This window comes from Micromonospora sp. NPDC005806 (assembly GCF_042871425.1).
In the GTDB taxonomy this organism is placed as follows: domain Bacteria; phylum Actinomycetota; class Actinomycetes; order Mycobacteriales; family Micromonosporaceae; genus Micromonospora.
This window is the reverse complement of record NZ_JBIAIL010000031.1, coordinates 1-55,563: the sequence shown is the minus strand read 5'-3', so window position 1 is coordinate 55,563 and position 55,563 is coordinate 1. Positions and strand designations below refer to the sequence as shown.

Sequence of the window (55,563 nt, the reverse complement as noted above, 5' to 3'; positions counted from 1 at the left end):
GCGGCTCTTCGGCTACTGGGACGGCCGGGCCTGGCGGGACGTCCGCAGCGACGAGGTCAACGACTACCTGCGCGACGCCAGCGGCGGGGAGATGACGGCCAAGGACTTCCGTACCTGGCACGCCACCGTGCTGGCCGCCACCGAGCTGGCCACGGCCGGTGCGCAGCGGTCGGCGAGGGCGCGCAAGCAGGCGCTCGCGGCGGTGATGCGCGCGGTCGCCGAGCTGCTCGGCAACACCCCCACCGTGGCGCGCACGTCCTACGTGGACCCCCGGGTGGTGGACCTGTACCACGACGGGGTGCTGGCTCCGGTGGAGCCGGAAATGCCCCGGGAGGCGGTGGAGAAGAGCGTGCTCGCGCTGCTCGCGGAGGCCTGACCGGCCCCGTCCCTCAGTCCTGGGGGGAAGCGCGACGGGGCCGGAGTTCGGTGCGACGGCCGGTGGCCGGGGCGCAGGGGCCGCCGCTCGCGTCGTCCGGCGGCGGTGTCGGCACCGGGCGGCCGCCCGCGACGGTCCGTCGCGGGCGCCTCGCCACGGCCCCCCGATACCAGTGGGCCGCGCCGGTCTCCCGGCGGTCGGCCCGCAATCAGTATGTGCGCTGCGAGTTGACCGCGGACGCCGGAGTGTTGACGATCCGTGCCTGTTCCAGGTGACGGGCCCGGTACGCCATCGGGGTCTCCTGCAGGGCGGCCCGGAACACCCGGCTGAAGTGGGCCTTGTCCCGGAATCCCCAACGGCCGGCGATGACCTGGACGGGTTGGTCCCGCAGCGCGGGGTCGGCGAGGTCGCGGCGGCACCGCTCCAGCCGCTGGTCCCGGACGTACGCGGCCACGGTCGTCTCCTCGGCCTCGAAGAGCCGGTGCAGCGACCGGACCGAGATGTGGTGCGCGTCGGCGATGACCTGCGGGCTGAGCGTGGACTCGCCGAGATGCTGGCGGATGTGGGACTGGATCTGGGCCAGCAGGGCGCGTCGGCGTACCTCGGTGGGCACCGTGTCCTCGGCGACCAGGTGCCGGCCGAGCATGGTCGAGGCCAGGTCCAGCCCGATGCCGGCGAGTCGCTCCGCGTCCGCCACCCGGTACTGCTCCGGGTGGGCGCTGAGCCGCACGAGGTAGTCGGCGAGCAGTGCCCCGATCCCCTCGGTGCCGGGCATCCGGCCGGCGAACAGCGCGGCGAGCCGGCCCTGCGGCAGCGGCAGGGCGTCGTACGGGATGAAGGCCACGACGGAGCTGGCGTGCTCGCGTCCGTGGGCAAGCCCGTGGTGGCTGACCTCGTGCGGGCGGGAGCAGTCGTAGAAGGTGAACTCGCCGGGCCGGCAGGTGCTCTGCTGCCCCTCCTGCTCGGCGACGCCGGTGCCGGAGAGGGTCAGGGCCAGGCAGTAGTAGTCGGGGTCGGAACGCTGGATCAGCTTCCGGGTCCGGACGCAGTCCACGGCGGGGTAGTGGTAGCGGACCAGGCGCAACGCGCCCAGCTCGACGAACTCCGCGCGGGCGACGAAGTCGTCGGCGTGTGCGGTCCGCACCCGCAGCGGCGCGGGCGAGTCGGCGATCATGTCCAGCCACAGCCCGAACCGGTCGGGCGCCGGGACCTGCGTCGTGTCGAAGATGTGTCGGCTCAGCTTCGCGTCCATCGCAACGACCCTCCGGTGGTCCGTCGCCCTCCATCATCGAGGACGCCCCATCCTCCGTCGCTGAGCGACCGAGATGGGGCGTCCGACATCCGTCGTCGACGGCAACGATCCCGTCGGTGGCGCGACCACCGGCAGGCGGGGCGGGTCAGTCGTTGAGCACCTGGGCGAGCCGGTCCCGGAAGCGCCGCTCCGAGTCGCTCACCACGTCGCCGCCGAGGCCCAGGAGGCCGCCGGTCGAAGCGGCGCTCACCACCTGCTCGGCGATCTCCACCAGCCAGTGCCGGTACGCACCGGCCTCCCCCTCGTCCACCTTGGCGGCCAGCAGGTCGGACGCCTGGCCGGCCCGGGCCAGCACGTCGCCGATCATCGCCTGCGGGTCGGCCGGCTCGATGACCGGCAGCTCCGCGCCGGTCTCCGGGTCGCCCACCCGGGCGACGACCTCGCCGGCGACGGCGGCCACCAGCGGGCTGGCCGACTCCCGCCCCGCGGAGATGGTCTCCAGGCCGGCGGCGCTCTCGGCCATGGTGCGCTTGGTGCCGTCGGACTCGGCCGCGCTCGCCGCGGTGAGGACCGCCTGTGGCAGCCCGACCAGCAGGCCCCACTCCTCGTCGGAGAAACCGAACCCGGTGTACGCCGGCTGCTCGATCACGATCAAGCCCCTTTCGCCGTGGTCGTCGTTGTCGACGGGCACCCCGCGGTGCCCGAGTCAGGCTAGTCGAGCGTCAGCAGGCCCTGTTCGGACACCACGCGCACGGACAGCGTCTTGTAGCCCACCTCGTCGAAGAGCACCGTCATCCGGTCCTCCTCGTAGCTGAGCACCAGGCCGGCGCCCCACTCCGGATGCCGGACCTGGCTGTGCACCGGGAACGGCCCGACCGCCCGGTCGTCGGCGACGCTGGTGCCGGAGTGGCAGTTGTCGCAGTGCCCGCAGACCTGGTGCATCTGCTCGCCGAAGTACGCCAGCAGCGCCTGCCCGCGGCAGCCGGTGGTCTCGGCGAAGGCGCGCATCATGTCGGTCCGCGACCGGGTGACGGCCTGCTGCCGTTCCGCCTCGGCGAGCGCCGCCCGGCCGGACTCGGCGGCGGTCGGGGCGTACCGGGGGGCGCCGATGCGCTGACGGGAGCGCGGCTCCGCGGCGCCGATCTGCTCGAGCAGGGAGAGGTACTGCCCGAGCTTGCGCGGACCGAGGCCGGTCAGCTCGCGCAGCTCCTTCCTGGTCCGCGCCTGCTTGCGCAGCAGCGCGGCGAGTTCGCACAGCTCCTTCTCGTCGGGCAGGCCGCCGGTGAAGTACCGCTGCAGGCCGATGTCCTCGGCGCGCCAGAGCAGCAGCACCCGGGCCGGATCGCCGTCCCGGCCGGCGCGGCCGATCTCCTGGAAGTAGCTGTCCGGGGAGTCCGGCAGCGCCATGTGCACCACCCAGGCGATGTTCGGCTTGTCGATGCCCATGCCGAACGCGGACGTCGCCACCATGATGGGTACCTGGTCGGCGAGGAACGCCTCGTGCAGCTCGTGGCGGTCGTTGGTCGGCATGCCGCCGTGGTAGTACCGCGCCGGGAAGCCCGCGTCGGTCAGGCGCTGCGCCAGCTCCTCGGCCGCCCGCCGGGTCGGCACGTAGCTGATGCCGGGCCGCTCGTCGTCGCGAAGCAGGGCGACCAGCCGCCGCCACCGGTAGTCGTCGGTCGGGCAGTGCGCCACCTCGAGGAAGAGGTTCGGCCGGTCCAGCCCGGAGACCACCACCTCGGGGTCGCGCAGCCCCAGCCGGGCGACGATGTCGTCGCGGACCGGCGGGGAGGCGGTGGCGGTGAGGGCCACCACCGGCGGCCGGCCGATGCCCTCGATCAGGTGCCCGAGCGCCAGGTAGTCCGGGCGGAAGTCGTGTCCCCAGGCGGAGATGCAGTGCGCCTCGTCGATCGCCACCAGGGCCGGTTTCAGCGCGCGGACCTCGGCCATCCGGTCCGGGTTGTTCAACGCCTCCGGGGTGATGAACAGGAACTCGGCCCGGCCCTGGCGGACCTCCTCGATCGCCGCGGCCCGCTGGGCCGCGTTCTCGTCGGAGCTGATCCGGACCGCCCGCAGCTCGGGCCGCTGCCGTTCGTTGAGCGCCGCGATCTGGTCCTGCTGGAGCGCGAGCAGCGGGGAGATGACCACGGTGGGGCCGGGGATCAGGCTGGCCGGGATCTGGTAGATCGCCGATTTGCCGGCGCCGGTGGGCAGGACCACCAGGGCGTCGCGTCGCTTCATCACCGCCCGCATGGCGGCCAGTTGGTTGGGCCGGAGTGCGGTCCAGCCGAAGAGGCTCCGGGCCGCGTGGCGCAACGTCGTCGAGTGCGTGGTCAGTCTCATCAGTGGCCGCAGATACCCCCGTCGATCACCGGCGAAACGGACCGGTTCTCCCTGGGGTGTTGACGCCGCCTCGCCGAACACCCATGATGAACAGACGTTCATGAACGTACGTTCATAAGGAGGTCGGCGTGGGGACGGTCCTGAACGAGCACCAGGAGCAGGCCTGGAACGGCTACGAGGGGCGGCACTGGGCCGAGCACCAGGCCCGCTACGACGCCATCAACAGCGGTTACAACGAGGCGCTGCTCGCCGGGGTCCGCCCCGGGGACCGGGTGCTCGACATCGGCTGCGGCAACGGGCAGCTCACCCGCCTCGCCGCCCGGAGCTCCGGCACCGGCCGGGCGGTCGGCGTCGACCTGTCCGCGCCGATGCTGGACCGGGCCCGCGCCTCGGCGGCCGCCGAGGGCGTCGACAACGTCGAGTTCGTCCGGGCCGACGCTCAGATCCATCCGTTCCCGGACGCCGGGTTCGACCTCGCGCTGAGCCGGTTCGGGGTGATGTTCTTCGCCGATCCGGTCGCCGCGTTCGCCAACGTGCGCCGGGCGCTGCGCCCCGATGGGCGGCTCGCCTTCGTCTGCCTCGACGACGTCCGCCGGGGCGACCTCGGCGCGGTGCTCGCACCGCTGGCCGCGCACCTGCCGCCGGCCGGCACCGACGGCACCGCCGCCGGCGAGCCGCTCTCCTTCGCCGACCCGGCCTACGTCCGGAGCGTGCTCGCCGACGCCGGCTTCGTCGACGTGGCCTGCGACGCGCGGCAGGCGACGGGGGTCTGGGGACGGGACGCGACGGACGCCGGACGGTTCCTCGCCGACTGGGGGCCGATCCGGCACCGGCTCGCACCCCTCGGCCCGGCCGTCACCGAGGGGGTCCGGGCCACGCTGGTCGACGCCATGCGCCCGTACGAGGGACTCGACGGCGTGCGCCTGCGCAACGCGGCCTGGCTGGTGACCGCGCGGCGGCCCGACTGACCGCCGGCCGTCGGCCCGACCGGCCATAGGATGCGCAGGTGATGGCACCACGACGAGCGGCGGCGCTGCGCGGCGGCGAGCAGAGCCTGCGGGAGCACCTGATCGGGGCCGCCGGCCGGCTCGTCGCCCGGCGCGGCGTCACCGGCCTGACCGTCCGCGACATCGCCCGCGAGGCCGGGGTCGCCGACGGAGTGCTCTACAACCACTTCGCCGACAAGGACGAGCTGCTAGCGTACGCGCTGCACGCGCACGTGCGGGCGGTCGAGGCGGAGCAGGAGGGGTCGGCCCCGCGACCGGGAGAAGTGACCGTCGAGGCGAACCTGCGCGCGTACCTCGTGCGGGCGCTGGCGTTGCACGCGGCGATCCTGCCGGCCTTCGCCGGGCTGACCACCCAGCCCAAGCTGGTGGCCCGCCTCGGCGCCCTGCCCACCCCACTCGGCGGTGGGCCCGGCCTGCGCACGGAACTCGCCGGGTACGTCCGGGAGGAGCAGCGGCTCGGCCGGGTGGCCCCGGGCGCCAGCCCGGAGGCGGTCGCCACGCTCGTCGTCGGGGTCTGCCACGACCTGGTCCTCGGCCGGCTGCTCGACCCGTCCGGCCCGCCCCCGCAGCCCTCGGCTGAACTGGTGGACGCCCTGGTCGGCACGCTGCTGCACGGCGTTGTCGCGCCCGGGCGCGGCTGAGCGGGTCAGCTCATCCGGAACACCGGGCCGCGCGGCGTGAACGGCAGCCGGGCGGCGCGCGGCACCAGGAACGCGTGGTCACGGCGGATCCGCAGCACGTCGCAATCGCCGTCGGTGATCACGAGGATCGGGCCGTCCGGCGGGAAGTCGTCGGCAGTCTCCAGCACGCGTACGCCGGGTTGCAGCACCGTGCCGCCGCGGCCGCGTACCCGCACCCGCCCGGCGATCTCCTCCACCGGCAGGTAGCCGGCGTCGTACGCCACCGCGTCGCAGAACACCACCCGGGCGGCGGGCACGTCCCGGGCCGTCGCGTACCCGGCGACCGCGCCGAGCGCCCGCCCCATCAGCCGGACGCTCATCGACCCCGAGGTGTCCAGCAGCACCCCGAAGGTCGGCCGGCGCTCCTCGATCTCGGGCCGATGCCAGCCGGGCCGCGGGATGCCGGGGGTGGCCGCCTGCCGGCGCGACGGCCGGGCGTACGAGCGCAGCCGCTCCCGCGCCGGGAACCGCTCGTCGAACCAGCGGGCCAGCTGCACGTCCCACGGCGGCGGGGGCTCGTCGAGCACCCGGATCTCCGCGACCAGCCCGGCCGGGAGCAGTCCCCGCCTGGACGACTCGTGGTACGCCAGCCCACTGATCAGCGCCCGGCGGTAGTACTCGTCCAGGTCGACCCCGCGCCCGGCCTCGCCCGGCCCGGGGACGCCGTGGCCGAGCATGTCGCCGCGCCCCGGGCCGCGCAGGGTGGCCAGCTTGCGGTGCCGGCGCAGGTCGGTGGCGAGCCGGTCGTAGACCGCCTCGCTGGACAGGCCGCGCAGCTGCGGGTCGTACAGCAGGCCGTCGGGCATTTCGCCGACCGCCATCTCCACCAGCCAACCGTTGATGACGTAGTCGGTGGCCACGTTCCACAGCCACGGATCCCGGTGCGCCACCCGGTCGCCGTGCCGCAGCGCCGCGTGCAGCATCTCGTGCGCCAGCACGAAGCGGCACTGCGCCTCCGGCAGCACCCGCAGCGGGTTGACGTAGATCTCCCCGGCGTGCGCGTCGACGGCGGCGACCGCGATGTCCCAGGAGCGGGCCAGCTCCACGTCAGCGACGATCCGGAACCCCGCCGCGAGGGCCCCGAGCAGCGGGTACGACGAGACGAACCAGCTCCGCGCCCGCTCCCAGGGGTTGTCCCGGGCCACCCCGCCCGGCCCCGGCTTCGGCGCGCCCGCCGCCTCCACGGCCGCGCTGGCCGCCGCCGCCAGGCCCACCGCGAACCGCTCCGGCCAGGTCTGCCAGGGGGTGCCGGCCGGGCTCGCCGCGGCCCACCGCTGGCCCGGCGCGACCCGGTGGACCAGGTCCCCGCCGGGTCCGCCGACACCACAGTCCAGGTACTCCGGCGGGACCCCGCGGTGCCGCCAGCCGGTCGCCAGCCGCTCCTCCGCCGTGCCGGGCAGCGGGGCGGGCAGCATGCGGGGCGGCCGGCCGAGCTTGGCGTCGAGCTGGAAGCGGGCCACCGCCACGCAGGCCGCGACCGCGGCGGCCTGGTCCGCCCGGGCGGCGCGGTCCGGGTCGAGGTGGCCGAAGCCGAGATGCAGCAGGCAGTGGGCGACCACCCACCACCACTCCTCGGTGTCGGCGCGCCGCCGCCGGTCGACCACGATCTCCCCGTCGCCGGCCACCCGGGCCCAGCCCTGCCCGTTCGCCAGGTCCTCGTCGTCGGTCCAGCGGAACCGGGCGCGGGGGTACCCGTCGGCGAGCAGCGGCCGGAACATCGGATGCCGGTAGGCGCGCTTCTCGGCCTGGCTGAACGCCTCTGCGTTCGGGTCCGGCCGGCGACCGGCGCGGCGTCGGGTCGCCACGGGTCAGGCCCGGGCCGCGACCAGGCGGGGCAGGTCCCGGGTCACCTCGACCAGGAACCAGGCCGGCAGCACCGGCATCCCGTCGTCGTCGGTGGCGACGACGAGCTGGGCGCACTCCAGGGAGATCTCGGCCAGCTCGACCAGCAGCCCCTTGGCGCGCATCGAGAAGTCCCGCACCGCGGGGGAGGCGTGCTCCCGGGAGGCCGGCAGTTCCTTGACCAGTCGGGCCCGGAACGCCTCGGCGAAGAAGTAGAGCAGGTCGCGGTCGTGCGCGGCGCGCGGCCAGCCGGCGTCGCCGCGCACGATGGCGTCCAGGCCGTAGCGGTGGCGCACGGTCTTGACGTACGCGGCGAAACCGGCCGCGTGCTGCCCGGTGAGCGTGCCGCCGGCCAGCAGCCGCACCGTCGCCTCGTCGACGTCCGGGCCGCACGAGTGCAGCGCGTCGGAGAGCATGTGCCAGCTGCGCGGGGTGGAGAAGGGTTCCTCGGTCTTGGGCGGGGCGACCCAGAGGTGATCGGGGCGCTCGGTCAGGTAGTCCAGCACCCACGCGTGCACCCCGGCGTCGGCCGCCCAGGCCAGCCAGCCCGTGGCGGAGGCGCGCAGGTGGACGTGCACCAGCCGGTTGACCAGCGCCGACGCCATCGGCCGGGCGAGCGCGTTGTCGGTGGCCCGGTTGCCCGCGCCGATCACGATCGAGCCGGCCGGCAGCTCGTACGAGCCGATGCGGCGGTCGAGGATGAGCGAGTAGAAGGCCTTCTGCACTTCGGGACTGGAGGAGTTGAGCTCGTCCAGGAAGAGGCAGTACGGCTCGTCGCGGGCGATCGACTCCGGTGGCGCGAACCGGCTGCGTCCGTCGTGCAGCTCCGGCACCCCGATCAGGTCCTCCGCGGCGAGTTGGGTGCCGACCAGGGTCACGCAGGGCAGCCCGAGCGAGTCGGCGAAGGCCCGGACCAGGGAACTCTTGCCGATCCCCGGCGGCCCCCAGACGAAGACGGGCCGGACCACGGCGACCTGCAGCAGCAGCGTCGGCAGTTCGGCCGGGGTCACCGTGAGGGCGGAGTGCACGCCCACCATGATCGGGACGGGAGCCTCCGTCCGCATCCCGATTTCGGCGCCCCTTGACCGGGCGCGCCATCATGCGCTCATGTCCTCGTCGACCGCCCCGGCTCCGTCCCCTGTGCACGTGTCGCGCGAGGCCCGCGTCGCCCGCCTGGCCGTCCTGGCGGCGTTGCTTTTCCTGTTCGTCAGGGCGGTGATCCTGCTGGCCGGCGGCCTGCCCTCGCGGGATTGGGACTACGCGCTGGCGACGGCGCCGTTCCTGCTGGCCATGCTGGCGTTCGGGTGGGTCCTGTTCCGGCAGCGGGGCGCCTGGCGGCGGCCGGCCCGGCTGGTCGAAGCGGGTCCGGGCCGGCGGCGGGTGCCGGCCACCCCGGCCTTCGGCTGGTTCGTCGCCGGGCAGGTGCTGGGCGGCGCCGGGTTCCTCACGTCCGTGGGGTTCGCCCTGTTCTGGGATCCCGAGGCGCCGCCGGCGATGCGTTACCTGGTGCCCGCCGTCATGGTGTTGCTCGTGGGGACCTACCTGCTGCTGGTGGCGAGATTCGTACTGGCGTTCCGCCGCGGCCACCCGCGGGTGGACCTCACCCCGGCCGGGGTCGAGATCCGGGAGCCGCTCGGGCGGCGGACCGTCCCGTGGGAAGCCATGGCGCCCGGCACGCCGCTGCGGCAGCAGTCCGCCAACACGCTGCAGATACGGGTGATTCGCCCGGAACTGGTCGAGCGCCGAGGCCTGGTGCTGAGCCCGCCGCGCGCGCCCAAGGTGGCGCTCGGCTGGCTGGCAGTGCACCCGTGGTTCCTGGCCGACGTGCTGCGCTTCTACGTCGACCAACCAGCGGAGCGGGCCGCCCTCGGCACCCCGGCCGGGGACGAGCGGCTCCGCCGGGCGCTCGGCGTCGGCTGAGCCGGCTCAGCGCAGCCGGGGCAGCACCTCGCGCTGATAGAGGTCGAACAGACCCGGCCAGTTCGGGCCGGTGTTGGCGACGTAGACCTCGTCGAAGCCGGCCTTGGCGTACTTGTCGATCATCTCGAGATGCGCGTCGACGCTGTTGCCGCAGACGAACGACTCCTTCATCATCTCCGGCTTGACCAGCTGCGCGGCCTGCTCGAAGTGGCGCGGCGAGGGGAGCACCTGGGACAGTTCGCCGGGCACACCGGCGTTCGGCCACTTCTCGTACGCGATCCGCATGCCCTCGTCCGCGCTGTCGGCGTACGCCGCCTTGAAGCCGCCCTGACACGGCTTGTCCCCGCCACCGTTGTCCCGGAACCGGCGGACCATGTCGGCGTCGGGCATGGCGCTGATGTAACCGTCGCCGATCCGGGCGGCCAGTCCGATCGACTTCGGGCCGAAGCCGGAGACGTAGATCGGCGGGGGCGGGTCGGGCAACGTGTAGATCCGGGCGTGTTCGACGGTGTAGTGCTTCCCGTGGTGGTTGACGAATTCGCCGCGCCACAGCGCGCGGATCACCTCGACCGCCTCCGCCAGCATCTCCAGCCGGACGTCCGTCTGCGGCCAGGCGGCGCCGAGGATGTGCTCGTTCAGCGCCTCGCCGCTGCCCACCCCGAGCACGAACCGGCCCTCGTGCAGCACCGCGCTGGTGGCCGCGGCCTGGGCGATCACGGCCGGATGGAGGCGCATCGTGGGGCAGGTGACCGCGGTGGTAACCGGCAGCCGGCAGACCTGGCTGAGCGCGCCGATGGTGGACCAGACGAAGGGGCTCTGGCCCTGCGCGTCGACCCAGGGGTGGTAGTGGTCGGAGATCCACAGTGCCTCGAAGCCGGCCCGCTCCGCGCCGCGGGCCTGGTCGAGCAGCTCCGCCGGGGTGTACTCCTCGCTGGACAGGAAGTAGCCGATCCTCATCCGTCCCCCTCACCGCGTCCGGGTGCCGGGCGCTCGCCCGGACAACGACAGCGGTACCCGCGAGGGACGTGGCCGAACGCCCGCTCAGCGGCGGAACATCGCCCGGATCGCGATCAGCAGGAAGAGGCCGCCCACCACCAGGCCGAGCAGGCGTACGCCGGGGATGTCCGCGGCGGTGGTGACGTCGCCGAGCAGCGCGGGGTGCATGGTCGCACTCTCCCACGGGGCATCCGGGTCCGCCAGCAGCTAACAGTAAGGATTGTTGACTATTTAGGGACGCGAGTGTGACCATGTCAGCACCGCCGGGCGGCGGGGCGTGGGGAGACGGGGGTACGACAGCGCATGAGCGAGCGGATCGTGGGAGCGACCGGAGACGTGGCGGGCCTCGCCGCCGCCGTCCTGCAACCCGGGTTCGTCGGCACCACCCCGCCGCCGTGGGTCTGCCGGTGGCTCGGTCAGGGGCTCGGCTCGGTGGTCCTCTTCGCCCGCAACATCGTCGACCACGACCAGGTCGCCGCGCTCACCGCGACGCTGCGGGCCGAGCGGCCCGACGTGATCGTCGCGATCGACGAGGAGGCGGGGGACGTCACCCGGATCGAGTCGTCCCGGGGCAGCTCCCGCCCCGGCAACTTCGCCCTCGGCGCGGTCGACGACCCGGCGCTGACCGAGGAGGTGGCCCGCGACCTCGGCGCCGAGCTGGCCGCCGTGGGCGTCACCCTGGACTACGCCCCGGACGCCGACGTCAACTCCAACCCGGCCAACCCGGTGATCGGGGTCCGCTCGTTCGGCGCCGACCCGGCCCTGGTGGCCCGGCACACCGCCGCCTGGGTCCGCGGGCTCCAGTCCGGCGGCGTCGCGGCCTGCGCCAAGCACTTCCCCGGCCACGGGGACACCCGGGTCGACTCCCACCACGACCTGCCCCGCATCGGCGGCGACCGGGCCCGGCTGGACGCGGTCGAGCTGGCCCCGTTCCGGGCCGCGGTGGCCGCCGGGGCGCAGGCGGTGATGACCGGGCACCTGCTGGTGCCGGCGCTCGACCCGGAGCTGCCGGCCACGCTCAGCCCACGCATCCTCGGCGGGCTGCTCCGGGACGAGCTGGGCTTCCAGGGGGTGGTGGTGACCGACGCGGTGGAGATGCGGGCGGTCGCCGACCGGTACGGCTTCGCCGGGGCGGCCGTCCGCGCCCTGGCTGCCGGGGCGGACGCGATCTGCGTGGGCGGCGAGCGGGCCACCGAGGCGGACGCGGTGGAGCTGCGGGACGCCATCGTGGCCGCGGTGGTCGCCGGGGAACTGCCCGAGGAGCGGCTGGCCGAGGCGGCGAAGCGGGTCGGCCAACTCGCCGCCTGGACCGTCGCGGCCCGCGCCGGCCGGCCGGCCGCACCCCGTGGCGGCGACGGCTCGGCGATCGGCCTCGCCGCCGCCCGCCGGGCGCTGCGGGTGGTCACCGGCCCGGCCGGGCTGCTGCCGCTGGCCGGCCCGCCGCACGTGGTGGAGTTCGCCCCGCTCCGCAACATCGCCATCGGCGAGGAGACCCCGTGGGGGATCGGCGCGCCGCTGGCCGACCTCGTGCCCGGCACCACGATCGCCCGCTACGCCGACGGCGAGGTCCCGGTCGACCCGGCGGCCGGGTCGGCCGGGCGCCCCCTGGTGCTGGTCGTGCGCGACCTGCACCGGCACGACTGGATGCGGGACGCGGTGGACCGGGCCCTCGCGGCCCGTCCGGACGCGGTGGTGGTCGAGTTGGGCGTGCCCGTGCTGGTCACCGGCGCGGTCCACCTGGCCACCCACGGCGCCACCCGGGCCGCCGCGTACGCGGCCGCCGAACTGCTCACCGGGGGCCGCTGACCCCGGCCGCGATCAGGGCTCGGGGACCACCAGGTCGGCGTACTCGGGATGCCGCTCGATGAACGCGGCCATGAACGAGCACTTCGGCACCACCCGGTCGCCGCGCTCGCGGATCTGGTCCAGGGTGCCGCGGATCAGCGCCGAACCCACGCCCATGTTCTGGAACCGGTCCTCCACCTCGGCGTGCGTGAAGACCAGCACCGCACCCCGCGGCGGGAGGTACGCGATGAACCCGGCCAGCGCGTCATCGACCAGGATCTCGAAGCGGTGCTTGGCGGGGTCGTCCTCGACCAGGAAGCTCACCCGGCCATTCTCTCCCCGGGGCCGGCCAGCCGGTCCAGTTCGGCCAGCAACCGGTCAACCTCGTCGACCGTGTTGTAGTGGTAGACGCTGGCCCGGACCGCGCCGCCGCTGTCCCGCAGCCCCAGCGCCTGGAAGTACTCGTAGGCGTAGTAGTCGCCGGAGGAGAGGCAGAAGCCAGCCGCGCCAAGCGCCGCCGCCGTCTCCGCCGGGGTCCACCCGGCCACCCGGAATGACACGGTCGGGCAGCGCCGGACGGGGGAGCCGTACACGGTGACGGCCGGCCGGGCGGCCAGCCCGACGAGCAGCCGCTCGAAGACGGCCTCCTCGTGCGCCTGGGCGGCGGCCAGGCCGGCCCGGACCCGGTCCCGGCGGCTGCCGGTCGCGTCCGGGTCCAGAGTGGCCAGGTGGTCCACCGCGGCGGCCACCCCGGCCAGCAGCGGGAAGCTCGGCGTGCCGTACTCGAACCGGTCCGGGACCGCGTCGGAGGAGGGGAGCAGCTTCGCCGGGCGCAGCTCCGCCCACCGGGCCGGGTCGGCGACCATCGCCGCCAGGTGCGGCCCGGATCACTTGTACGCGCTGGTGAGCAGGAAGTCCGCGCCGAGCGAGGCCAGGTCGGTGGGGCCGTGCGGCACGGCGTGCACCCCGTCCGCACAGACCAACGCGCCGGCCGCGTGCGCGGTCTTGGCGATCGCCGCCACGTCCGGCGCCGTGCCGATCGCGTTGCTGCCGGCGGTCACCGCCACCAGCCGGGTGCGCTCCCCGACCAGGTCCTCGTACTGGCCGGCGGGCAGCTCACCGGTCGCCCGGTCGAACTCGGCCCACCGCACGGTCGCGCCGGCGGCCTCGGCCGCCTGCACCCACGGCCGGACGTTGGCGTCGTGGTCCAGCCGGGAGACCACCACCTCGTCGCCCGGCCGCCAGGTCGCGCCGAGCGTCCGGGCCAGGGTGTACGCCAGTGCCGTGGCGCTCGGCCCGAGCACCACGCCCTCGGCTTCCGCGCCGACCAGGTCGGCTACCGCCGACCGGGCGGCCGCGACCAGGTCCAGCGACCGCCGGCCGGGCACGAAGGCGCTGCTCCGGTTGCCGATCGCGGTGCCCATGGCGGCGGCGACCGCGTCGATCACCGGTCGGGCGGTCTGGGTGCCCCCGGCGCCGTCGAAGTGGACGAAACCCTCGGCCAGGGCGGGGTAGGCGGCCCGGGTGCGGGCGATGTCGAACGGCATGCCGGGACCCTAACCTGCCCGGTGGCGATCACCGGCCGGCGGCCTGGCCCGCGTCTCGTACCCTGGACCAGGTGACGAATCGACCCGTTTCCCCCTCGCTGACCCCCGTCCGTCGCGCCGCCGGTCTGCTGGCCGGCCTCGCCCTCGGCGCCGCGCTGCTGGCCGGTTGCAGCTCGGAGGGCGCCTCCACAGACTGCGGCCTGGACGCCTGCACGGTCACCTTCGACCGGGGCGTCGACGCCAGCGCCACCATCCTCGGCGTCGAGGCGAAGCTGATCGGCGCCCAGGGCGACCAGGTCACCGTCGAGGTCGCCGGCGAGCAACTCTCGCTCACCGTCGGCCAGCAGGCCACCGAGGCCGGCGGCTTCCAGGTGAGCCTGGACAGCGTCACCGACCAGCAGGTCGTCATCCGGGTGGCGCGCAACCCCAACGGCTGACCCGCGGGTCCGGGCGGCGGCGGCCGACGTTTGGAAATCTTCGCATCGGGAGATTGTGGCGCCATGTCACTCACCCGGAACGCCGGAGCCACCGCCGCCCAGGCCGCGAACAGCAGGTGGCTCGAACTGTTGACCCGGGCCGGATTCATCGGCTACGGGATCGTGCACCTTCTCTTCGCCTGGCTCGCGCTCCAGATCGCCTTCGGCCGCTCCGGGGAGGAGGGCAACCAGAACGGCGCCCTGCGTACCCTGGGCGCTCAGCCGCTCGGCAAGTTCCTGCTGGTCGCGGTCGCCGTCGGGCTGTTCGCCATGGCGATCTGGCAGGCGTTCGAGGCCGTGATCGGCCACCGCTTCCTGCGCGGCAAGGAGAAGCTCTTCGAGCGGACCGCCTCCGTCGTGCGCACCATCGTCTTCGTCTGGCTGGGCTGGACCGCGATCAAGGTGTTCCAGGACGCCAGCGCCAACGCCTCCCAGCAGCAGCAACAGCTGTCCGAGAGGCTGATGGCCTCCACCGGCGGCCGGTGGCTGGTCGGGCTGGCCGGCCTGGTGCTCGCCGCCGTCGGCATCGGCATGGTCGTCTACGGCCTGAAGAAGAAGTTCGAGAAGAACCTCAAGACCGGGGAGATGAGCCCGAAGACGCACACCCTGGCCCGCCGCCTCGGCATGGCCGGGTACGCCGCCCGGGGCGCTGTCTTCGCCATCGCCGGCCTGCTGATCGTGGTCGCCGCGGTCAAGTACGACCCGGAGAAGGCCCGCGGCCTGGACGCCGCCCTGCGGACCCTGCGTGACCAGTCGTACGGGCCGGTGCTGCTGACGCTGATGGCGCTCGGCATCGCCGCCTTCGGGATCTACTGCTTCCTCCAGTCCCGGTACCGCCGGGTCTGATCCTGGTCGATATCCGGGACCGCCGGGCACCATTGGGCCTTTGCCCGCTTCCGCCCGGAGGGAGACAGATTCGTGCAGAGCTACCTCGTGACGGCCGTCGCCGCGCTCGCCGCGGCGACGGTCGCCCTGTTGCTGGTCGGGGTGGTGCACCGGGTCATCCGCCGGCTCGGCCGGCGGTCGCTGCTGATGACCGAGCTCACCGACCACTCGCACCGCCCGTTCCAGGTGGCGGCAACCGTGCTCGCCGTGCAGCTCGCCGTCCGGTTCAGCACCCGCTACGCGGTCGGCAGCCCGTGGCGGCAGGTCCTCCTGCACGCCCTGGTGCTCACCATGATCGCGGCGACGGCCTGGCTGGTCGCCTCGCTGCTGGTGGTGGTCGAGGACACCGCGTTGGCCCGGTTCCGGGTGGACGTGCCGAACAACCGGCACGCCCGGCGGGTGCGCACCCAGGTGGTGCTGCTGCGCCGGCTCACCATCGCGGTGATCGTGGTGCTCGCCCTCGGCGTGATGCTGATGACCTTCCCCGAGGTACGCGGTATCGGGGCCGGCGTGCTGACCTCCGCCGGTGTGGTGGCCGCGGTCGCCGCCCTCGCCGCGCAGAGCCTGCTGGGCAACGTCTTCGCCGGCCTCCAGCTCGCCTTCAGCGACGCGGTACGCCTGGACGACGTGGTCGTGGTGGAGGGGGAGTGGGGCCGGATCGAGGAGCTGACCCTCAGCTACGTGGTGGTGCAGAGCTGGGACGACCGCCGGCTGATCCTGCCCACCTCGTACTTCACCAAGACCCCGTTCCAGAACTGGACCCGGACCGAGGCGGCGGTGCTCGGCACGGCCGAGTTCGATGTCGACTGGGCCGTCCCCGTGCAGGCGATGCGGGAGGAGCTGCGCCGCCAGGTCGAGTCCAGCGAGCTGTGGGACGGCCGGGTCTGCGTGCTCCAGGTGACCGACGCCACGGGCGGCGTGATCAAGGTGCGGGCCCTGGTCAGCGCCGCCGACGCGGGCAGCCTGTGGGACCTGCGCTGCCTGGTCCGCGAGCACCTGGTGGCCTGGGTCCGCGATCACCAGCCGACCGCTCTGCCCCGGACGCGCGCCGAGGTCGGTGACGCCTCCGGTGCGCTGCCCTGGCAGGCGGTGCGGTCGCGCCGGCCGGTCCGGCGGCTGCCCGACACCGAGATGCCGGACGATGCGCGCCTCTTCGGCGGCAGCGAGGACGGCGAGGCCCGCAGCGAGGCCTTCGTCGGCCGGGAGGAGCCGGCCGACTCCCGGCGCTGAGGCCCTCCCACCCCGAAGCCCCCGGACGCCCCCGCGGCGCCGGGGGCTCCGCGCGTCCGCCGTCGTGACCTCGCCGTGGGCCTGCCCGTTGCACCTGCCGGACGGGGTCGGCGCTCGTATCGGGGGAGATTCGCGCCCGCTGCGTTTGTTCCGCCCGTTCCGGGGGACCTGCTGGCACACCCCGGTTTCGGCCCGCCCTGGCGAGCGGACGACCGGTGGTGCGTGGCCGGGTCCACCGGCCGCTCCGCGCAGGATTGACGGGCGGCGACTCCGGGCATACAGCGCGGTGATGATGAAAGGAGGACAGCATGGCTGACGTCGCGAGTCGCAGCGCGTCGCGGACCGGGAGCGAGCCGTCCACCGCCGAACTGGTGCAGCGGGCCACCGAGCAGGTCTCCCGCCTGGTGCGGGACGAGCTGGCGTTGGCCCGGGCGGAACTGACCCAGAAGGGCAAGCACGCGGGCATCGGGATCGGTCTGTTCGGCGGCGGCGGGGTGATGGCCCTCTACGGCACCGGCGCGCTGGTCGCCACCGTGATCCTGCTGCTGGCGCTGGTGATGCCCGCGTGGCTGGCCGCCCTGATCGTGGCGGTGGCGCTCTTCCTGCTCGCCGGGATCTTCGCGCTGGTCGGCAAGAGCCAGGTCAGCCGTGCCGTCCCGCCGGTGCCGGAGGCGACCGTCCGCAGCGTCCGGGCGGACGTGGACACCGTCACCGCCGCGGTGAAGGACGGGAGGCGGTCATGACCGGCAACGGGACCGGGGACGTGGCGGCGCTCCGCGAGGAGATCCGCCGGACCCGGGTGGAGCTGGGTGAGACGATGGAGCTGTTGGCCGCCAGGGCCGACGTCAAGGCCCTGCTCCGGCAGTCCGCCGAGCAGGCGAAGTCGCGGATGCGTGAGCAGGCGGCGCTGACCATGGCCCGGATGCGCGGGCGGGCGGCGCAGAAGGCCCGGCTGGTCCGGGCGCAGAGTGGGGCGGTCGGGCGTGGCCCGCTGCCGTGGGCGGCCGTGGCGGTCGGCGCCGTGGCCACCGCGGTGGTGCTGGTGATCGTCCGAGGGAGGCGCAGGTGAGCAACAGGATCGGCAAGGCCGCGTACAAGCCCGTCGGGGTGCTCCTCGGGCTGGCCGCCGGTACGGTCGCCGGGGTCATCTTCCGGCAGGTCTGGAAGGTCACTGCCGGCGACGGCGATGCGCCCGGCGCCACCGACGAGGACCGTGGCTGGGGCGAGATCCTGGCCGCGGCGGCGCTGCAGGGCGCGATCTTCGCGGTCGTGCGGGCCGCGGTGGACCGGGGTGGGGCGGTGGGCGTACGTCGGCTCACCGGCCACTGGCCCAACTGATCCGCGAACGCGTCGGCCCCTTTCCCACCACCGTGGGCAAGGGGCCTTTCGCATGGCTCGCCCGGTCCGGCCAGTGGATCTGCCGCAACCGTCAGGTCACATGTCGGAGAATTTCGTCGGGTAGGCTGTGCGAAGTTTTTGCGTACGTGGTTTGCTGTCTCACGCTGTTGAGAGACGCGTGGGTTGAGAGAAGTCTCCTTCTTGGGGGGCCGCCTCAGGCGCCGCTGCTCGAAAACGGCCAATCGGCCGCACGGCGTGCTCGGCCGCCAGTTTTAGAAGGAGATACACATGGCGCAGGGAACCGTGAAGTGGTTCAACGCTGACAAGGGCTTCGGCTTCATCACCGTCGACGGCGGGGGTGCTGACGTGTTCGTCCACTTCTCGGCCATCCAGACCAGCGGCTACCGCACGCTGGAGGAGAACCAGCGGGTGGAGTTCGAGATCGCCCAGGGTCAGAAGGGTCCGCAGGCCGAGCAGGTCCGCCCCATCTGAGCTATCGAACCGGCCACGCCGGTCGGCATGAAGCCCCGCGTCCCGCTCAGGGATGCGGGGCTTTCCCATTCGTGGGCCATCTCTCGCACTCAGCCGCGCCGGCGTCGGGCCCGCATGCCGTACCACAGCGTGACGAGTCCGATCAGGACGACGACCGGCCCGACCACGGCCCACTCTCGCCGGTCGGTCAGCACACTGCCGCTCACGTAGCCCAGCCCCTGCACGGTCCAGAGCGCGCCGAGCACGATGGCCAGCAGCCCCACGGTGAGCCGGAACCAGCCCCTCATCGTTCCCCCTCCGACGACGCCCGTCCGACTCCAGCATGCCCGCCGGCACCGGCCCCCGGCGACGCCGCGCCGACGGGTCGGTGGGCCGGGGTCACCACCGGTCGTGCACCTGCGGCCGGATCAGCTCGTCGTAGGTGGCGCGCACGGCGGCCAGCTCCACCTCGTTCAGCGGCGGCAGTTCGGCCGCGGCGGCGTTGCGCCGGGCCTGCCCGGCGTTGCGGGCGCCGGGGATGACCACGGTGACGCCGGGCTGGTCGAGGATCCAGCGGAGCGCGAACTGGGCCATGGTGCGTCGTCGCCGACCAGCGGCGCGAGCCGGCGCACGGCGGCCAGGCCGAGGTCGTAGTCGACGCCGGAGAAGGTCTCGCCGACGTCGAAGGACTCGCCGTGCCGGTTGAAGTTCCGGTGGTCGTCGGCCGGGAAGGTGGTGTGCTCGTCGTAGCGGCCGGAGAGCAGGCTGGCCAGGGGCACCCGGGCGATGATGCCGACCCGGGCCGCCGAGGCGGCGGGCAGCACCCGCTCGAGGGGCTTGTGCCGGACCGCGTTGAGGATGATCTGCACGCTGGCCACGCCAGGGCGGGCGATGGCGGTGAGCGCCTGGTCGCAGGTCTCCACGCTGACTCCGTACCCGGCGACGCGCTTGTCGGCGACCAGGGTGTCCAGGGCGTCGAAGACCCGGTCGTCGGCGACGACCGCGCTGGGCGGGCAGTGCAGCTGTACCAGGTCGAGGGTGTCCACGCCGAGGTTGGCCCGGGAGCGGTCGGTCCAGGCGCGGAAGTTGTCCAGCGTGTACGCCTCGGGCGTCTGCGGCACCCGCCGGCCCATCTTGGTGGCGACGGTCAGCCCGTGCCCGGGGTGCTCGCGGAGAAACCGACCGATGAGCTGCTCGCTGCGGCCGTCGCCGTACACGTCGGCGGTGTCGAGGAAGGTGACGCCGGCGTCCACGGCGGCGGCCAGGACGTCGAGGGCCTCGCTCTCGCCGACCTCACCCCAGTCGGCGCCCAGCTGCCAGGCGCCGAGTCCGACGCTGCCGACGTGCCGGCCGAGCCGGTCGAAGCTGCGCTGTTCCACGCGACCGAGCCTAGTGACCGGCTTGCCCGATCGCTCGTCGGGCCGTACGGTTTAACAAGACGTACGTACGGTTTGGAGGCTGCCATGTGGGACCCGACCACCTACCTGCGCTACGGCGACGAGCGCTCCCGGCCCTTCCACGACCTGGTCGCCCGGGTCCCGGCCGAGCAGCCCCGCGCCGTGGTCGACCTCGGCTGCGGCCCCGGCACCCTCACCGCCACGCTCGCCGGACGGTGGCCGGGAGCCCGGGTGGGCGGGATCGACTCCTCCCCGGAGATGATCGGCCGGGCGGCCGGCCTGGACACCCCGGCCACCTTCGCCGTCGGCGACGTGCGGTCCTGGCGCCCGGAGCCGGACGTCGACGTGGTGGTCTGCAACGCGGTGCTCCAGTGGGTGCCCGGCCACCAGGACCTGCTCACCCGCTGGGCCGCCGAGCTGCCGCGGGGGGCGTGGCTGGCGTTCCAGGTCCCGGGCAACTTCGCCGCCCCGTCGCACCGGGCGCTGCGCGAGGTGGCCGGGCGGAATCGGTGGCGGGACACGCTCGCCCCGCTGCTGCGCGAGGCGCCCGTCGACGACCCGGTCGACTACGCCGCGCGGCTGGTCGGTGCCGGCTGCGCGGTGGACGCCTGGGAGACTACCTACGTGCACCTGTTCCCGGCCGCCGCCGACGCGGACCACCCGGTGCTGACCTGGATGGAGGGGACGGCGCTGCGCCCGGTCCGGGCCGCGCTCGACGCCGCCGGCTGGGCCGACTTCCGCGCCGAGCTGGGGGTACGACTCGCCGAGGCGTACCCGGTGCGGCAGGGTCAGGTGTACTTCCCGTTCCGCCGGATCTTCGTGGTGGCCCGTAGCGGCGCCCGCGCAGAGGAGAACTTGTGACCGACCTGCCCACCTTCATCGCCGGACTGCCCAAGGTGGAGCTGCACGTGCACCACGTCGGCTCCGCCTCGCCCCGGATCGTCGCCGAGCTGGCCGCCCGGCACGAGGGGCGCAGCCCGGTCCCGGCCGATCCGGAGGCGCTCGCCGACTACTTCGCGTTCCGCGACTTCGCCCACTTCATCGAGGTCTACCTCAGCGTCGTGGACCTGATCCGCGACCCCGAGGATGTCTGGATCCTCACCCACGAAGTGGCCCGGGAGCTGGCCCGGCAGCAGGTCCGGTACGCCGAGCTGACCGTCACGCCGTACTCGCACGTGCGCCGGGGCATCCCCGCGCCGGCGTTCTGCGAGGCGATCGAGGACGCCCGCAAGCGGGCCGAGGCGGACTTCGGCATCGCGCTGCGCTGGTGCTTCGACATCCCGGGTGAGGCGGGGCTGCCGGCCGCCGAGGAGACGCTGCGGATCGCGCTGGAGGAGCGGCCGGACGGGCTGATCAGCTTCGGGCTGGGCGGCCCCGAGGTCGGGGTGCCGCGGCCGCAGTTCAAGCCGTACTTCGACCAGGCCCGGGCGGCCGGGCTGCGCTCGGTGCCGCACGCCGGGGAGACCACCGGCCCGGAGACGATCTGGGACGCGCTGCGCGAGTTGGGCGCGGAACGGATCGGCCACGGGATCTCCGCCGCGCTCGACCCGGAGCTGCTCAGCTACCTGGCCGAGCGGCAGATCGCGCTGGAGGTCTGCCCCACCTCCAACGTCCGTACCCGCGCCGTGGCGACCATCGAGGAGCATCCGCTGCGGCAGCTCGTCGAGGCCGGGCTGCTGGTCACCGTCAACTCCGACGACCCGCCGATGTTCGGCACCACGCTGAACGACGAGTACGCGGTCGCGGCCCGGCTGCTCGACGTCGGCCCGGAGGGCCTGGCCGGGCTGGCCCGCAACGCGGTCACCGCGTCGTTCCTGGAGCCGGCGGAGAAGGCCCGGATCAGCAGTGAGATCGACGCCTTCGTGGCGGCCGCGACGCGCTGACCGCAGCGTGGCCGTTCGACGGGGGAGTGGCGCGCGACGGGAGTGAGGTGTGGGGGGACCGAACTCCCGCCGCGCGCACGGCTCCGTCGTCCGGGGGTGTTACGGGGCTTCCCGGTCGACGGAACTGATGGGTTCGGTCCTGATCCTGTCAGTCGGGTATGGCGGGACGGCCGTCGTTAACCCTTATCTAAGGAAGACTTGTGCCGGCCCACAGTCAGCGCCGCGCGACGGGTCACCGCGCGCGGGGCCAGCGGCGGCCGCCGGCCTTCGGCTCCCGGGCGTCCCGCGCCATCCGGCCGACCAGCCCGAACCGGTTGACCTGTCGGGGCGTCGCCTCCGGATCGGCCAGCAGCATCACCACGCTCGCCCCGCCCAGGCGCGCCCGGTCGATGCTGACCGATCCGTTGGCCTGCAACGCGACCCGTTTGGCGATGTCCAGACCCAGCCCGGTGGAGCCCTGGTCGCTGGCCCCCCGGCGCAGCGCCCGATCCGGGTTGCTGATGCCCGGGCCGGCGTCGTCGATCCGGATCGCCACCCACCCGTCCCGGCGGCTGACCGCCACCTCGAACGCGGTGCCCTGCGGGGTGTAGCGGAAGACGTTGCCGATCACCGCGTCGAGTGCGGCGGCCAGCTCGGCCCGGGGCACCGGCGCCGGGATCCGCAGCTGGGCGCCGATCACCTGGTGCGCGCGGTTCTGGTCGCCGGCGAGGGCCGACCAGAACACCATCCGGTCCCGGACCACCTCGCTGACGTCGCACGTCGCCGGAGCGGCCTCCTGACTGACCGCCTTGCGGGTGGTCTTGATCAGCTGGTCGACCTCGCCCTCCAGCGTCACGATGGCCTGGCGGATCCGTCGGATGCCGCGCCGGCGGTCCAGCTCCGCCGCGCTGAACGTGCCGATGCTGGTGTCGTCGGACTCCAGCGCCTCGGCGTCCAGCCGCAGCGCGGTCAGCGGGGTGCGCAGCCGGTGGGAGAGGTCCGCCACCAGTTCCCGTTCGTCGGCGCGGAGCGCGACCAGCCGCTCCGCCATCCGGTTGAAGGCGTGCCCGGCCTCGGCCAGCTCCCGCGGGCCGGTCGGCTCGACGCGTACGCCGAGGTCGCCGTCGCCGATCGCGGTGGCCGCCTTGACCAGTTCGCCGGTCGAGTCCACGGCCCGGGCGGCGACCCGGTCGACCACGATCACCGCGGCCCCGACCAGCGCCACCGCCACCGTGAGCAGCAGCAGCCACCGTCCGCTGGCGCCCTCGTCGAGCACCCGGTCGGGGACGAAGACCTCCACCACGGCGACCTTGTCGCCGAGCACCACCGGGTCCAGCCGGAGCACGCCGCCGGGCACCTCCGTGACCAGGGAGCGCCGTTCGCTGCCGGCCCGCTCCAGCGCCGCCGCGTCGGCGCGGCCGCCGGACTCGTCGGCCCCGATGCCGTGTACGACGGGCCGCAGCGCCGGGTCGTCCCCGCTGGCCGCCACCGCCCGCCGGACCACGGCCGGGTCGGTGCTGACCGCGAGCGCGCCGGTGACCAGGGCGCTGCGCCGCGCCGCATCGGCCAGCTTCTCGTCGCGCGTCTGCTCGCGCAGGGTGACGCCGAGTGGGATGAGGAAGGCGAGCGCGAGGAGGCTGCACATGCCGGCCGTGAGCCAGGCCAGCGCCGGCCTCAGTCCGGCGCCACCAGTCGGAAGCCGACCCCCCGCACGGTGCGCAGGTAGCGCGGCTTCGCCGCGGACTCGCCCATTTTGCGACGCAGCCAGTACAGATGAACGTCGATTGTCTGGTCCTCGCCGACCGATGGCTGCCGCCATACCTCCTCCAAGAGTTCCCGCCGGGACACTACCCGGCCGGGACGTGCGGCGAGATACGCCAGCAGGTCGAATTCCTTGCGGGTCAGCGCCAGCGGCTCCCCGTCCAGCACCGCGCTGCGCTCGCCGACGTCCACCCGCAGGCCGCCCACCGTGTGCACCGCCGGCTGCACGGTCCGGCTGGCCCGGCCCGCCCGGCGCAGCACGGTGGTGATCCGGGCGTCCAGGTGCGCGCCGGTGAACGGCTTCACCATGTAGTCGTCGGCGCCCGCCCGCAGCAGCCGGACCACCGACTGCTCGTCGTCGCGCGCGGTGGCGATGATGATCGGTACGTCGGTGATCCCGCGCAGCATCCGCAGCGCGTCGGAGCCGTCCAGGTCGGGCAGGCCGAGGTCGAGCACGACCAGGTCGGGCGTCTCGGCGGCCACCCGGCGCAGCGCGTCCAGCGCCGTACCGACGGCGTGCACGGCGTGCCCCCGGTCGGTGAGGGACCGCAGCATCGCGCCGCGTACGACGTGATCGTCTTCGACCAGGAGCACGGTGGCCACGTCAGCACGGTACCCGGGGTGGCAAGTTGATCGCGTTGCGGCGTTCCTGGGAACCGGGCAAGCTGGGACGACGATGACGTTCACTCTCTTCCCCGACACCCGCCTCACGCTCGCCCGCGACGCGCTCGCCGGCCTGTCGGTCGGCGACGCCCTCGGTGCCCAGTTCTTCATCCCCGGCAGGTCGGCGGCGTCCTGGCGCGATGACCTTCCTCCCGGCCCGTGGGCGTGGAGCGACGACACCGAGATGGCTTGCTCGGTCGTGACCGTCCTGGCCCATTCCGGGGAGATCGATCGAGACGCCCTGGCAACCGCCTTCGCCGACCGCTACGATCCCGCCCGTCGCTACGGCGCGGGTGCGGTCGAGATCCTGGAGCTGATCCGCGTTGGCACGCCGTGGCCGGTGGCCGCCGCGTCCGCGTTCGACGGGCAGGGCTCCTGCGGCAACGGCGCGGCCATGCGGGTCGCCCCGCTCGGCGCCTGGTACGCCGATTCGATCCGGCGCGCCGCCGACCAGGCCCGTGCCTCGGCGGAGGTGACCCACGCCCACCCGGAGGGGATCGCCGGGGCGGTCGCGGTGGCGGTGGCCGCGTCGCTCGCCGCCCGGGCCCGGCTCGACGGCGACCGGCCCGCTCCGGCCCGGCTGCTCGGCGCGGTGGCCGCCGCCCTCGACCCGGCGGGCGAGGTGCACCGGGGCGTACGCCGGGCGGTCGCGTTGCTCGGCCACCCGGCCGGCGAGGTCGTCGCCGCGCTCGGCAACGGCTCCCGGGTCACCGCGCAGGACACCGTGCCGTTCACCCTCTGGGTCGCCGCCACCCACCTCGACGACTACCTGGCCGCGATCCGGGTCTGCGTCGAGGCGGGCGGGGACGTGGACACCACCGCGGCGATCGTCGGCGGGGTGGTCGCCGCGTACACCGGGGTGGGGCTGCCGGGCGGCGTGCCGGAAGGCTGGCTCGCCGCCCGCGAGCCGCTCCCCAGCTGGCTTCCCACCCCCGCCTGAGCGTCCGCGGGGAGCGCCAGCGCGCCGGGGCGGCGGCGGCTGAGCAGCCAGCCGAGCGCCGCGCCGCCGGCCAGCCCGGCGAGCAGGCCGCCACCGAGCAGCAGGTCGGCGCTCGGGCCGCTGGTGTCGGCCGGAGCCGCCGCCGGCACGGCATCCGCCGGCCCGGCCGGTTCCTCGGCGACGGTCCCGCCGTGCCCGGCGTGAAACCCCGAGCCGGGCAGGGGCGGCAGCAGGGCCACGGTCGGCGCCGGGTGCGCCCCGCCCGGTGGGTCCGCCCAGCGGACCACGGTGCCGTCGGCGTACGTCTGGACGACCTGGAAGGTGAGGCGGTCGGCGACGGGCATCGGGCCCATGCCGAGCGACAGCCGGGCCGGCCCCTTCGTGCCGGGCATCCGGATCCAGGTCACCGCCTCGGTCACCTGGTCCAGTTCGGGAGCGTGGATGCCGGCGACCGGCTGGTCGAGGCGGCGGGTGGTGATGGTCGGCGCCCAGTCGGGCACGGACAGCGGGTAGACCTCGCCGATCGGCGCGTCCGCCGGCATCCGCAGCTCGATCCGGGTGGTCCGGCTGCCGGCCCGCTCCTCGGGCAGCACGACGGCCAGTTCGATCGCGTCGCCTTGGTGCACCAGGGCCGGGGAGGTCGTCACGGTCACCTCGGCGGCGCTCGCCGCGCCCGGCCAGCCCAGCGTCCCGGCCACCACCGCGGCCAGCAGCGCGGCCGCCCGCAGTCGGCCCCGACGGGTCATCCTCATGATCGTCCCCATCCGTCTCGACGTGGCCGGTTTTCGGCTTCCGACCACACCTGGTAGTTCGGGCGGGGGAGCGGAAAGGTTCACCGGGCAGCCCAACCCGTCCGGGGCCACCCGTCGGGACAGCGCCGCGTCGCCGACGGTGCGGAACGGGCGACCGATAGCATCGCAAGGGCGCCGGTAGCCGGCACCTTTCGAACCCATCGACGACAGGAGTCATCGTGTCCGCACCCCGTACCCCCGTCGTGGCCGACCCCGTCGTCGTCGCCGCCGGGACGACGGCGGCCGACGCGGTGGCCGCGGCCGGACTGCCGATGACCGGCCCGAAGGCCGTCGTGGTGGTCCGCGACCCGCAGGGCCAGCTGCGCGACCTGGACTGGAAGCCGGCCGAGGAGACCAGCGTCGAGCCGGTCGCCCTCGACTCCCCGGACGGGCTCAACGTGCTGCGCCACTCGACCGCGCACGTGCTCGCCCAGGCCGTGCAGGACGTCTTCCCCGAGGCCAAGCTCGGCATCGGCCCGCCGATCGAGAATGGCTTCTACTACGACTTCGCCGTCGACAAGCCGTTCCAGCCGGACGACCTGACGAAGCTCGAGAAGCGGATGCAGGAGATCATCAAGTCCGGCCAGCGGTTCCGCCGGCGTCGCTTCGGCAGCCTCGACGAGGCCCGGTCCGAGCTGGCCGCCGAGCCGTTCAAGCTGGAGCTGATCGAGGTCAAGGGGGAGGGGCTGGATTCCTCCCAGGTCATGGAGGTGGGCGGCGGCGAGCTGACCATCTACGACAACCTGGCCGCGAACGAGGACAAGGTCTGCTGGTCGGACCTGTGCCGGGGTCCGCACCTGCCGAACACCCGGCTGATCGGCGCGTTCAAGCTGATGCGCTCGGCCGCCGCGTACTGGCGGGGCTCGGAGAAGAACCCGCAGCTGCAGCGGGTCTACGGCACCGCCTGGCCGACCCGGGACGAGCTCAAGGCGTACCTGAAGCTGCTGGAGGAGGCCGCCCGGCGCGACCACCGCAAGCTCGGCGCGGACCTCGACCTGTTCAGCTTCCCCGACGAGATCGGCTCGGGCCTGGTGGTCTTCCACCCCAAGGGCGGCGTGATCAAGCGGGTGATGGAGGACTACGTCCGCGCCCGCCACATCGAGGAGGGCTTCCAGTACGTCGGGACCCCGCACATCTCGAAGGAAGGCCTCTTCCACACCTCCGGCCACCTGCCGTACTACGCCGACGGGATGTACCCGCCCATGGAGCTCGAGGGCGCGGACTACTACCTCAAGGCGATGAACTGCCCGATGCACAACCTGATCTACCGGTCGCGCGGGCGCTCCTACCGCGAGCTGCCGATGCGGCTCTTCGAGTTCGGCTCGGTCTACCGCTACGAGAAGTCCGGTGTGGTGCACGGGCTGACCCGGGTCCGCGGCCTGACCCAGGACGACTCGCACTCGTACTGCACCCGGGAGCAGGCGCCGGCCGAGATCAAGCACCTGCTCGGCTTCGTGCTCAGCCTGCTGAAGGACTTCGGCATCGACGACTTCTACCTGGAGCTGTCGACCCGGGACGAGGCCAAGCTCGACAAGTTCGTCGGCTCGGACGAGGACTGGGCGACCGCGACCGCGGTGCTCGAGCAGTGCGCCCGGGAGACCGGGCTCGACCTGGTGCCGGATCCGGGCGGCGCGGCCTTCTACGGCCCGAAGATCTCGGTGCAGGCCAAGGACGCGATCGGCCGCACCTGGCAGCTGTCGACCATCCAGTACGACTTCAACCAGCCCAAGGGCTTCGGGCTGGAGTACCAGGCGGCCGACGGCACCCGGCAGCAGCCCGTCATGATCCACTGCGCCAAGTTCGGGTCGATCGAGCGGTTCATCGGCGTGCTCACCGAGCACTACGCCGGCGCGTTCCCGGCGTGGCTCGCCCCCGTGCAGGTGGTGGGCATCCCGATCCGCGAGGACCACACCGACTACCTCCAGGACTTCGTCACCACGCTGCACAAGCAGGGGATCCGGGCCGAGGTCGACATGGGCGACGACCGGATGCAGAAGAAGATCCGCAACGCCCAGCAGCAGAAGATCCCGTTCATGGTGATCGCCGGCGACGACGACGTGGCGGCCGGCACGGTGTCCTTCCGCTACCGGGACGGGTCGCAGCGCAACGGCGTGCCGATCGCCGAGGCGGTCGCGCACGTGCGCGACGTGGTCACCTCGCGGACCAACTCGGGGCCGTCGGCGGAGGGCTGACCGTCCGCGGCAGTGTCGTGAACGGCGGTGTCCCGACCCGGGGCGCCGCCGTTCGGCGTATCGCCGTCCGGACCGGACATCCTGGCGGGACGCCCGCTCCGCCGAGTGCGCCCGGCGTGCCTGGCCCGGCCGGTGCGGACGGTCGGGGCCCGCTGCGGTGACCGTAGGATCGGCGGTGTGACTGGGGCGGATCGGCACTTCGAGGACGGCACCGACAACGGTCTGGCGGACGGGCTGGAGCGGCTCTGGACGCCGCACCGGATGACCTACATCTCCGGCGAGGACCGGCCCGAGGGCGGCTACGAGAAGCCCACCGGCTGCCCGTTCTGCCGCGCCCCCGGCCTGCCGCCGGACGAGAGCCTGATCGTCGCCCGGGGCGAGCACGTCTTCGCGGTGCTGAACCTCTACCCGTACAACCCGGGGCACCTGCTGGTCTGCCCGTACCGGCACGTGGCCGACTACACCGACCTCGACGCCCCCGAGACCGCCGAGTTGGCCGCCTTCACCAAGGACGCCATGCGGGTGGTCCGGCGGGTCTCCAACGCGCACGGCTTCAACCTGGGCCTGAACCAGGGCGGCGTGGCCGGCGCCGGCATCGCCGCCCACCTGCACCAGCACGTGGTGCCGCGCTGGGGCGGGGACGCCAACTTCATGCCGGTGATCGGGCGGACGAAGGTGCTGCCGCAGTTGCTCGCCGACACCCGCGACCTGTTCGCCAAGGCCTGGCCGGCCTGACCTCGCCCGGCGGTTCCCTCGGCGGGCACGACGGGTCGGCGCGGGCGTCAATGCAGCCGGCTGCGGACGCGGGACAGCCGGCGGCGGGCGCTGGTGGCGGTCCGCTCGGCCGCCTCGGCCCGGTCGGCGGCGAGTTCGGCGCGGACGGCGAGCTGGCGCAGCCGCCGCTCGACCATCCGGTCGCCGTGCCGGGCGATCCAGACGCAGACCGCGGCCAGCGGCAGCTCGACCAGCGCGGCCAGCACCACCGACAGCACCAGGTCCGGCCCGGCCGGGGTGGTGATGACGTCGAACCAGCCGTCCACCACCAGCATGGTCGCGGTGGCGCTGGCCGCCAGCACCACCTGCCGGTGCCCCCGGTACGCCTGCACGGCGGTCAACCCCAGCATCGCCACCAGCCCGAGGTCGAAGCCCACCCAGGCGGCCCGGTAGTGCACGGTGACGGCGTGCCGGGGCAGCGTCAGCGCCAGGTAGCCGATCCAGGGCAGGGTGAGCAGCGCCAGCACCGCGAAGACGGGTGCCACCCAGCGGGGCGCCGGCCGTACCTCCGTCGCCCGTTGGATCTGTTTCGCCGCCATGCCCATCGTTCCTCCAGGCCGCGGTAGTGCCTCGTCGCCCGGGTCGGCAAACCCCGGACGCCCACTTCGACGGTACGATCTTGCGCATGGCTCTGCTGCACCGCGCGGAACTGCGCCCGTCGAAGCTCGACCTGCTCGCCACCTGGCTGCCCGGCCGCGACTGGTTCGCCGGGACGGCGGGCGCCGACGTCACCCGGGTGGGGACGTACCGCTTCGACGACCCGGCCGGCGAGGTAGGGATCGAGACCATGCTCGTCCGGGTCGGGGACGGGCCGGTCCTGCAGGTGCCGCTCACCTACCGAGGTGCGCCGCTGGCCGGCGCCGACCGCTGGCTGGTCGGCACCACCGAGCACTCCGTGCTGGGCCCGCGCTGGGTGTACGACGCCTGCGGCGATCCGGTCTACCCGCCCGCCCTGGCGGCCGCCCTGGCCGGCGCCGGGCAGGCGGAGGAGTACTTCGAGGTGGACGGGCGGCGGGAGGTCCGCCCGCCCACCATGACCGTCACGGTCGGCCGCGCCGACGGGGTCGAGCCGCCGGTCGTCGGCGCGATCCGGGAGGTGGTCGACGGCGACCGGATCCTGATCCGGACCGACCCGGTCGAACTTGTCGTCCTGCGGCGCCCGACGCCCACTGATGCCCTGTCCGGCGCCGGCCTGACCGGCAGCTGGCCGGGGCAGGAGACCCCGCTGATGCTGGCGTACGCCGTGCCCCGCTGACCGTCCACTGCGGTCGCCCGGCACCCCGGGTGACGGTCGCGCCCACAGTCGCGCGGAAGGTGGCAGGATGCGGCGGTGGCAGTCAGCAGGCGGACGTTGGGCCGCAGCGGCATCGAGGTCAGCGCGCTCGGCATGGGGTGCTGGGCGATCGGCGGTCCGTGGGCCGAGGGGACCCGGCCGCTCGGCTGGGGCGCGGTCGACGACGAGGAGTCGGTCCGGGCCGTCCGCCGGGCGCTCGACCTCGGGGTGACGCTCTTCGACACCGCCGACACGTACGGGGCGGGGCACGGCGAGCGGATCCTCGGCCGGGCCCTCGCCGCCCGCCGCGACGAGGCCGTCATCGCCACCAAGTGGGGCTACACCTTCGACGAGCGGTCCCGGCAGGCCACCGGGGAGGACGCGTCCCCCGCGTACCTGCGGCGGGCGGTCGTCGACTCGCTGCGCCGGCTGGACACCGACCGGATCGACCTCTACCAGCTCCACCTCGGGGATCTGCCGGTGCCGCGTGCCGAGGCGCTGATCGGCACCCTGGAGGAACTGGTCGCCGACGGCCTCGTCCGGGCGTACGGCTGGAGCACCGACCGGGCCGATCGGGCCGCCGCCTTCGCCCAGGTCGCCCCGGGTGCCGCCGCCGTGCAGCACGGCCTGTCGGTGCTCCGCGACGCCCCGGCCATGCTGGCGGCCTGCGACAAGCACGACCTGGCCAGCGTCGCCCGGGGCCCGCTCGGGATGGGGCTGCTGACCGGCAAGTACACCCCGGAGTCCACGCTGCCCCGCGACGACGTCCGGGGCACCGCGCCGAACTGGCTGGAGTGGTTCCGCAGCGGCCGGCCCGCCCCGGAGTGGCTGCGCCGGGTGGCCGCCGTGCGAGGCGCGCTGACCGCCGACGGCCGGACCCTGGCCCAGGGGGCGCTCGGCTGGATCTGGGCGCGCAGCGGCCGTACCGTCCCGATCCCCGGGGCCCGCACGGTCGCTCAGGTCGAGGAGAACGCCGCCGCCCTGCGCCGGGGCCCGCTCGCCCCCGACCACTTCGCCGAGGTGGAACGCCAGCTGGCTGCGCTCCGCAGCGCCGCCCTGCGGGACGCCGATCGCCCCCACTGGCCGATGCCCCCGGTCCCCGCCGCGCGCCCCTGACGCGTCGCCGCCGGCCCGCCCCCTCAAGATCCGCGCCGATTCACGGAACGAGTGGCCTTCCGAGCCGCCGAGGCCACGCTTCCCGTGAATCAGGGCGCTACCGGCCGGTCCGGGAGGCACGGGCGGGGGAGGTCAGGTGCGGGTGGCGGCTTCCTTGCGGACCTGGTCGGCGAGGTGGGCGGGCATCGGCTCGTAGCGGGCGAACTCTCGTCGGAAGGTGCCCGTGCCGGCGGTCATCGAGCGCAGCTCGACCGCGTACCGGAGCAGCTCGGTGGCGGGCACCTCGGCGCGGACCCGGGTGCGCCCCTCGGCCTCCGGGTCCGGCTCGGTGCCGAGCACCCGGCCACGCCGGCCGGAGAGGTCGCCCATCACCGCGCCGACCGACGAGTCGGGCACCCGGACGGTCACCTCGTCAACCGGCTCCAGCAGCGTCGGCTGCCCCTTCTCGGCGGCGTCCCGCAGGGCCAGGGCGCCCGCGGTCTGGAACGCCGCGTCGGAGGAGTCGACGCTGTGCGCCTTGCCGTCGAAGAGGGTCACCCGCAGGTCCATCACCGGGCAGCCGGCGACCAGGCCGCGTTCCATCTGCGCCCGGACGCCCTTCTCCACCGACGGGATGTAGTTGTGCGGGACCGCCCCGCCGACCACCTTGTCGACGAACTCGAAGCCGGCGCCGCGCGGCAGCGGCTGCACCTCGATGTCGCAGACCGCGTACTGGCCGTGGCCACCGGACTGCTTGACGTGCCGGCCGTGCCCCTTGGCGGCGGCGGTGAACGTCTCCCGCAGCGCCACCCGGACCGGCTCGGTCTCCAGCTCGACGCCGCCGGCGCGCAGCCGGTCGAGCACCACGTCGGCGTGCGCCTCGCCCATGCACCAGAGCACCAGCTGGTGGGTCTCCGGGTTGCGCTCCAGCCGCAGCGTCGGGTCGCCGGCCACCAGCCGGGCCAGGTTGCGCGCGAGGGCGTCCTCGTCGGCTCGGCTCTTCGCCACGATCGCCACCGGCAGCAGCGGCTCCGGCATCTCCCAGGGGGCAATGAGCAGCGGCTCCTCCTTGGCGGAGATGGTGTCGCCGGTCTCCGCGCTGCCCGACTTGGTGATCGCGCAGAGGTCGCCCGCGACGCAGGCCGGCACCTCGCGCAGCGTCGCGCCGAGCGGGCTGTAGATGTGGCCGACCCGCTCGTCGGCGTCGTGGTCGGGGTGGCCGCGCTCGGCCATGCCGTGCCCGGACACGTGGATCACCTGGTCGGGGCGGAGCGTGCCGGAGAAGACCCGGACCAGGGAGACCCGCCCGACGTGCCGGTCGACGGTCGTCTTGACCACCTCGGCGACCAGCGGGCCGTCCGGGTCGCAGGCCAGCGGCGGCCGGGGGGAGCCGTCCACCCCGGTGATCGCCGGCAGCTCGTGCTCCAGCGGCGACGGAAACGCCGACACCAGGCCGTCGAGCAGCACGTCCAAGCCCACCCCGGTCTCCGCGCAGACCGGCACCACCGGGTAGAAGTGGCCGCGGGCCACCGCCTTCTCCAGGTCGGTGATCAGCACCTCGGTGTCGATCTCCTCGCCGCCGAGGTAGCGGTCCATCAGGGTCTCGTCCTCGCTCTCCGCGATGGTCCCCTCGATCAGCTCGTTGCGGGCCTCCTGGATGGCCGGCAGGTGCTCCGGGTCCGGCTGCCGCACCGTCGCCGGCAACCCGGTCGAGTAGTCGAAGACCCGCCGGGTGATCAGGCCCATCAGGCCGACCACCGACACCCCGTCGTCGCCGAGCATCGGCAGGTAGAGCGGTAGGACGTTGTCGCCGAAGACCCGCTGGCAGAGCGCGACCGCCTCGTCGAAATCGGCGCGCGGGTGGTCCAGCCGGGACACCGCCACGGCGCGCGGCATGTCCACCGCGGCGCACTCCTCCCAGAGGGCGGCGGTGGCGGCGTCCATCCCGTCGACGGCGGAGACCACGAACAGCGCCGCGTCGGCGGCGCGCAGGCCGGCGCGCAGCTCGCCGACGAAGTCGCCGTAGCCGGGGGTGTCCAGGAGGTTGACCTTGACGTCGCGGTGCAGCAGCGGAGCGCACGCCAGACTCACCGAGCGCTGCTGGCGTACGGCGGCGGGATCGTGGTCGCAGACCGTGGTGCCGTCGGTGACGGTGCCGGCCCGGCCGATCGTGCCGCTGGCCGCGAGCAGGGACTCGACCAGGGTGGTCTTGCCCGCACCGGAGTGCCCGACGAGCACCACGTTGCGAACCCTGCCGGGTTCGGTCACCACCGGCGCGCCGCCGGTGACACCCTTCTCCTGATTTTTCTGCGCCATCGCGGCGCACCTCCCTCAGCCGGTGGTGGTGGCGACCGCCGCGCGCGACGGGGAAGCGGCCCTGGGCGGGTCCCGCGGCGATATCTTCCGGTTCTCTCCTGGACGACGGGACTCGGACGGGTGATCCGGTGAACTGGCTCACCCTCCACGCTCGATCTCACACCCGTAACCGGGCCGACACAAGAGCGCCTCGCGGGTCGGTACGACCGGCTGTGTCCTTGGCCGCTGCCGGCAGTTATCGTGGGACCGCCATGGCGAAGATCTTCCAAGTGACGGCCCGGGCGGGCATGACCCGCATCGTGGAGCCGGTTGCGCGCGGTCTGCTCCGCGCGGGTGTGTCCCCCAACGCGGTCACCGTGACCGGCACCGTCGGTGTGCTGGTCGGCGCGCTCGGCTTCGGCGCGCGCGGTCACCTGGTCATCGGCGCGCTGATCGTCACGGTCTTCGCGCTCACCGATCTGCTCGACGGCACGATGGCCCGGATGAGCGGCGGCTCGACCAGGTTCGGTGCCTTCCTCGACTCGAGCATGGACCGGATCGCCGACAGCGCCGTCTTCGGCGCGGTCGCGTACTGGCTGGCCACCCAGCACCACTACTCGGGCGTGGCGGCCGCGCTGCTCTGCCTGGCCGCCGGCGGCCTGGTCTCGTACGTCAAGGCCCGCGCCGAGGGGCTGGGCATGACCGCGAACGTGGGCGTCGCGGAGCGCACCGAGCGGCTGCTGATCGTCGGAGTGGGCGGCCTGCTCACCGGCCTCGGCGTCGACCTCGCCCTGCCGATCGCGCTCTGGCTGCTCGCCGCCGTCTCGATCTTCACGGTCGGGCAGCGCATGGCCCACGTGTACCGGCAGGCGCAGCAGGCCGGCCAGGAGTGAACCTCACCGAGGCGGGCTTCGTCGCCGGCTGGCGCCTGGTCCGCGCGCTGCCCGGGCGCGTGGTCGCCGCCGCCTTCCGGGCGGGCGCCGACCGCGCCCACCGCAAGGGCGGCCGGAGTACGGCCCGACTGCGCGCCAACCTGCGCCGGGTGGTCGGCCCGCAGGTGTCCGACGCGGAGCTGGACGCCCTGGTGAAGCAGGGCCTGCGGTCGTACGCCCGGTACTGGATGGAGGCCTTCCGGCTGCCCGCGCTGAGCCGCCGGGAGATCCTGGCCGGGTTCCGCCTCGACGGCCAGGAGAAGCTCGCCGCCGACGTGGCGGCCGGCCGGGGCGCGGTGGTCGCGCTGCCGCACGCGGGCAACTGGGACGCGGCCGGTGCCTGGGTGGCCGCCACCGGCTGGCCGATCACCACCGTCGCCGAGCGGCTCAAGCCGGAGGGCGTCTACGAGCGCTTCCTGGCCTTCCGGCAGGGGCTGGGCATGGAGATCCTGCCCACCCACGGCGGTGACCGGCCCGCGTTCGACGTGCTGCTGGACCGGCTGCGGACGGGCGCGGTGGTGCCGTTGCTGGCCGACCGGGACCTCTCCGCGCGCGGCGTGGAGGTGGAGTTCTTCGGCGGCCGGACCCGGATGCCGGCCGGCCCGGCCCTGCTGGCGATCCGGACCGGCGCCCCGCTCTACGTGGCCTCGATGTGGTACGAGCCGGACGCCGCGTGCGCCACGCTCGAGGGTCCGCTGGAGCTGCCCGACCCGGACAGCGGCCCACTGGACGAGCGGGTCCGGGTGCTGACCCAGCGAATTGCCGACAGTCTGGCGGCGGGCATCGCCCGGCATCCGGAAGACTGGCACATGTTGCAGCGGATGTGGCTGGACCAGGGCACGACGAACGGCGGCGACGCGGACGCCTCGGCGCAGCCGCCGGCCACCACCGGGACGATCTGAGGGAGGGCGCCGCGGTGAGCGCGAGGAGTGCAGCGCAGCGGAGCCCCGCAGTCGCGAACGAAGGGCACTGACGTGCGGATCGGCATCGTGTGCCCGTACTCCTTCGACGTCCCCGGCGGGGTGCAGAACCACGTCATGGACCTGGCCGAGGCGCTGATCGGGCTGGGGCACGAGGTGAGCGTCCTGGCCCCGGCGGACGAGGACTCAGCGCTGCCGGCGTACGTGGTGCCGGCCGGGCGGGCGGTGCCGCTGCCGTACAACGGCTCGGTGGCCCGGATCGCCTTCGGCCCGGTCTCCACCGCGCGGGTGCGGCGCTGGATCACCCGGGGCGACTTCGACGTGCTGCACGTGCACGAGCCGCTCACCCCGAGCCTGTCGATGCTGGCCGTGCTCTGCGCGCGAGGCCCGGTGGTGGCCACCTTCCACACCGCGATGACCCGCTCCCGGGTGCTCTCCGCCGCGCAGGGGGTGCTCCAGATCCTGCTGGAGCGGATCACCGCCCGGATCGCGGTGAGCGCCCTGGCCCGCAAGGTGCAGGTCGAGCACATGGACGGCGGCGCGGTGGAGATCCCGAACGGGGTCGCGGTGGCGAAGTTCGCCGGGGTGGACCCGCTGCCCGGCTGGCCGGGGGAGTGCGCGCCGGGCACCGGCGGGACGCTCGGCTTCCTGGGCCGGTTCACCGAGCCGCGCAAGGGCTTCCCGATCCTGCGTGACGCCTTCGTCGCGCTCGCCCCGGACCGCCCGGGGCTGCGCCTGCTGGTGGCCGGCCCGGGGGAAGCGGACGACCTGTACGGGCAGTTCCCGGCCGAGCTGCGGGAGCGGGTCACCTTCCTCGGCATGGTGTCCGAGTCGGACAAACCTCGCATGCTGCGCAGCTTGCATCTGTACGTGGCACCGAACACCGGCGGGGAGTCGTTCGGGATGATCCTCACCGAGGCGCTCGCCGCCGGCGCCACCGTGGTCGCTAGCGACCTGGACGCCTTCCGCCGGGTCCTCGACGGCGGGCGGGCCGGGCGGCTCTTCCCGACCGGCGACGCGGTGGCCCTGCGGACCGCCCTGGCCGAGCTGCTCGACGACGCGGACCGGCGGGCGGAGCTCACCGCCTGCGGCGACCAGGTGGTGGCGAATTTCGACTGGCCCGTGGTTGCCCGCCGGGTTCTGGAGGTATACGCAGCGGCGATCGAGGCAACCGACGGCCGGGTCATGGACCAGGAGTGGGCCGAACTGGGCTGACTCCCGTGCCCGGTGGGGCCGGTGTGACGAGGGCGTCGGCCAGGGGCCGCGTGAGCCGGGCGGGAGGAGGAGCAGCACTACGATGCCGGGCATGTGGTGGGTGGTGGGCACAGCCCTGGTCGCCGGGCTCGTCGCGGCGTACCTGATCTGGACGGCCGGCCGGGTCCAACGGCTGCAGACCCGGGCGGAGTCGGCGGCCCGGGCCCTCGACGCCCACCTGCTGCGCCGCGCGGCGGCCGCCGCGGTGCTGGCTGAGCGGCGGTACGGCGTGGAGTTGTACGCGGCGGCGCGGATCGCCCTCGACGCTGTCCCCGAGGAACAGGAGGCCGCCGAGAACGACCTCACCCGCCAACTGCGCACGGTCGCGCTGGACCCGGCCGACCCGGCCTGCGAGGCGGTGGTCGCCGCCAGCCGGCGGCTGGCCCTGGCCCGGCAGGTGCACACCGACCTGGTCCGGGACGCCCGGGCGGCGCGCAGCCGCCCCCTGGTACGCCTGTTCCGGATGGGCCGCGGGCGCGAGTGGCCCCGCTACTTCGACATCGACGACCCGACGCTCGTCGTTCCGGCGGACGTCCCCACCGGCTGACCCCCGCCGCCCCGTGCTCGGCCCCTGGTCACGCGTGACGCCGACCACAGAGCAGTCCACCGTGGGTCTGATTGGCTGTCGGCCCGGCGTTGACCCGGGCATAGCATTTTTCCTAGCCACCCCCTGAGCACGTCCAAGGAGCGATGACCCGTGCCCGAATCCACCTCCCCGAACACCAACGCCACCCCGGTCGTCGGCACCGCCCGCGTCAAGCGGGGCATGGCCGAGATGCTCAAGGGCGGCGTGATCATGGACGTGGTCACGCCCGAGCAGGCCAAGATCGCCGAGGACGCCGGCGCGGTCGCCGTCATGGCGCTGGAGCGGGTCCCTGCGGACATCCGCGCGCAGGGCGGCGTGTCCCGGATGAGCGACCCGGACATGATCGACGGCATCATCAACGCCGTCTCGATCCCGGTGATGGCCAAGGCCCGGATCGGCCACTTCGTCGAGGCGCAGGTCCTCCAGTCCCTCGGCGTCGACTACATCGACGAGTCCGAGGTGCTGACCCCGGCCGACTACGAGAACCACATCGACAAGTGGGCGTTCACCGTCCCCTTCGTCTGCGGCGCGACCAACCTGGGCGAGGCGCTGCGCCGGATCACCGAGGGCGCGGCCATGATCCGCTCGAAGGGCGAGGCCGGCACCGGTGACGTCTCCAACGCCACCACCCACATGCGCAAGATCCGCAAGGAGATCCGCCGGCTCCAGTCGCTGCCCGAGGACGAGCTGTTCGTCGCCGCCAAGGAGCTCCAGGCGCCGTACGAGCTGGTCAAGGAGATCGCCGAGACCGGCAAGCTGCCGGTGGTGCTGTTCACCGCGGGCGGCATCGCCACCCCGGCCGACGCCGCCATGATGATGCAGCTCGGCGCCGAGGGGGTCTTCGTCGGCTCGGGCATCTTCAAGTCGGGCAACCCGGCTCAGCGTGCCGCCGCGATCGTGAAGGCCACCACCTTCCATGACGACCCGGACGTGCTGGCCAAGGTCTCCCGGGGCCTGGGCGAGGCGATGGTCGGCATCAACGTCGACGAGATCCCGCAGCCGCACCGGCTGGCCGAGCGCGGCTGGTGACGGGAAAGGAGGGGCCCCTTGTTGACGCTTCGCGTAGCGCAGGGGCCCCTTCTTGACAAGCGAAAGGAGCGAACGTGACGGCAGCGATCATCGGTGTCCTCGCGCTCCAAGGGGACGTGCGCGAGCACGTCGCCGCCCTGGCCGGCGCCGGTGCGGACGCCCGCCCGGTGCGCCGCCCGGCCGAGCTGGACGCGGTCGACGGGCTGGTCATCCCCGGCGGCGAGTCCACCACCATGAGCAAGCTCGCCGACATCTTCGAGATGCGCGAGCCGATCGACAAGCGGATCGCCGGCGGCATGCCGGTCTACGGCTCCTGCGCCGGAATGATCATGCTGGCGTCAGAGGTGCTCGACGGCCGTCCCGACCAGCGGGGCTTCCAGGGCATCGAGATGACCGTGCGGCGCAACGCGTTCGGCCGGCAGGTCGACTCGTTCGAGGCGCCGGTGGAGATCGCCGGGGTCGAGGGCGAGCCGTTCCACGCCATCTTCATCCGCGCCCCCTGGGTCGAGCGGGTCGGCGACGGTGTCGAGGTGCTCGGCCGGGTCACCGACGGCCCGGCCGCCGACCGGATCGTCGCGGTCCGGCAGGGCAACCTGCTGGCCACCTCGTTCCACCCCGAGCTCACCGGCGACCTGCGGCTGCACCGCTACTTCGTGGACCTCGTCCGGGCCGCCTGAGCACGTGCCCAGCGGCCCCCTTCCCGTCGGGCAGGGGGCCGTGCCACGCCCCGGTCGGTGCCGGGTGTGACACCGGCGGGCGTGACCTCGATAGGATTGCCGCGGTTCGGCAGGGCTCACCGCCCGCCGCCGCCCCCCATCCGACCGCACGTCGGTCCCGGCGTGGCGCGGGCGCGGACAGTCGACGCAGGCGTGAGTCAACAGACGGAGGTATGAGATGTCCGGCCACTCAAAGTGGGCGACCACCAAGCACAAGAAGGCCGTCATCGACGCCAAGCGCGGCAAGATGTTCGCCAAGCTGATCAAGAACGTCGAGGTGGCGGCCCGGACCGGCGGCGGCGACCCGGCCGGCAACCCGACCCTCTTCGACGCCATCCAGAAGGCGAAGAAGAACTCCGTTCCGAATGACAACATCGACCGCGCGGTCAAGCGCGGCTCCGGCCTGGAGGCCGGCGGCGCGGACTACCAGACGATCATGTACGAGGGCTACGGCCCGAACGGCGTCGCGCTGCTCATCGAGTGCCTCACCGACAACCGGAACCGGGCGGCCACCGAGGTGCGCACCGCGCTGACCCGCAACGGCGGCTCGTTCGCCGACGCCGGCTCGGTGTCGTACATGTTCTCCCGCAAGGGCGTGGTGATCGTCCCGAAGGCGGACACCACCGAGGACGACGTGATGATGGCGGTCCTCGACGCCGGCGCGGAGGAGGTCAACGACCTCGGTGAGGCGTACGAGGTGGTCTCCGAGCCGGGCGACCTGATCGCGGTGCGCACGGCGCTGCAGGACGCCGGCCTCGAGTACGAGTCGGCGGAGTCCTCGCTCATCCCCAGCGTCAACGTGCCGCTGGACGAGGACGGCGCCCGCAAGATCTTCAAGCTGATCGACGTCCTCGAGGACTGCGACGACGTGCAGAACGTGTACGCGAACTTCGACGTCTCCGACGAGGTGATGGCCGCCGTCGACTGACGGCGGCGCTGAGGCGGGACACCGGGTCGGTGCCCTCACCGGCCCGGCGTTTCGTCGCGCCGACCGGCCGGTCAGTCGGTTGCCCCGCGGCCGTACGCTGCCGGGCATGGCGGCCCCCACGATTCTCGCGGATGGTCTGCTTGCGGCCGCCGGTGCCTTCATCGGGAAGGCGTTCTGCTCCATCTGCTCCCTCCGAGCGCGGACCGGAGTGGTGACGGCGAAACCCGGCTGACCCGCCGCGCGGCGCTCCCGTACCCTGCCGGAATGCTCGTCCCCGACCTGCCGCTGCGGACCGACCGTCTGCTGCTGCGCGCCTTCACCCCCGACGATCTGGCCGTCCTGCACGACTACCGCGGCCGGCCGGAGGTCACCCGGTTCCTCTACCACGAGCCGTACGACGACGCCGCCGCCCGAGCGGCGCTGGAGCGGATGCTGCGGCGCACCGCGGTGCGCGCGCCGGGCGACGTGCTCAACCTGGCGATGGTGCTGCCGGAGACCGGCGAGCTGGTCGGCGACGTGCTGCTCAGCTGGACCAGCGCCGAGCACCGCCAGGGCGAGATCGGGTATGTGCTGCACCCCGACCACACCGGCCACGGGTACGTCACCGAGGCGGCCCGGGAGATGCTGCGGCTCGGCTTCGACGTTCTCGGGCTGCACCGGATCGTCGGCCGCCTCGACGGCCGCAACGACGCGTCGGCACGGGTGCTGGCACGGCTCGGCATGCGGCGCGAGGCGCACCTGCGGGAGAACGAGTTCGTCAAGGGGGAGTGGACCGACGAGGTCGTCTACGCCCTGCTGGACCGGGAGTGGCGGGCCGCAACGGCCGACGCCTGATCCCGGCCCGGCGCCAGCTGGCGGCCGGGCCGGGAACGCAACGGGTCAGGTGGCCTGCCGCCGGGCCTTGACCGCGCTGTCGATGACCTCCCAGATGACGACGGCGGCGGTGACCGCGACGGCGATCCGGGCCACGTCCTGCGCGCCGCCCTCGCGCAGCCATTCGAACCGGTCCACCAGCGCCGGGTTGAGCAGCCGGTCGGTGAGCAGCAGCCAGGCCACCGGGACGGCGAACGCGAGGTCGAGCACGGTTTTGACCGCGACCAGCGGCCACGTCCACCGGCCGGCCCGGTATTTGGCGACCTCCAGGCCGATGCTGACGACCAGCACCGCGATCAGCGCCGGCAGCCAGAAGCTCCACAGCGCGGGGTCGAGCATGGGCAGGCGGGAACCGTCGCCCGAGACCCAGGGCTGGAAGTGCTGGAAGGGGAGGAACGCGATGGCGCAGAGCAGGAACACGATCGAGGCGCAGCTGTCAACCAGGGTCACCTGCCGTTCCGTCGTCGACTCGGGGAGCTGGTCGACGTTCCACTCGGGCAGGTTCAGCGGCGTGTCGGTGCGTTCCAGGACGGCGAAGGCGAGGGTGACCCAGAAGGCGATCTGCACCCCGGTCTCCAGGGCGACGGCGATCCCGGCGCCGACCGCCGCGCCGGGCTCACCACCGACCGTGGCCTTGACCACGCCGGTCACCACGCCCACGGTGGCCGGGACGAAGGTGAGCAGCACCCGGAGCACCCGCCACCAGACCAGGAAGTAGCGCGGTCCGATGAGCTGCAACCGGCGGTCGGTGTAGCGGGCGGCGAGCTGGTCGGGGTTGCCGAGTTCGGTGAGCACCTCCCGCTCGGCGGTGACGTGGTCCTGCCCGCCGGCGGTCCGGTCGTCGATCATGTCCGCGATGGAGGCGCGCAGCTCGGTGGCGAGCTCGGCGCGTCGGGGTGCCGGCACGGCCCGCAGGGTGGCGGCGAGATAGCGGTCGGTCAGAGAGCTCATCGCTCGACTCCTTCGATCAGCCCGGCGACGGAGGTCTGCACCGCGGTCAGGTCGTCGAGCAGGCGGCGCAGCACCGCCTCGCCCTCCTCACTGGTGCGGTAGAACTTGCGCGGCCGGCTCTCCTCGGTGTTCCACTCGCTGGTCAGCAGCCCCTGCTCCTCCAGTCGGCGGAGCAGGGGGTAGAGCGTGTTCGCGTCCACGGGGAACCCGTGCGCGCCCAGTCGTTGCAGCAGCGCGTACCCGTAGTCGGACCGGCGCAGGGCGACCAGGCTGGCCACCACCACCGTGCCGCGTCGCAACTCCTGGAGATGGGTCCGCAGGATCTCGTCGCTCACCATGTCTCACACTATACCGTGTGGCACACACTATTGTGTGCCCCGCATGGAACGGAATCGCTGGCGTTGCATCCGCCTGTGAAGATGTGCTTGCCGGTCATGAGATGATCTTCGATCCGTCGGCCGGCTCCACAGTCACAAGATCCACGGGGGATGACCAGATGCTCACGAACAGATCCACCGCTCTCCGGCTCGCCGTCGCCTGCACTGCTGCGCTGCTTCCGCTTGCCAACGCCGGCGCGGTCCTCGCGGCACCCCGCGCCGTCACCGCCGACCGTCCGTCCCCGCCCACCGCCTGGTGGGACCTGGAGACCTACCCGGGAAGCACCCAGGCGCAGGCCCTGGCCGACCGCCAGCCGGCCCTCGGCGGGGACACCCCGCTCACCGGATCGGGCATCACCTGGCAGGACGACGCCCACCTGCTCGGCGACCAGTCGGTCGCGTTCGACGGCGCCTCGTCGTACCTGACGGCCTCGCCGACGGCGCTGAACACCGCCGACACCTTCTCGCTCGCCGCCTGGGTGCGGCTCACCGACACCTCGGTCAGCCGGGTCTTCGCCAGCAAGGCCGGCTCCGGCCAGGCCACGCTCTCGGTCGGCTACGACCGCACCACCAACCGCTGGGAGGTGCGGATGCCCTCGAAGACCGGCAAGGGCGGCAAATGGTCGATCGCCCGGTCCGTCTCGGCGCCGCAGCCGGGCCTCTGGACCCATCTCGCCGTCGTGCACGACGTCACCGCCCGCACCGTCACCCTCTGGGTGAACGGCGTGGACGAGGCGACGGTCGCCAAAGTCACCGCGGTGAACGACCCGACCGGGGAGGTGCGCGTCGGCCGCGGCGACACCGCGTGGTGGCAGGGCAACCTGGCCGACCTGCGGGTGTACGAGCGGGCCCTGGTGACCCAGGACTTCACCGGCTGGTCGGCCGACGACCCGGCCTCCGGCGGCTTCGACGAGCCCGGCCTGCTTCGGCCGGTGCAGGTGGGGATGTGGCAATTCGAGGCCGCCACCCCCTGCTACGACGTGACGATCGACGACCCCACCCTCTGCGCCGCCCAGGACGGCACCGGGTTCAATCGTCGGCTCGCCCTGACCCAGGGCGCCGACATCGTCGCCGGACACCGGGGCAACGCGCTCGCGCTCGACGACACCCACTGGATCGACGACCCGTCGGACCCGCACTACGGCGAGGCCACCCGGGAGTACGCCCGGACCCAGTCCAAGGTCGCCGATCCGCAGAACCCGGTCTGGCAGGACGCCCCGGTACTCCGTACCGACCAGTCGTTCAGCGTGGCCACCTGGGTCCGGCTCGACCCGGCGCGGGGCGCCCAGACCGTGCTGTCCCAGGACGCCGCCGGCGGCAGCGCCTTCCGCGTGGCCTGGGAGCCGGTCGACGGCGGCCGCTGGGTGTTCGGGGTGCCGGCCGACCCGGCCGCCCCGAACGACGCCACCTCCACGTCCGCGACCGCCCCGGCGACCGGTGCGGACCAGTGGCACCAGCTGGTGGCGGTGCTCGACGCGACGCACCGGCAGGTGCGGCTGCACGTCGACGGGGTGCTGGTCGGCACGGCCGACCTGAACGCCGCCTGGCAGCCGCGCCAGTCGGCCGGCTCGCTGCTGGTCGGCCGGACCACCACCCCGGCCGGCCCGGCCGAGTGGCTGTACGGGCAGGTCGACGACCTCGGTGCGTACCAGGGAGCGCTCAGCGCGGCCGACGTGCAGGGCCTCTTCGCCGACCAGCGGGTCTGACGGCGGGGGAGCGGCGTGGGGTGGCTCCCACGCCGTTCCCGGCGTTGTGCCGAGCGGCCCGGGGCGGCCGCCGAACGAGACGGAGGCCACCCGCGGCGCGCACGGTGGAGCCCGTCAGATCACCTCGGTAGGGTAGGTCCGGGTCGACTCCGACCATCAAGATCCACAACGCCGGGGGGCGCCACGCATGGCCGATTCGTTCGCGCACCTGCACGTGCACACCGAGTACTCGATGCTCGACGGAGCGGCCCGGCTCAAGGACCTCTTCGCCGAGGCCGCGCGGCTCGGCATGCCGGCGGTGGCGATCACCGACCACGGCAACATGCACGGCGCGAACGACTTCTACCGGCAGGCGACGGCCGCCGGGGTCAAGCCCATCCTCGGCGTCGAGGCGTACGTGGCGCCGGAGTCGCGCTTCCACAAGCAGCGGGTCAAGTGGGGTCGCCCGGAGCAGAAGAGCGACGACGTCTCCGGTAACGGCGCGATCACCCACATGACCATGTGGGCGGCGAACAAGGACGGCCTGCAGAACCTGTTCAAGCTCAACTCGCGCGCCTCGATGGAGGGTCACTACGTCAAGTGGCCCCGGATGGACATGGAGCTGATCGCCGAGCACGCCGAGGGGATCATGGCGACGACCGGCTGCCCGTCCGGCGCGGTGCAGACCCGGCTGCGGCTCGGCCAGTTCGACGAGGCGCTCAAGGTCGCCGCCGCCTACCAGGACATCTTCGGCAAGGAGAACTACTTCCTGGAGATCATGGACCACGGCCTCGACATCGAGCGCCGGGTCCGCGACGGGCTGACCGAGATCGCCCGCAAGCTCGACATCCCGCCGGTGGTCACCAACGACTCGCACTACACGCACGAGGCCCAGGCCGAGGCGCACGACGTGCTGCTCTGCGTGCAGACCGGCAGCAACGTCGCCGACCCGAACCGGTTCCGCTTCGAGGGCGGCGGCTACTTCGTCAAGTCCGCCGAGCAGATGCGCGCGGTCGACTCGTCCGAGCTGTGGCAGCAGGGCTGCCGCAACACCCTGCTGGTCGCCGAGAAGGTCGACCCGACCGGGATGTTCGAGTTCCACAACATGATGCCGCGGTTCCCGATCCCGGCGGGGGAGACCGAGGAGTCCTGGTTCCGCAAGGAGACGTTCGAGGGCCTGGCCCGTCGTTTCCCGAACGGCATCCCGGAGGGGCACGTCGCCCAGGCGGAGTACGAGCTGGGCGTCATCGTGCAGATGGGCTTCCCGTCGTACTTCCTCGTGGTCGCCGACTTCATCCAGTGGGCGAAGAGCCAGGGCATCGCGGTCGGTCCGGGCCGTGGCTCGGCCGCCGGCTCGCTGGTCGCGTACGCGCTGGGCATCACCGACCTGGACCCGATCCCGCACGGCCTGATCTTCGAGCGGTTCCTCAACCCCGAGCGCGTCTCGATGCCGGATGTCGACATCGACTTCGACGAGCGTCGGCGCGGTGAGGTGATCAGGTACGTCACCGACAAGTGGGGCGAGGACAAGGTCGCGCAGATCGCCACCTTCGGCACGATCAAGGCGAAGGCCGCGATCAAGGACTCGGCCCGGGTGCTCGGCTACCCGTACGCGGTGGGCGACCGGATCACCAAGGCGATGCCTCCGGCGGTGATGGGCAAGGACATCCCGCTGTCGGGCATCTTCGACCCGAAGCACCCGCGCTACGCGGAGGCCGGCGAGATCCGCGGCCTCTACGAGTCCGACCCGGACGTCAAGAAGGTCATCGAGACCGCGAAGGGCATCGAGGGGCTGATCCGGCAGACCGGCGTGCACGCCGCCGGCGTCATCATGTCCGCCGAGCCGATCATCGAGCACATCCCGCTGATGCGGCGGGACGCCGACGGGGCCATCATCACCCAGTTCGACTACCCGACGTGCGAGTCGCTCGGGCTGTTGAAGATGGACTTCCTCGGCCTGCGCAACCTCACGATCATCGACGACGCGGTCAAGAACATCCAGCTCAACCACGGCAGGGAGCTGGATCTGCTGGGCCTCCCGCTGGACGACAAGGCCGCCTACGAGCTGCTCGCCCGGGGTGACACCCTCGGCGTGTTCCAGCTCGACGGCGGGCCGATGCGCTCGCTGCTGCGCCTGATGAAGCCGGACAACTTCGAGGACATCTCCGCCGTGCTGGCGCTCTACCGGCCCGGCCCGATGGGCGTGGATTCGCACACCAACTACGCGCTGCGCAAGAACAACCTCCAGGAGATCACGCCGATCCACCCGGAGCTGGCGGAGCCGCTGCGGGAGATCCTCGCCCCCACCTACGGCCTGATCGTCTACCAGGAGCAGGTGCAGCGCGCCGCGCAGATCCTCGCCGGCTACAGCCTCGGCCAGGCCGACCTGCTGCGCCGGGCGATGGGTAAGAAGAAGAAGGAGATCCTCGACAAGGAGTTCGTCCCCTTCCGGGACGGCTGCCGCGAGCGCGGCTACTCCGACGAGGCGATCCAGGCGGTGTGGGACGTCCTCGTCCCGTTCGCCGGCTACGCCTTCAACAAGGCGCACTCGGCCGCGTACGGCCTGGTGTCGTACTGGACGGCGTACCTCAAGGCGCACTACCCGGCCGAGTACATGGCGGCGCTGCTGACCTCCGTCGGCGACGACAAGGACAAGATGGCGCTCTATCTCTCCGAGTGCCGCCGGATGCGCATCCAGGTCCTCCCGCCGGACGTGAACACCTCGGCCGGGCCGTTCACCCCGGTCGGCAAGGACATCCGGTTCGGCCTGGCGGCCGTGCGCAACGTCGGCGCGAACGTGGTGGCGGCGATCATGCGGTGCCGGGAGGAGAAGGGCGAGTACGCCGACTTCTACGACTTCCTGTCGAAGGTGGACGCGGTGGTCTGCAACAAGAAGACCATCGAATCGCTGATCAAGGCCGGGGCGTACGACTCGCTGGGCCACCCGCGCAAGGGCCTGCTCGCCGTGCACGCCGACGCCATCGACGCGTACGCCGACGTCAAGCGCAAGGAGGCCGTCGGCCAGTACGACCTCTTCGGCGCCGGCTTCGGCGACGTGGACAGCGGCGGCAGCACCACGGTCATGCCGACCATCGGCGAGGGGGAGTGGGACAAGCGGGACAAGCTCGCCTTCGAGCGGGAGATGCTCGGCCTGTACGTCTCCGACCACCCGCTCTTCGGCCTGGAGCACGTGCTGGGCGCGGCGGCCGACTGCACCATCGCCTCGCTCTCCGAGGAAGGGACCGTCCCCGACGGCGCCGTGGTCACCCTGGCCGGCATCCTCTCCGGCGTGCAGCGGCGGGTGACCAAGCAGGGCCGCGCCTGGGCCTCCGCCACCCTGGAGGACCTGGCCGGTGGCGTCGAGACGCTGTTCTTCCCGAACACCTACGAGGTGATCGGCCAGTACATCGCCGAGGACGCGATCGTGGTGGTCAAGGGACGGGTGGACCGGCGCGACGACACCCCGCGGATCATGGCGATGGACATGTCCATGCCGGACATCAGCAGCAATCCGGCGAACAAGCCGGTCACCCTCACCATCCCGGTGCACCGCTGCACGCCGCCGCTGGTCGAGAAGCTCAAGGAGACCCTGGTGCTGCACCCCGGCGACACCGAGGTGCACGTCAAGCTGCTCAACGGCGGCAAGGTCACCACGCTGCGCCTCGGGCCGTTCCGGGTGGCGCCGACCACCGCGCTGATGGGCGACCTGAAGAGCGTCCTCGGTCCGGCCAACGTGAGCTGAGCCGGGCGTCGCCCCGATCGCGAGAGCGGTCCGGTTGGTTAGCATTTGTCCGTTACCGTGGGCGAATGTCCCGTAGTCGGTTGCTGGCCGTCGTGCCGGTCCTGTTCCTGTCGGCTGGGCTCCTGGCCTGCACCGATCGGGTACCCGCCAGGGAGGCGTTGACCAGCCCGTCCGTGGGTGCCTCGGCGGGTCGGTCGTTCGGGCCGCTGGTGGCGGGCATGCCGAGTTACCCGGCGGCCGGGAACGTGTACGCCGCTGCCGGCCCCGGCCAGGTGGCCGCGTCGGTGCGCGGTGACCGGCCGCTGGTGTACGTGCCGAACACCAAGAGCAACGACGTGTGGGTGATCGACCCGGCGACCTACAAGGTGGTGGACAAGTTCCCGGGCGGGCCGGAGCCGCAGCACGTGGTGCCGTCCTACGATCTGCGCACGCTGTATGTGGCGTCCAGCCAGATCCCCAACGGTGGTCTGGTCCCGATCGACGCCAGGACCGGCACGCCGGGCCCGTTCCGGAAACTCGACGACGTGTACAACCTCTACTTCACCCCCGACGGCACGCAGGCGATCGTGGTCGCCGAGGCGTACCAGCGGCTGGACTTCTACGACGTGAAGACCTGGCAGCGGGTGCGGTCGGTCCGGTTTCCCGAGTGTGGCGGCATCAACCACATGGACTACTCCGCCGACGGGAAGACCATGCTGTTCAGTTGCGAGTTCGCCAACCGGATGCTGGTGCTGGACACCGTCAGCCTGCGCAAGCTGCGCGAGTTCCGGCTCACCGAGACGGCCGACGGCATGCCCCAGGACACCCGGCTCACCCCCGACGGGCAGCACTTCCTGGTCGCGGACATGCGCGCCCACGGGGTGTACGTCTTCGACGGCCAGGCCACCCGGCAGACCGGTTTCATCCGCACCGGCCGGGGCGCCCACGGCATCTACTTCAACCGCGAAGCCACGCTCGCCTACGTCACCAACCGGGACGAGGGCAGCGTGACCGTCCTGGACCTGGCCGACCTGAAACCCAGAACGACCTGGCGCATCCCCGGCGGCGGCAGCCCGGACATGGGCGGCCTCTCCGCCGACGGCAAGCAGCTCTGGCTTTCCGGGCGCTACCACGACGAGGTGTACGTGCTGAGCACGCAGACCGGCAAGCTACTGGCCCGCATCCCGGTCGGCCGGGGCCCGCACGGCCTGACCGTCTGGCCGCAGCCCGGCCGCTACTCCCTCGGCCACACCGGGAACATCCGATAAGACGCGGCCGGGTCGGCCGGGCCGGCCGCGGCAGCCGCTCACACCGGCCGGTACTCGACCTCCGGTCGGCCAGGCGTGCCGTAGCGGGGCGCGCGGACCGCGCGATCGGCGGAGACCAGGTATTCCAGGTAGCGGCGGGCGGTCACCCGAGAGATCCCGGTCCGCCGGCTGACCTCGGTCGCGGAGAGCCCGCCGTCGCCGAGCGCGGCCAGCACGGTGTTCAGCGTCTGCTCGTCGAGGCCCTTCGGCAGGGTGTGTCGGGCCGCGCCGCGCAGCGTGGCGAACATCCGGTCCACCTCGTGCTGGGCGACCACTTCGCCCTCGGCGAGCGCCTGCCGGCGGTACTCGGCGTACCGCTCCAGCTTGTCACGGAACGCGGCGAAGGTGAACGGCTTGAGCAGGTAGTGGGTGACCCCCAGGGAGACCGCGGTGCGGACCACCGCCAGGTCCCGCGCCGAGGTCACCGCCAGCACGTCGATGTCGCTGCCGGCGGCCCGCAGCGCCCGGCAGACGTCCAGCCCGGGCAGGTCGGGCAGGCGGAAGTCGAGCAGCACCAGGTCGACGTCCGCGCCGCCGCGCTGCCGCAGCACCGCCATCGCCTCCCGCGCGGTGTGCGCCACCCCGACCACCACGAAGCCCGGCACCCGCTCGGTGTACGCCTTGTGCGCCTCCGCCAGCAGCGGCTCGTCCTCCACCACCAGCACCCGGATGTCGCTCATGCCGGGACTCCGCTCCGCTCCGTGCCGTCATGAGGCACCAAAGCACTGCGCCTGATGATTCGCTCGCTGCGCTCGCTCATCGGGGCTCCCGCGGGACCGGCAGCCGGACGATGAACACCGTCTCCCCGTCGTCGGTGCGCCCGACCTCGGACGTGCCGTCGTGCCGGCGGATCACCTGCCCCACCAGCGCCAGGCCGAGGCCCCGGCCGGCGCTCTTGGTGGACCAGCCGCGGCGGAACGCGTCGGCCACCCGCTCCGGGTCCAGGCCGGGGCCGTTGTCGGCGACCCGGACCACGAGCCGGTCGTCCACCGTGCCGACCAGGACGCGTACCCGGCGGGGCGGGGCGGCGCCGGCGACCGCCTCCAGCGCGTTGTCGACCAGGTTGCCGACGACGGTGAGCAGGTCGGTCGTGGGCAGCGGGCTGTCGTCGAGGCGGCAGTCCGGGTCGACGACCAGGTCCACGCCGCGCTCGGCGGCCTGCGCGGACTTGCCGAGCAGCAGCGCCGCCAGCGCCGGCTCGGTCACCGCCCCGACCACCCGGTCGGTGAGCTGCTGCGCGAGGTCCAGGTCCCGGGTGGCGAGCCGCACCGCCTCGTCGGCGCGGCCCAGCTCCACCAGGGTGAGCACGGTGTGCATCCGGTTGGCCGACTCGTGGGTCTGCGCCTGCAACGCCTCGGTGAGCGCGCGTACCGAGTCCAGCTCGCTGGCCAGGTTGCGCAGGTCGGTCTGGTCGCGCAGGGTCAGCACGGTGCCGAGTACCGCGCCCTCGAAGCGGGTGGTCCGCTGGTTGGCCACCAGCACCCGGTCGCCGGCGAGGATCGGCTCGTCGTGCGCGTCCCGCCCGGAGCTGAGCAGCTCCGCCACCGCCGGCGGGAGGTCGATCGCGGTCACCGGCCGGTCGGTCACCGCCGCTTCGTCGTCGAGCCCGAGCAGGCGGCGGCCCTCGTCGTTGATCAGCGCCACCCGCCGGTCGCGGGTCAGCACCACCAGCCCCTCGCGCACGGAGTGCAGCACCGCGTCGTAGTACTCGTACATCCGGGTCATCTGGGCCGGCCCGAGGCCGTGGGTCTGCCGCCGCAGCCGGCGGCTGAGCAGCCAGGAGCCGGTGGCCGCCAACGCCAGGGCGGGTACGGCGGCGTAGAGCAGCACCGGCACCTGGGCGAGCAGCTTCCGGTTGATCACCTTGGTGGTGATGCCCACCGAGACCAGGCCGACGATCCGGTGGTCGTCGGCGTACACCGGGACGACCGCACGCACCGACTCGCCGAGGGTGCCGACGTTGGTGGTGGTGAACGCATCGCCGGCCAGCGCGGGGCCGATGTCGCCGATGAACGGCTGCCCGATCAGCTTCGGGTTGGGGTGCGAGTAGCGGGTCCGGTCCGGGGCCATCACCACCACGAAGTCCGTCTTCGTGGCCCTCCGGATCGACTCGGCATAGGGCTGGAGGGTGGCCGAGGGGTCGGGGGCGGCCAGGGCGGTGCGGACCTCGGGGGAGTGCGCCGCGGTCTGCGCCACGCCGAGCACCTGTTCCCGCGCCGCCTGCTGGGAGTCACTGCGGGCGAGCACCACCGCGCCGGCGGCGCCCGCCAGCACGAGCAGCGTCACTACCACGGCCTGGAGGGCGAAGAGCTGCCCCGCGATGCTCCACTGTCGTCGGGCCACTTCCCCTCCTTCCGCCGTCGGTCGCCCGCAAGTCTGGCGCACCCGGCCTGCGCCGTTTCGGCCGTGCTTCGCATGGGTGAACAGAATGAACGCAAGCGTGCCATGTGTTGAGACGCGATTCACATTGTGGGCATGGACACCACCACACCCACCCCCGCGACCGCCCGGCCCGCCCGCCGGGACCGGACCCGGTACCTCTACCTGGCGGTCATCGTCGCCGTCCTCGCCGGCATCGTGGTCGGCTTCGTCGCCCCCGAGGTCGGCAAGGAGCTGAAGCCGCTCGGCACCGGCTTCGTAAACCTGATCAAGATGATGATCAGCCCGGTCATCTTCTGCACGATCGTCCTCGGCGTCGGTTCCGTGCGGCAGGCGGCCCGGGTCGGCAAGGTCGGCGGCCTCGCCCTCGGCTACTTCCTGGTCATGTCGACGGTGGCGCTGGCCATCGGCCTGGTGGTCGGCAACATCATCCACCCGGGCTCCGGCCTTAACCTCGGCGCGGACCTGGCCGGCGCCGGCCAGAAGGCGGCCGGCGGCGAGACCGGTGACACCGTCGACTTCCTGCTCGGCGTCATCCCGACCTCGCTCTTCTCGGCGCTGACCGAGGGCTCGGTGCTCCAGACGCTGCTGGTCGCCCTGCTGTTCGGCTTCGCCGTCCAGGCCATGGGCACCCGGGGCGAGCCGGTGCTGCGGGCGGTCGGCGTGCTCCAGCGCCTGGTCTTCAAGGTGCTCGCGATGATCATGTGGGTCGCCCCGATCGGCGCGTTCGGCGCGATGGCCGCCGTGGTCGGCGCGACCGGCATGGACGCGCTGAAGAGCCTGGCCCAGATCATGCTCGGCTTCTACGCCACCTGCCTGATCTTCGTGCTGGTGGTGCTCGGCGCGCTGCTGTGGTTCGTCGCCCGGATCTCGATCTTCCAGCTGCTGCGCTACCTGGGTCGGGAGTTCCTGCTGATCCTGTCCACCTCGTCGTCCGAGTCGGCGCTGCCCCGCCTGATCGCCAAGATGGAGCACTTCGGCGTCGGCAAGCCGGTCGTGGGCATCACCGTGCCGACCGGCTACTCCTTCAACCTCGACGGCACCGCCATCTACCTGACCATGGCCTCGCTGTTCATCGCCGACGCGCTGGGCAAGCCGATGGCGATCGGCGAGCAGATCGGCCTGCTGGCCTTCATGGTCATCGCGTCCAAGGGCGCCGCCGGGGTCACCGGCGCCGGCCTGGCCACGCTGGCCGGCGGCCTCCAGTCGCACCGGCCGGACCTGGTCGACGGCGTCGGGCTGATCGTCGGCATCGACCGGTTCATGTCCGAGGCCCGGGCGCTGACCAACTTCGCCGGCAACGCCGTGGCCACCGTCCTGGTCGGCACCTGGACCGGCGAGTTCGACCAGGAGCAGGCCCGCGCGGTGCTGGCGGGGGAGCGGCCGTTCGACGAGACCACCATGCTCGACGAGGACGAGCCGGCCGACCAGTCGTCGGTCCCGGCGCAGCGTCCCGCCTCGCTGGCCGACGCGCCGGCCTGAGCCGGCCACCAGCCCAGCGACCCGCCACCCGGGCCGCGCCGGACCCTCCGGTGCGGCCCGGGCCGGCGCATCCTTCCGGCCGACCGCGGCCGGTCGGCGCCGGGGATCAGGAGCGCCGGCCGAGCAGCACGTCGCCCGCCGCCTCGGACGTCTCCAGCACGACGGTGTGGTAGCTCTCGATCCGGGACAGGATCGCCTCGCGTGGCCCGTCCCGCCACGCGTCGCTGCCGTAGAACGCCTCCTCCTGCTCGTCGCGGACCGCCAGCGAGGGGAAGGCCCGGATGAGGTACGCCTCCTCGTGGCCGTCCTCGCGGACCAGCGACGCGCCGGCGGCCACCACCTGGATGCCGAAGCGCGCCAGCAACGGCGCGGCCTCCTGTCGCATCACCCGCACGAACTCCTCGCTCGTGCCGGGCCTCAGGCGGTAGGTGCGGATCTCGAGGATCATCGTCGACCTCCAGGGACGGGCGGCTCGGCCGACGGTACCGCCGTCCCGCCACCGCCGCAGACCTCCTCGCCCGTCCGGCGCGGACCACGACGCCCGGATTGGCTGTGCCCCGCGGAGAGCGGCGCCGCTAGCGTCGCCGGCATGGATCTGGAGCAGGCGCAGAAGCTGTGGCAGCCGGAGCCCGGGTGGCTGAACACCGCCACCTACGGGTTGCCGCCCGACCCGACCTGGACGGCGGTGCAGGACGTGCTCGCCGACTGGCGGGCCGGGCGGGTCTCCTTCGAGGGCTGGTCCGAGTCGGTCGGCCGGTCCCGGACCGCCTTCGCCGGCCTGGTCGGCGTAGCCGCCGCGGACGTGGCGGTGGGCAGCACCGCGTCCCAACTGCTGGCCCCGGTCGCGGCCGCGCTGCCGCCGGGGGCGACCGTGGTGGTCCCCGAGGTCGAGTTCACCTCGATCCTGTTTCCCTGGCTGGTGCAGGAGGAGCGGGGGGTGCGGGTGCGGACGGTTCCGCTGGCCGGCCTGGTCGACGCGATCGACGCGGACACCGACCTGGTCGCGTTCAGCCTGGTGCAGTCCTCGGACGGCACGGTCGCCCCGCACGAGGAGATCGTCGCGGCGGCCCGGGCGCACGGCGCGCTCGTCGCGGTGGACGCCACCCAGGCCTGCGGCTGGCTGCCCTTCGACGCCGGGCTGGCGGACGCGGTGGTGGTCGCCGCGTACAAGTGGTTGATGGCGCCGCGCGGAGCGGCCTTCGGCTATCTGGCCCCCGCCCTGCGCGACCGGATGCGTCCCGACGCCGCGGGCTGGTACGCGGGCGCGGACCCGCACTCCTCCTACTACGGCCCGCCGCTGCGGCTCGCCGACGACGCCCGGCGCTTCGACATCTCCCCGGCCTGGTTCAGTTACGTCGGGGCGGCGCCCGCCCTGGAACTGCTGGCCGAGGTCGGTCTCCCGGCCATCCGGGAGCACGACGTGGCGCTGGCCAACCGGTTCCTGGCCGGGTTGGGCCGGCCGCCGGGGGACAGCGCGATCGTGTCGGTGGAGGTGCCGGACGCGCAGGAGAAGCTGGCCCGGGCCGGGGTGCGCGCGGCGGTTCGGGCCGGCCGGGTCCGGGCGTCGTTCCACCTCTACACCACCGAGGCGGACGTCGACCGGGCCCTGGACGCGCTGACCAGTTGACGAGCTGAGCGGGTGCTCCCGCCCCGGCACCGGGCGGGAGCACTCAGGCCAGGTGGCCGCCGATCTTCGTGTAGCCACGCAGCAGGTCGCGGGAGATGATCAGCCGCTGCATCTCGTCGGTGCCCTCGAAGATCCGGTAGAGGCGGACCTGCCGGTACCAGCGCTCGATCGGCAGCTCGCGGGTGTAGCCCATGCCGCCGTGGATCTGGAGCACCCGGTCGACCACCCGGTTGACCATGCCGGCACCGTAGAGCTTGCCCATCGACGAGGCGTGCCGGGGGTCCATGCCCTGGTCGACGGTCCACGCCGACTTCAGCACCAGCCAGCGGGCCGCCTCCAGTTCGGTCTCCGAGTCGGCGATCATCCACTGGATCGCCTGGTTGGTGCCGATCTTCGCGCCGAAGGTCTCTCGGGTGTTGGCGTACTCGATCGCCATCTGCAGCGCTCGCTCGGCGATGCCGATGGCGTGCGACGGGATGGTGTAACGGCCCTTGCCGATCCACTCCATGCCGAGCGTGAAGCCCTGGCCGATCTCGCCGAGGACGTTGCGGTGCGGCACCCGTACGCCGTCGAAGATCAGCGACGCCGGGCCGCCCTCGCCCATGGTCTGGATGAACTCCGACCGCCAGCCCATCGCCCGGTCCACCAGGAACGCGGTCGCGCCGCCGTTGCGGGCGCCCTGCTCCGGGTCGGTCACCGCCACCACGATGGCGAAGTCGGCGTCGTTGCCGTTGGTGATGAAGGTCTTCTCGCCGTCGAGGACCCAGTCGTCGCCGTCGCGCCGGGCGCGCAGCCGGATGTTCGCCGCGTCCGAGCCGGCGCCCGGCTCGGTGATCGCGAAACAGGAGATCCGTTCCCCTTCGATGGTGGGGACGAGGAACTCGCGCTTCTGCTCCTCGGTGGCGTGGAAGAGGATGTTGTCCGCCTCGCCGCCGAACCGGAACGGCACGAAGGTACGCCCCAGCTCGGTCCAGATCAGCGACTGCAGGACCGCCGGCAGGTCCATCCCGCCGTACTCCTCCGCGGTGGCCAGCCCCCAGAAGCCGAACTTCTTCGCCTTGAGCTGCAGTTCACGCAGCTCGGAGCGGTCCAGGCCGGGCCGGTGGGCGCGCTCGCGGCGCAGCACCTCCTGCTCCAGCGGCATGACCTCGCGGGCGATGAAGGAGCGCACGGTCTCCCGGACCGCGCGTTCCTCGTCGGACAGTGCGAAATCCACGGTGCTCCCCTTCGGCGGCGGCGCAGCGGCAGGCCGCCCCAAACTAGCGGTGCAAGTTTTCATCCGTCCAGCCCCGTCCTTCCATCGTCGAGGTGAGGCCCGGCCGCCCCGCGCTGGCTAGTGCGGTGTCCACTGAGGTTCGCTGGGTTGGCCGCCGCCGGAAATCGTCGTAGGGATGCGGTTGGGTTCGGTTCGTGCCTCGTCGTCGGGATCCGGCCGCGCCTCGTGTTGTTCACCGCACCGCGCGTGTTGGTGTGCGGGTGACGGTGGGACAGCGGCGGCGGTGTTTCGGGTTGCTGCGCTCGGCTGGTGACGTGTGGGCGTGCGTGTTGGAGATCAACACGTGGCGGCGGCACCGTCGTGATGTGCCGTTGGTGGGCTATCAGGAG

51 protein-coding genes and 3 pseudogenes (1 of these 54 only partly in view) are annotated in these 55,563 nt (G+C 73.2%); 32 read left to right on the top strand and 22 right to left on the bottom strand.

Going from position 1 to position 55,563, the window contains the following annotated elements; all coding sequences use genetic code 11:
* Positions 1–376, top strand: partial view of a DNA topoisomerase IB gene (locus ACFYOS_RS26605; RefSeq protein WP_387147098.1) — the end only. Its footprint begins 608 nt before the window's first position; only the last 376 of its 984 coding nucleotides appear in the window; its start codon lies beyond the left edge, outside the window; its stop codon occupies positions 374–376.
* Positions 377–584: 208 nt separating this feature from the next.
* Here the strand turns inward: ACFYOS_RS26605 and ACFYOS_RS26600 are convergent, their stop codons facing one another.
* The 3 genes from ACFYOS_RS26600 to ACFYOS_RS26590 form a co-directional block, all read right to left on the bottom strand.
* Positions 585–1,628, bottom strand: a complete 1,044-nt coding sequence (locus ACFYOS_RS26600) for a helix-turn-helix domain-containing protein (RefSeq protein WP_387147095.1) — start codon at positions 1,626–1,628, stop codon at positions 585–587.
* Positions 1,629–1,773: 145 nt separating this feature from the next.
* Positions 1,774–2,277: a hypothetical protein gene (locus ACFYOS_RS26595; RefSeq protein WP_387147092.1), complete on the bottom strand. Its 504-nt coding sequence runs from the start codon at positions 2,275–2,277 to the stop codon at positions 1,774–1,776.
* Positions 2,278–2,339: 62 nt separating this feature from the next.
* Positions 2,340–3,971, bottom strand: coding sequence for a RecQ family ATP-dependent DNA helicase (locus tag ACFYOS_RS26590; RefSeq protein ID WP_387147089.1), 1,632 nt, complete (start codon positions 3,969–3,971; stop codon positions 2,340–2,342).
* 128 nt (positions 3,972–4,099) lie between these two features.
* Between ACFYOS_RS26590 and ACFYOS_RS26585 the strand changes: the two genes are divergently transcribed.
* Both ACFYOS_RS26585 and ACFYOS_RS26580 read left to right on the top strand, forming a co-directional pair.
* Positions 4,100–4,939 (top strand): class I SAM-dependent methyltransferase, encoded by an 840-nt coding sequence (locus ACFYOS_RS26585; protein WP_387147086.1) that lies wholly within the window; start codon positions 4,100–4,102, stop codon positions 4,937–4,939.
* Between the two features lie 41 nt (positions 4,940–4,980).
* Positions 4,981–5,619 carry a TetR/AcrR family transcriptional regulator gene (locus ACFYOS_RS26580; protein WP_387147084.1) on the top strand — a complete coding sequence of 213 codons (639 nt, stop codon included), beginning with the start codon at positions 4,981–4,983 and terminating at the stop codon, positions 5,617–5,619.
* A gap of 5 nt (positions 5,620–5,624) precedes the next feature.
* Here ACFYOS_RS26580 and ACFYOS_RS26575 read toward each other — a convergent pair whose 3' ends face one another.
* Together ACFYOS_RS26575 and ACFYOS_RS26570 are read right to left on the bottom strand one after the other, a co-directional pair.
* On the bottom strand, positions 5,625–7,376 hold the full coding sequence (locus ACFYOS_RS26575; RefSeq protein ID WP_387147194.1) for a hypothetical protein: 1,752 nt from the start codon (positions 7,374–7,376) through the stop codon (positions 5,625–5,627).
* A 90-nt stretch (positions 7,377–7,466) separates the two neighbouring features.
* On the bottom strand, positions 7,467–8,510 hold the full coding sequence (locus ACFYOS_RS26570) for an ATP-binding protein (RefSeq protein WP_387147191.1): 1,044 nt from the start codon (positions 8,508–8,510) through the stop codon (positions 7,467–7,469).
* Between the two features lie 136 nt (positions 8,511–8,646).
* Here ACFYOS_RS26570 and ACFYOS_RS26565 point away from each other — a divergent pair, with 136 nt between their 5' ends.
* Positions 8,647–9,420, top strand: a complete 774-nt coding sequence (locus ACFYOS_RS26565) for a PH domain-containing protein (RefSeq protein ID WP_387147082.1) — start codon at positions 8,647–8,649, stop codon at positions 9,418–9,420.
* Between the two features lie 6 nt (positions 9,421–9,426).
* On the opposite strand, the gene ACFYOS_RS26560 is transcribed toward ACFYOS_RS26565, so the two are convergent.
* On the bottom strand, positions 9,427–10,377 hold the full coding sequence (locus ACFYOS_RS26560; RefSeq protein ID WP_387147079.1) for a TIGR03557 family F420-dependent LLM class oxidoreductase: 951 nt from the start codon (positions 10,375–10,377) through the stop codon (positions 9,427–9,429).
* An 84-nt stretch (positions 10,378–10,461) separates the two neighbouring features.
* Positions 10,462–10,584: a hypothetical protein gene (locus ACFYOS_RS26555; protein ID WP_387147076.1), complete on the bottom strand. Its 123-nt coding sequence runs from the start codon at positions 10,582–10,584 to the stop codon at positions 10,462–10,464.
* A gap of 135 nt (positions 10,585–10,719) precedes the next feature.
* Here ACFYOS_RS26555 and ACFYOS_RS26550 point away from each other — a divergent pair, with 135 nt between their 5' ends.
* Positions 10,720–12,222 carry a glycoside hydrolase family 3 protein gene (locus tag ACFYOS_RS26550; protein ID WP_387147074.1) on the top strand — a complete coding sequence of 501 codons (1,503 nt, stop codon included), beginning with the start codon at positions 10,720–10,722 and terminating at the stop codon, positions 12,220–12,222.
* 12 nt (positions 12,223–12,234) lie between these two features.
* Here ACFYOS_RS26550 and ACFYOS_RS26545 read toward each other — a convergent pair whose 3' ends face one another.
* Together ACFYOS_RS26545 and ACFYOS_RS26540 are read right to left on the bottom strand one after the other, a co-directional pair.
* Positions 12,235–12,525, bottom strand: coding sequence for a GNAT family N-acetyltransferase (locus tag ACFYOS_RS26545; RefSeq protein WP_387147071.1), 291 nt, complete (start codon positions 12,523–12,525; stop codon positions 12,235–12,237).
* Positions 12,522–13,748, bottom strand: a pseudogene (locus tag ACFYOS_RS26540) (cysteine desulfurase-like protein). The gene ACFYOS_RS26545 and the pseudogene ACFYOS_RS26540 overlap by 4 nt, the downstream one beginning before the upstream one ends.
* 71 nt (positions 13,749–13,819) lie before the next feature.
* Here ACFYOS_RS26540 and ACFYOS_RS26535 point away from each other — a divergent pair.
* The 7 genes from ACFYOS_RS26535 (at position 13,820) to ACFYOS_RS26505 (ending at position 18,169) form a co-directional block, all read left to right on the top strand.
* Positions 13,820–14,185 carry a hypothetical protein gene (locus tag ACFYOS_RS26535; protein WP_387147068.1) on the top strand — a complete coding sequence of 122 codons (366 nt, stop codon included), beginning with the start codon at positions 13,820–13,822 and terminating at the stop codon, positions 14,183–14,185.
* Positions 14,186–14,248: 63 nt separating this feature from the next.
* The gene (locus ACFYOS_RS26530; RefSeq protein ID WP_387147065.1) at positions 14,249–15,070 is read left to right on the top strand and encodes a DUF1206 domain-containing protein; all 822 of its coding nucleotides are present in this window, start codon (positions 14,249–14,251) and stop codon (positions 15,068–15,070) included.
* A gap of 72 nt (positions 15,071–15,142) precedes the next feature.
* The gene (locus tag ACFYOS_RS26525) at positions 15,143–16,339 is read left to right on the top strand and encodes a mechanosensitive ion channel family protein (protein ID WP_387147062.1); all 1,197 of its coding nucleotides are present in this window, start codon (positions 15,143–15,145) and stop codon (positions 16,337–16,339) included.
* A gap of 308 nt (positions 16,340–16,647) precedes the next feature.
* A complete protein-coding gene (locus ACFYOS_RS26520; RefSeq protein ID WP_387147059.1) occupies positions 16,648–17,082 on the top strand; it encodes a phage holin family protein in 435 nt (144 codons plus the stop codon).
* Positions 17,079–17,408, top strand: a complete 330-nt coding sequence (locus tag ACFYOS_RS26515) for a DUF3618 domain-containing protein (RefSeq protein WP_387147056.1) — start codon at positions 17,079–17,081, stop codon at positions 17,406–17,408. The genes ACFYOS_RS26520 and ACFYOS_RS26515 overlap by 4 nt, the downstream gene beginning before the upstream one ends.
* Positions 17,405–17,677, top strand: coding sequence for a DUF4235 domain-containing protein (locus tag ACFYOS_RS26510; protein ID WP_387147053.1), 273 nt, complete (start codon positions 17,405–17,407; stop codon positions 17,675–17,677). The genes ACFYOS_RS26515 and ACFYOS_RS26510 overlap by 4 nt, the downstream gene beginning before the upstream one ends.
* A 288-nt stretch (positions 17,678–17,965) precedes the next feature.
* Positions 17,966–18,169 (top strand): cold-shock protein, encoded by a 204-nt coding sequence (locus ACFYOS_RS26505; RefSeq protein WP_007075740.1) that lies wholly within the window; start codon positions 17,966–17,968, stop codon positions 18,167–18,169.
* 89 nt (positions 18,170–18,258) lie between these two features.
* On the opposite strand, the gene ACFYOS_RS26500 is transcribed toward ACFYOS_RS26505, so the two are convergent.
* Positions 18,259–18,456: a hypothetical protein gene (locus tag ACFYOS_RS26500; protein WP_387147050.1), complete on the bottom strand. Its 198-nt coding sequence runs from the start codon at positions 18,454–18,456 to the stop codon at positions 18,259–18,261.
* A gap of 91 nt (positions 18,457–18,547) precedes the next feature.
* Positions 18,548–19,527: pseudogene (locus tag ACFYOS_RS26495) on the bottom strand (aldo/keto reductase).
* 84 nt (positions 19,528–19,611) lie between these two features.
* Here ACFYOS_RS26495 and ACFYOS_RS26490 point away from each other — a divergent pair.
* Complete coding sequence (locus ACFYOS_RS26490; protein ID WP_387147047.1) at positions 19,612–20,406, top strand: trans-aconitate 2-methyltransferase; 795 nt, start codon at positions 19,612–19,614, stop codon at positions 20,404–20,406.
* Positions 20,403–21,428 (top strand): adenosine deaminase, encoded by a 1,026-nt coding sequence (locus ACFYOS_RS26485; protein WP_387147044.1) that lies wholly within the window; start codon positions 20,403–20,405, stop codon positions 21,426–21,428. Before ACFYOS_RS26490 ends, ACFYOS_RS26485 begins: the two co-directional genes overlap by 4 nt.
* 232 nt (positions 21,429–21,660) lie before the next feature.
* Here the strand turns inward: ACFYOS_RS26485 and ACFYOS_RS26480 are convergent, their stop codons facing one another.
* Together ACFYOS_RS26480 and ACFYOS_RS26475 are read right to left on the bottom strand one after the other, a co-directional pair.
* Complete coding sequence (locus ACFYOS_RS26480; RefSeq protein WP_387147042.1) at positions 21,661–23,052, bottom strand: ATP-binding protein; 1,392 nt, start codon at positions 23,050–23,052, stop codon at positions 21,661–21,663.
* Positions 23,053–23,081: 29 nt separating this feature from the next.
* Positions 23,082–23,771 carry a response regulator transcription factor gene (locus tag ACFYOS_RS26475; protein ID WP_089155714.1) on the bottom strand — a complete coding sequence of 230 codons (690 nt, stop codon included), beginning with the start codon at positions 23,769–23,771 and terminating at the stop codon, positions 23,082–23,084.
* Positions 23,772–23,844: 73 nt separating this feature from the next.
* Here ACFYOS_RS26475 and ACFYOS_RS26470 point away from each other — a divergent pair, with 73 nt between their 5' ends.
* A complete protein-coding gene (locus ACFYOS_RS26470; RefSeq protein ID WP_387147040.1) occupies positions 23,845–24,771 on the top strand; it encodes an ADP-ribosylglycohydrolase family protein in 927 nt (308 codons plus the stop codon).
* Between the two features lie 242 nt (positions 24,772–25,013).
* On the opposite strand, the pseudogene ACFYOS_RS26465 reads toward ACFYOS_RS26470, so the two are convergent.
* A pseudogene (locus ACFYOS_RS26465) lies at positions 25,014–25,517 on the bottom strand (DUF1775 domain-containing protein); the annotation flags it as partial.
* A 224-nt stretch (positions 25,518–25,741) separates the two neighbouring features.
* On the opposite strand from ACFYOS_RS26465, the gene thrS reads away from it, so the two are divergent.
* Entirely contained in the window at positions 25,742–27,754 is a 2,013-nt protein-coding gene (thrS, locus tag ACFYOS_RS26460) for a threonine--tRNA ligase (RefSeq protein ID WP_387147037.1), read from the top strand.
* A 177-nt stretch (positions 27,755–27,931) separates the two neighbouring features.
* The gene (locus ACFYOS_RS26455) at positions 27,932–28,489 is read left to right on the top strand and encodes an HIT family protein (protein ID WP_387147035.1); all 558 of its coding nucleotides are present in this window, start codon (positions 27,932–27,934) and stop codon (positions 28,487–28,489) included.
* 47 nt (positions 28,490–28,536) lie between these two features.
* On the opposite strand, the gene ACFYOS_RS26450 is transcribed toward ACFYOS_RS26455, so the two are convergent.
* Positions 28,537–29,067, bottom strand: coding sequence for a hypothetical protein (locus ACFYOS_RS26450; protein ID WP_387147033.1), 531 nt, complete (start codon positions 29,065–29,067; stop codon positions 28,537–28,539).
* A gap of 86 nt (positions 29,068–29,153) precedes the next feature.
* On the opposite strand from ACFYOS_RS26450, the gene ACFYOS_RS26445 reads away from it, so the two are divergent.
* Both ACFYOS_RS26445 and ACFYOS_RS26440 read left to right on the top strand, forming a co-directional pair.
* Positions 29,154–29,783 (top strand): hypothetical protein, encoded by a 630-nt coding sequence (locus ACFYOS_RS26445; protein ID WP_387147030.1) that lies wholly within the window; start codon positions 29,154–29,156, stop codon positions 29,781–29,783.
* A 75-nt stretch (positions 29,784–29,858) separates the two neighbouring features.
* The gene (locus ACFYOS_RS26440; RefSeq protein ID WP_387147027.1) at positions 29,859–30,917 is read left to right on the top strand and encodes an aldo/keto reductase; all 1,059 of its coding nucleotides are present in this window, start codon (positions 29,859–29,861) and stop codon (positions 30,915–30,917) included.
* A gap of 132 nt (positions 30,918–31,049) precedes the next feature.
* On the opposite strand, the gene ACFYOS_RS26435 is transcribed toward ACFYOS_RS26440, so the two are convergent.
* Entirely contained in the window at positions 31,050–33,212 is a 2,163-nt protein-coding gene (locus ACFYOS_RS26435) for an elongation factor G-like protein EF-G2 (RefSeq protein ID WP_387147024.1), read from the bottom strand.
* A gap of 251 nt (positions 33,213–33,463) precedes the next feature.
* Here ACFYOS_RS26435 and pgsA point away from each other — a divergent pair, with 251 nt between their 5' ends.
* The 8 genes from pgsA to ACFYOS_RS26395 all read left to right on the top strand — a co-directional run bounded on the left by pgsA (position 33,464) and on the right by ACFYOS_RS26395 (position 40,390).
* Complete coding sequence (gene pgsA / locus ACFYOS_RS26430) at positions 33,464–34,084, top strand: phosphatidylinositol phosphate synthase (protein ID WP_387147021.1); 621 nt, start codon at positions 33,464–33,466, stop codon at positions 34,082–34,084.
* Positions 34,081–35,025, top strand: coding sequence for a phosphatidylinositol mannoside acyltransferase (locus ACFYOS_RS26425; protein ID WP_387147018.1), 945 nt, complete (start codon positions 34,081–34,083; stop codon positions 35,023–35,025). The genes pgsA and ACFYOS_RS26425 overlap by 4 nt, the downstream gene beginning before the upstream one ends.
* A 72-nt stretch (positions 35,026–35,097) precedes the next feature.
* Positions 35,098–36,258, top strand: coding sequence for a glycosyltransferase family 4 protein (locus ACFYOS_RS26420; protein WP_387147015.1), 1,161 nt, complete (start codon positions 35,098–35,100; stop codon positions 36,256–36,258).
* An 82-nt stretch (positions 36,259–36,340) separates the two neighbouring features.
* A complete protein-coding gene (locus tag ACFYOS_RS26415) occupies positions 36,341–36,844 on the top strand; it encodes a hypothetical protein (RefSeq protein WP_387147013.1) in 504 nt (167 codons plus the stop codon).
* A 150-nt stretch (positions 36,845–36,994) separates the two neighbouring features.
* On the top strand, positions 36,995–37,912 hold the full coding sequence (gene pdxS / locus ACFYOS_RS26410) for a pyridoxal 5'-phosphate synthase lyase subunit PdxS (RefSeq protein WP_387147011.1): 918 nt from the start codon (positions 36,995–36,997) through the stop codon (positions 37,910–37,912).
* A 74-nt stretch (positions 37,913–37,986) separates the two neighbouring features.
* Positions 37,987–38,589 (top strand): pyridoxal 5'-phosphate synthase glutaminase subunit PdxT, encoded by a 603-nt coding sequence (pdxT, locus tag ACFYOS_RS26405; protein WP_387147009.1) that lies wholly within the window; start codon positions 37,987–37,989, stop codon positions 38,587–38,589.
* A 217-nt stretch (positions 38,590–38,806) separates the two neighbouring features.
* The gene (locus tag ACFYOS_RS26400; RefSeq protein ID WP_387147006.1) at positions 38,807–39,556 is read left to right on the top strand and encodes a YebC/PmpR family DNA-binding transcriptional regulator; all 750 of its coding nucleotides are present in this window, start codon (positions 38,807–38,809) and stop codon (positions 39,554–39,556) included.
* Positions 39,557–39,820: 264 nt separating this feature from the next.
* A complete protein-coding gene (locus ACFYOS_RS26395) occupies positions 39,821–40,390 on the top strand; it encodes a GNAT family N-acetyltransferase (protein ID WP_387147003.1) in 570 nt (189 codons plus the stop codon).
* Between the two features lie 45 nt (positions 40,391–40,435).
* On the opposite strand, the gene ACFYOS_RS26390 is transcribed toward ACFYOS_RS26395, so the two are convergent.
* Both ACFYOS_RS26390 and ACFYOS_RS26385 read right to left on the bottom strand, forming a co-directional pair.
* Positions 40,436–41,380 carry a permease prefix domain 1-containing protein gene (locus ACFYOS_RS26390; RefSeq protein WP_387147000.1) on the bottom strand — a complete coding sequence of 315 codons (945 nt, stop codon included), beginning with the start codon at positions 41,378–41,380 and terminating at the stop codon, positions 40,436–40,438.
* Positions 41,377–41,718, bottom strand: coding sequence for a PadR family transcriptional regulator (locus ACFYOS_RS26385; RefSeq protein ID WP_387146997.1), 342 nt, complete (start codon positions 41,716–41,718; stop codon positions 41,377–41,379). The genes ACFYOS_RS26390 and ACFYOS_RS26385 overlap by 4 nt, the downstream gene beginning before the upstream one ends.
* 158 nt (positions 41,719–41,876) lie before the next feature.
* Here ACFYOS_RS26385 and ACFYOS_RS26380 point away from each other — a divergent pair, with 158 nt between their 5' ends.
* The 3 genes from ACFYOS_RS26380 to ACFYOS_RS26370 all read left to right on the top strand — a co-directional run bounded on the left by ACFYOS_RS26380 (position 41,877) and on the right by ACFYOS_RS26370 (position 48,431).
* Positions 41,877–43,463 (top strand): LamG domain-containing protein, encoded by a 1,587-nt coding sequence (locus tag ACFYOS_RS26380; protein WP_387146994.1) that lies wholly within the window; start codon positions 41,877–41,879, stop codon positions 43,461–43,463.
* A gap of 187 nt (positions 43,464–43,650) precedes the next feature.
* Complete coding sequence (gene dnaE / locus ACFYOS_RS26375; RefSeq protein WP_387146991.1) at positions 43,651–47,184, top strand: DNA polymerase III subunit alpha; 3,534 nt, start codon at positions 43,651–43,653, stop codon at positions 47,182–47,184.
* Between the two features lie 65 nt (positions 47,185–47,249).
* Positions 47,250–48,431, top strand: a complete 1,182-nt coding sequence (locus ACFYOS_RS26370; RefSeq protein WP_387146988.1) for a YncE family protein — start codon at positions 47,250–47,252, stop codon at positions 48,429–48,431.
* Positions 48,432–48,469: 38 nt separating this feature from the next.
* On the opposite strand, the gene ACFYOS_RS26365 is transcribed toward ACFYOS_RS26370, so the two are convergent.
* The gene (locus ACFYOS_RS26365; RefSeq protein ID WP_387146985.1) at positions 48,470–49,150 is read right to left on the bottom strand and encodes a response regulator; all 681 of its coding nucleotides are present in this window, start codon (positions 49,148–49,150) and stop codon (positions 48,470–48,472) included.
* Between the two features lie 76 nt (positions 49,151–49,226).
* Positions 49,227–50,813, bottom strand: a complete 1,587-nt coding sequence (locus ACFYOS_RS26360) for an ATP-binding protein (protein WP_387146982.1) — start codon at positions 50,811–50,813, stop codon at positions 49,227–49,229.
* Positions 50,814–50,945: 132 nt separating this feature from the next.
* Between ACFYOS_RS26360 and ACFYOS_RS26355 the strand changes: the two genes are divergently transcribed.
* Entirely contained in the window at positions 50,946–52,331 is a 1,386-nt protein-coding gene (locus ACFYOS_RS26355; RefSeq protein WP_387146979.1) for a cation:dicarboxylate symporter family transporter, read from the top strand.
* A 106-nt stretch (positions 52,332–52,437) separates the two neighbouring features.
* On the opposite strand, the gene ACFYOS_RS26350 is transcribed toward ACFYOS_RS26355, so the two are convergent.
* Complete coding sequence (locus ACFYOS_RS26350; protein ID WP_387146976.1) at positions 52,438–52,779, bottom strand: NIPSNAP family protein; 342 nt, start codon at positions 52,777–52,779, stop codon at positions 52,438–52,440.
* Positions 52,780–52,920: 141 nt separating this feature from the next.
* On the opposite strand from ACFYOS_RS26350, the gene ACFYOS_RS26345 reads away from it, so the two are divergent.
* Complete coding sequence (locus ACFYOS_RS26345; protein ID WP_387146973.1) at positions 52,921–53,958, top strand: aminotransferase class V-fold PLP-dependent enzyme; 1,038 nt, start codon at positions 52,921–52,923, stop codon at positions 53,956–53,958.
* Positions 53,959–54,001: 43 nt separating this feature from the next.
* On the opposite strand, the gene ACFYOS_RS26340 is transcribed toward ACFYOS_RS26345, so the two are convergent.
* The gene (locus ACFYOS_RS26340; RefSeq protein WP_387146970.1) at positions 54,002–55,174 is read right to left on the bottom strand and encodes an acyl-CoA dehydrogenase family protein; all 1,173 of its coding nucleotides are present in this window, start codon (positions 55,172–55,174) and stop codon (positions 54,002–54,004) included.
* Positions 55,175–55,563: the final 389 nt, after the last annotated feature.

Excerpts from the sequence above, each read along its gene's own strand:
- ACFYOS_RS26600 (WP_387147095.1), bottom strand. The coding sequence starts at position 1,628 with ATGGACGCGAAGCTGAGCCGACACATCTTCGACACGACGCAGGTCCCG.
- ACFYOS_RS26590 (WP_387147089.1), bottom strand. The coding sequence starts at position 3,971 with ATGAGACTGACCACGCACTCGACGACGTTGCGCCACGCGGCCCGGAGC.
- ACFYOS_RS26580 (WP_387147084.1), top strand. The coding sequence starts at position 4,981 with ATGGCACCACGACGAGCGGCGGCGCTGCGCGGCGGCGAGCAGAGCCTG.
- ACFYOS_RS26575 (WP_387147194.1), bottom strand. The coding sequence starts at position 7,376 with ATGTTCCGGCCGCTGCTCGCCGACGGGTACCCCCGCGCCCGGTTCCGC.
- ACFYOS_RS26560 (WP_387147079.1), bottom strand. The coding sequence starts at position 10,377 with ATGAGGATCGGCTACTTCCTGTCCAGCGAGGAGTACACCCCGGCGGAG.
- ACFYOS_RS26555 (WP_387147076.1), bottom strand. The coding sequence starts at position 10,584 with ATGCACCCCGCGCTGCTCGGCGACGTCACCACCGCCGCGGACATCCCC.
- ACFYOS_RS26550 (WP_387147074.1), top strand. The coding sequence starts at position 10,720 with ATGAGCGAGCGGATCGTGGGAGCGACCGGAGACGTGGCGGGCCTCGCC.
- ACFYOS_RS26530 (WP_387147065.1), top strand. The coding sequence starts at position 14,249 with ATGTCACTCACCCGGAACGCCGGAGCCACCGCCGCCCAGGCCGCGAAC.
- ACFYOS_RS26520 (WP_387147059.1), top strand. The coding sequence starts at position 16,648 with ATGGCTGACGTCGCGAGTCGCAGCGCGTCGCGGACCGGGAGCGAGCCG.
- ACFYOS_RS26515 (WP_387147056.1), top strand. The coding sequence starts at position 17,079 with ATGACCGGCAACGGGACCGGGGACGTGGCGGCGCTCCGCGAGGAGATC.
- ACFYOS_RS26505 (WP_007075740.1), top strand. The coding sequence starts at position 17,966 with ATGGCGCAGGGAACCGTGAAGTGGTTCAACGCTGACAAGGGCTTCGGC.
- ACFYOS_RS26500 (WP_387147050.1), bottom strand. The coding sequence starts at position 18,456 with ATGAGGGGCTGGTTCCGGCTCACCGTGGGGCTGCTGGCCATCGTGCTC.
- ACFYOS_RS26490 (WP_387147047.1), top strand. The coding sequence starts at position 19,612 with ATGTGGGACCCGACCACCTACCTGCGCTACGGCGACGAGCGCTCCCGG.
- ACFYOS_RS26480 (WP_387147042.1), bottom strand. The coding sequence starts at position 23,052 with ATGTGCAGCCTCCTCGCGCTCGCCTTCCTCATCCCACTCGGCGTCACC.
- ACFYOS_RS26470 (WP_387147040.1), top strand. The coding sequence starts at position 23,845 with ATGACGTTCACTCTCTTCCCCGACACCCGCCTCACGCTCGCCCGCGAC.
- ACFYOS_RS26450 (WP_387147033.1), bottom strand. The coding sequence starts at position 29,067 with ATGGCGGCGAAACAGATCCAACGGGCGACGGAGGTACGGCCGGCGCCC.
- ACFYOS_RS26445 (WP_387147030.1), top strand. The coding sequence starts at position 29,154 with ATGGCTCTGCTGCACCGCGCGGAACTGCGCCCGTCGAAGCTCGACCTG.
- ACFYOS_RS26435 (WP_387147024.1), bottom strand. The coding sequence starts at position 33,212 with ATGGCGCAGAAAAATCAGGAGAAGGGTGTCACCGGCGGCGCGCCGGTG.
- pgsA (WP_387147021.1), top strand. The coding sequence starts at position 33,464 with ATGGCGAAGATCTTCCAAGTGACGGCCCGGGCGGGCATGACCCGCATC.
- ACFYOS_RS26415 (WP_387147013.1), top strand. The coding sequence starts at position 36,341 with ATGCCGGGCATGTGGTGGGTGGTGGGCACAGCCCTGGTCGCCGGGCTC.
- ACFYOS_RS26400 (WP_387147006.1), top strand. The coding sequence starts at position 38,807 with ATGTCCGGCCACTCAAAGTGGGCGACCACCAAGCACAAGAAGGCCGTC.
- ACFYOS_RS26395 (WP_387147003.1), top strand. The coding sequence starts at position 39,821 with ATGCTCGTCCCCGACCTGCCGCTGCGGACCGACCGTCTGCTGCTGCGC.
- ACFYOS_RS26390 (WP_387147000.1), bottom strand. The coding sequence starts at position 41,380 with ATGAGCTCTCTGACCGACCGCTATCTCGCCGCCACCCTGCGGGCCGTG.
- ACFYOS_RS26385 (WP_387146997.1), bottom strand. The coding sequence starts at position 41,718 with ATGGTGAGCGACGAGATCCTGCGGACCCATCTCCAGGAGTTGCGACGC.
- ACFYOS_RS26380 (WP_387146994.1), top strand. The coding sequence starts at position 41,877 with ATGCTCACGAACAGATCCACCGCTCTCCGGCTCGCCGTCGCCTGCACT.
- dnaE (WP_387146991.1), top strand. The coding sequence starts at position 43,651 with ATGGCCGATTCGTTCGCGCACCTGCACGTGCACACCGAGTACTCGATG.
- ACFYOS_RS26370 (WP_387146988.1), top strand. The coding sequence starts at position 47,250 with ATGTCCCGTAGTCGGTTGCTGGCCGTCGTGCCGGTCCTGTTCCTGTCG.
- ACFYOS_RS26365 (WP_387146985.1), bottom strand. The coding sequence starts at position 49,150 with ATGAGCGACATCCGGGTGCTGGTGGTGGAGGACGAGCCGCTGCTGGCG.
- ACFYOS_RS26355 (WP_387146979.1), top strand. The coding sequence starts at position 50,946 with ATGGACACCACCACACCCACCCCCGCGACCGCCCGGCCCGCCCGCCGG.
- ACFYOS_RS26350 (WP_387146976.1), bottom strand. The coding sequence starts at position 52,779 with ATGATCCTCGAGATCCGCACCTACCGCCTGAGGCCCGGCACGAGCGAG.
- ACFYOS_RS26345 (WP_387146973.1), top strand. The coding sequence starts at position 52,921 with ATGGATCTGGAGCAGGCGCAGAAGCTGTGGCAGCCGGAGCCCGGGTGG.